The 57671-nt window shown below is 44.1% G+C and carries 58 protein-coding genes and 1 pseudogene (1 of these 59 running past the window's edge); 21 read left to right on the top strand and 38 right to left on the bottom strand.

What is annotated here, in order from left to right; genetic code table 11:
- The 5 genes from H7844_05165 to H7844_05145 form a co-directional block, all read right to left on the bottom strand.
- Positions 1-109, bottom strand: the start of a protein-coding gene (locus H7844_05165; protein ID MEO5356672.1) for a bifunctional oligoribonuclease/PAP phosphatase NrnA. 887 nt of this gene lie to the left of the window's left edge; 109 of the gene's 996 nt are visible here — the first part of the coding sequence; its start codon is at positions 107-109; its stop codon lies beyond the left edge, outside the window.
- Positions 84-455, bottom strand: coding sequence for a 30S ribosome-binding factor RbfA (gene rbfA / locus H7844_05160; protein MEO5356671.1), 372 nt, complete (start codon positions 453-455; stop codon positions 84-86). The genes H7844_05165 and rbfA overlap by 26 nt, the downstream gene beginning before the upstream one ends.
- Position 456: 1 nt before the next feature.
- On the bottom strand, positions 457-735 hold the full coding sequence (locus H7844_05155) for a DUF503 domain-containing protein (protein ID MEO5356670.1): 279 nt from the start codon (positions 733-735) through the stop codon (positions 457-459).
- Between the two features lie 62 nt (positions 736-797).
- Positions 798-3140 (bottom strand): translation initiation factor IF-2, encoded by a 2343-nt coding sequence (gene infB / locus H7844_05150; protein MEO5356669.1) that lies wholly within the window; start codon positions 3138-3140, stop codon positions 798-800.
- Positions 3140-3325: a YlxR family protein gene (locus H7844_05145; protein MEO5356668.1), complete on the bottom strand. Its 186-nt coding sequence runs from the start codon at positions 3323-3325 to the stop codon at positions 3140-3142. The genes infB and H7844_05145 overlap by 1 nt, the downstream gene beginning before the upstream one ends.
- A gap of 218 nt (positions 3326-3543) precedes the next feature.
- Between H7844_05145 and tpx the strand changes: the two genes are divergently transcribed.
- Positions 3544-4050 (top strand): thiol peroxidase, encoded by a 507-nt coding sequence (gene tpx, locus H7844_05140; protein ID MEO5356667.1) that lies wholly within the window; start codon positions 3544-3546, stop codon positions 4048-4050.
- A gap of 477 nt (positions 4051-4527) precedes the next feature.
- Here the strand turns inward: tpx and H7844_05135 are convergent, their stop codons facing one another.
- Positions 4528-5307: an alpha/beta hydrolase gene (locus H7844_05135; GenBank protein MEO5356666.1), complete on the bottom strand. Its 780-nt coding sequence runs from the start codon at positions 5305-5307 to the stop codon at positions 4528-4530.
- A 49-nt stretch (positions 5308-5356) separates the two neighbouring features.
- On the opposite strand from H7844_05135, the gene H7844_05130 reads away from it, so the two are divergent.
- A complete protein-coding gene (locus H7844_05130; protein ID MEO5356665.1) occupies positions 5357-6784 on the top strand; it encodes a DEAD/DEAH box helicase in 1428 nt (475 codons plus the stop codon).
- A 59-nt stretch (positions 6785-6843) separates the two neighbouring features.
- On the opposite strand, the gene H7844_05125 is transcribed toward H7844_05130, so the two are convergent.
- The 12 genes from H7844_05125 to H7844_05070 form a co-directional block, all read right to left on the bottom strand.
- Complete coding sequence (locus tag H7844_05125) at positions 6844-7425, bottom strand: NAD(P)H-dependent oxidoreductase (protein MEO5356664.1); 582 nt, start codon at positions 7423-7425, stop codon at positions 6844-6846.
- A 54-nt stretch (positions 7426-7479) separates the two neighbouring features.
- Positions 7480-8265, bottom strand: coding sequence for an HD domain-containing protein (locus tag H7844_05120; protein MEO5356663.1), 786 nt, complete (start codon positions 8263-8265; stop codon positions 7480-7482).
- A complete protein-coding gene (locus tag H7844_05115; protein MEO5356662.1) occupies positions 8265-8780 on the bottom strand; it encodes a cob(I)yrinic acid a,c-diamide adenosyltransferase in 516 nt (171 codons plus the stop codon). The genes H7844_05120 and H7844_05115 overlap by 1 nt, the downstream gene beginning before the upstream one ends.
- Before the next feature lie 18 nt (positions 8781-8798).
- Positions 8799-9182, bottom strand: coding sequence for a hypothetical protein (locus H7844_05110; GenBank protein ID MEO5356661.1), 384 nt, complete (start codon positions 9180-9182; stop codon positions 8799-8801).
- Between the two features lie 87 nt (positions 9183-9269).
- Complete coding sequence (locus H7844_05105; protein MEO5356660.1) at positions 9270-10580, bottom strand: tetratricopeptide repeat protein; 1311 nt, start codon at positions 10578-10580, stop codon at positions 9270-9272.
- Positions 10581-10643: 63 nt separating this feature from the next.
- Positions 10644-11186 (bottom strand): hypothetical protein, encoded by a 543-nt coding sequence (locus H7844_05100; GenBank protein MEO5356659.1) that lies wholly within the window; start codon positions 11184-11186, stop codon positions 10644-10646.
- A 13-nt stretch (positions 11187-11199) separates the two neighbouring features.
- The gene (locus H7844_05095; GenBank protein ID MEO5356658.1) at positions 11200-12414 is read right to left on the bottom strand and encodes a prepilin-type N-terminal cleavage/methylation domain-containing protein; all 1215 of its coding nucleotides are present in this window, start codon (positions 12412-12414) and stop codon (positions 11200-11202) included.
- Positions 12411-12572, bottom strand: coding sequence for a hypothetical protein (locus tag H7844_05090; GenBank protein MEO5356657.1), 162 nt, complete (start codon positions 12570-12572; stop codon positions 12411-12413). Before H7844_05090 ends, H7844_05095 begins: the two co-directional genes overlap by 4 nt.
- Positions 12573-12659: 87 nt before the next feature.
- A complete protein-coding gene (locus H7844_05085) occupies positions 12660-13094 on the bottom strand; it encodes a prepilin-type N-terminal cleavage/methylation domain-containing protein (protein MEO5356656.1) in 435 nt (144 codons plus the stop codon).
- Entirely contained in the window at positions 13069-13671 is a 603-nt protein-coding gene (locus H7844_05080; protein MEO5356655.1) for a prepilin-type N-terminal cleavage/methylation domain-containing protein, read from the bottom strand. The genes H7844_05085 and H7844_05080 overlap by 26 nt, the downstream gene beginning before the upstream one ends.
- Positions 13668-18041 (bottom strand): hypothetical protein, encoded by a 4374-nt coding sequence (locus H7844_05075; protein MEO5356654.1) that lies wholly within the window; start codon positions 18039-18041, stop codon positions 13668-13670. The genes H7844_05080 and H7844_05075 overlap by 4 nt, the downstream gene beginning before the upstream one ends.
- Positions 18042-18173: 132 nt before the next feature.
- Positions 18174-18437 carry a hypothetical protein gene (locus H7844_05070; GenBank protein MEO5356653.1) on the bottom strand — a complete coding sequence of 88 codons (264 nt, stop codon included), beginning with the start codon at positions 18435-18437 and terminating at the stop codon, positions 18174-18176.
- A gap of 198 nt (positions 18438-18635) precedes the next feature.
- On the opposite strand from H7844_05070, the gene H7844_05065 reads away from it, so the two are divergent.
- From H7844_05065 to H7844_05055, 3 genes are all read left to right on the top strand, one after another.
- The gene (locus tag H7844_05065) at positions 18636-19868 is read left to right on the top strand and encodes a DUF3391 domain-containing protein (GenBank protein MEO5356652.1); all 1233 of its coding nucleotides are present in this window, start codon (positions 18636-18638) and stop codon (positions 19866-19868) included.
- A 164-nt stretch (positions 19869-20032) separates the two neighbouring features.
- Positions 20033-21184: a glycosyltransferase family 4 protein gene (locus H7844_05060; GenBank protein MEO5356651.1), complete on the top strand. Its 1152-nt coding sequence runs from the start codon at positions 20033-20035 to the stop codon at positions 21182-21184.
- A gap of 4 nt (positions 21185-21188) precedes the next feature.
- On the top strand, positions 21189-22307 hold the full coding sequence (locus tag H7844_05055; GenBank protein MEO5356650.1) for a glycosyltransferase: 1119 nt from the start codon (positions 21189-21191) through the stop codon (positions 22305-22307).
- Between the two features lie 28 nt (positions 22308-22335).
- On the opposite strand, the gene H7844_05050 is transcribed toward H7844_05055, so the two are convergent.
- The 3 genes from H7844_05050 to H7844_05040 are packed head-to-tail and all read right to left on the bottom strand — an operon-like array spanning position 22336 to position 25422.
- Positions 22336-23565, bottom strand: a complete 1230-nt coding sequence (locus H7844_05050) for an ABC transporter permease (GenBank protein ID MEO5356649.1) — start codon at positions 23563-23565, stop codon at positions 22336-22338.
- Between the two features lie 6 nt (positions 23566-23571).
- Positions 23572-24258 (bottom strand): ABC transporter ATP-binding protein, encoded by a 687-nt coding sequence (locus H7844_05045; protein MEO5356648.1) that lies wholly within the window; start codon positions 24256-24258, stop codon positions 23572-23574.
- 3 nt (positions 24259-24261) lie between these two features.
- Positions 24262-25422: an efflux RND transporter periplasmic adaptor subunit gene (locus tag H7844_05040; protein MEO5356647.1), complete on the bottom strand. Its 1161-nt coding sequence runs from the start codon at positions 25420-25422 to the stop codon at positions 24262-24264.
- A 317-nt stretch (positions 25423-25739) separates the two neighbouring features.
- Here H7844_05040 and H7844_05035 point away from each other — a divergent pair, with 317 nt between their 5' ends.
- From H7844_05035 to H7844_04980, 12 genes are all read left to right on the top strand, one after another.
- Positions 25740-26405, top strand: coding sequence for a hypothetical protein (locus tag H7844_05035; protein MEO5356646.1), 666 nt, complete (start codon positions 25740-25742; stop codon positions 26403-26405).
- A 215-nt stretch (positions 26406-26620) separates the two neighbouring features.
- Positions 26621-26881 (top strand): co-chaperone GroES, encoded by a 261-nt coding sequence (locus tag H7844_05030; protein MEO5356645.1) that lies wholly within the window; start codon positions 26621-26623, stop codon positions 26879-26881.
- Between the two features lie 15 nt (positions 26882-26896).
- Positions 26897-28543 carry a chaperonin GroEL gene (gene groL / locus H7844_05025; protein ID MEO5356644.1) on the top strand — a complete coding sequence of 549 codons (1647 nt, stop codon included), beginning with the start codon at positions 26897-26899 and terminating at the stop codon, positions 28541-28543.
- A gap of 183 nt (positions 28544-28726) precedes the next feature.
- Positions 28727-29746, top strand: a complete 1020-nt coding sequence (gene hrcA / locus H7844_05020) for a heat-inducible transcriptional repressor HrcA (protein ID MEO5356643.1) — start codon at positions 28727-28729, stop codon at positions 29744-29746.
- Between the two features lie 10 nt (positions 29747-29756).
- Positions 29757-30407, top strand: coding sequence for a nucleotide exchange factor GrpE (gene grpE, locus H7844_05015; protein MEO5356642.1), 651 nt, complete (start codon positions 29757-29759; stop codon positions 30405-30407).
- Positions 30400-32346, top strand: a complete 1947-nt coding sequence (gene dnaK, locus H7844_05010; protein ID MEO5356641.1) for a molecular chaperone DnaK — start codon at positions 30400-30402, stop codon at positions 32344-32346. The genes grpE and dnaK overlap by 8 nt, the downstream gene beginning before the upstream one ends.
- Before the next feature lie 14 nt (positions 32347-32360).
- The gene (dnaJ, locus tag H7844_05005) at positions 32361-33470 is read left to right on the top strand and encodes a molecular chaperone DnaJ (GenBank protein ID MEO5356640.1); all 1110 of its coding nucleotides are present in this window, start codon (positions 32361-32363) and stop codon (positions 33468-33470) included.
- A gap of 19 nt (positions 33471-33489) precedes the next feature.
- Positions 33490-34215 carry a 16S rRNA (uracil(1498)-N(3))-methyltransferase gene (locus H7844_05000; GenBank protein MEO5356639.1) on the top strand — a complete coding sequence of 242 codons (726 nt, stop codon included), beginning with the start codon at positions 33490-33492 and terminating at the stop codon, positions 34213-34215.
- A 115-nt stretch (positions 34216-34330) separates the two neighbouring features.
- Complete coding sequence (locus H7844_04995; GenBank protein MEO5356638.1) at positions 34331-35230, top strand: MBL fold metallo-hydrolase; 900 nt, start codon at positions 34331-34333, stop codon at positions 35228-35230.
- A gap of 61 nt (positions 35231-35291) precedes the next feature.
- Complete coding sequence (locus H7844_04990; protein MEO5356637.1) at positions 35292-36149, top strand: OmpA family protein; 858 nt, start codon at positions 35292-35294, stop codon at positions 36147-36149.
- Positions 36150-36286: 137 nt separating this feature from the next.
- On the top strand, positions 36287-36976 hold the full coding sequence (locus H7844_04985; protein MEO5356636.1) for an OmpA family protein: 690 nt from the start codon (positions 36287-36289) through the stop codon (positions 36974-36976).
- Between the two features lie 198 nt (positions 36977-37174).
- Positions 37175-38461 (top strand): outer membrane protein transport protein, encoded by a 1287-nt coding sequence (locus H7844_04980; protein MEO5356635.1) that lies wholly within the window; start codon positions 37175-37177, stop codon positions 38459-38461.
- Between the two features lie 153 nt (positions 38462-38614).
- Here the strand turns inward: H7844_04980 and H7844_04975 are convergent, their stop codons facing one another.
- Complete coding sequence (locus H7844_04975) at positions 38615-41038, bottom strand: hypothetical protein (GenBank protein ID MEO5356634.1); 2424 nt, start codon at positions 41036-41038, stop codon at positions 38615-38617.
- A gap of 343 nt (positions 41039-41381) precedes the next feature.
- Between H7844_04975 and H7844_04970 the strand changes: the two genes are divergently transcribed.
- From H7844_04970 to H7844_04960, 3 genes are read left to right on the top strand one after another with little or no spacing between them, the layout of a single operon-like run.
- The gene (locus H7844_04970) at positions 41382-41714 is read left to right on the top strand and encodes a hypothetical protein (GenBank protein MEO5356633.1); all 333 of its coding nucleotides are present in this window, start codon (positions 41382-41384) and stop codon (positions 41712-41714) included.
- 10 nt (positions 41715-41724) lie between these two features.
- Complete coding sequence (gene rlmB / locus H7844_04965; protein ID MEO5356632.1) at positions 41725-42450, top strand: 23S rRNA (guanosine(2251)-2'-O)-methyltransferase RlmB; 726 nt, start codon at positions 41725-41727, stop codon at positions 42448-42450.
- The gene (locus tag H7844_04960) at positions 42443-42652 is read left to right on the top strand and encodes a type II toxin-antitoxin system HicB family antitoxin (GenBank protein ID MEO5356631.1); all 210 of its coding nucleotides are present in this window, start codon (positions 42443-42445) and stop codon (positions 42650-42652) included. The genes rlmB and H7844_04960 overlap by 8 nt, the downstream gene beginning before the upstream one ends.
- Positions 42653-42676: 24 nt before the next feature.
- Here the strand turns inward: H7844_04960 and H7844_04955 are convergent, their stop codons facing one another.
- Positions 42677-43264: an L-threonylcarbamoyladenylate synthase gene (locus tag H7844_04955; GenBank protein ID MEO5356630.1), complete on the bottom strand. Its 588-nt coding sequence runs from the start codon at positions 43262-43264 to the stop codon at positions 42677-42679.
- Between the two features lie 269 nt (positions 43265-43533).
- On the opposite strand from H7844_04955, the gene H7844_04950 reads away from it, so the two are divergent.
- The gene (locus tag H7844_04950; protein MEO5356629.1) at positions 43534-45357 is read left to right on the top strand and encodes a M3 family oligoendopeptidase; all 1824 of its coding nucleotides are present in this window, start codon (positions 43534-43536) and stop codon (positions 45355-45357) included.
- Between the two features lie 184 nt (positions 45358-45541).
- Here H7844_04950 and H7844_04945 read toward each other — a convergent pair.
- The 15 genes and pseudogenes from H7844_04945 to H7844_04875 all read right to left on the bottom strand — a co-directional run bounded on the left by H7844_04945 (position 45542) and on the right by H7844_04875 (position 57389).
- Positions 45542-46669 (bottom strand): annotated as a pseudogene (locus tag H7844_04945) (flagellar hook protein FlgE).
- 31 nt (positions 46670-46700) lie between these two features.
- The gene (locus H7844_04940) at positions 46701-46895 is read right to left on the bottom strand and encodes a flagellar basal body protein (protein MEO5356628.1); all 195 of its coding nucleotides are present in this window, start codon (positions 46893-46895) and stop codon (positions 46701-46703) included.
- Between the two features lie 30 nt (positions 46896-46925).
- On the bottom strand, positions 46926-47384 hold the full coding sequence (locus H7844_04935) for a hypothetical protein (protein MEO5356627.1): 459 nt from the start codon (positions 47382-47384) through the stop codon (positions 46926-46928).
- Between the two features lie 19 nt (positions 47385-47403).
- Positions 47404-48618 (bottom strand): flagellar hook-length control protein FliK, encoded by a 1215-nt coding sequence (locus H7844_04930; GenBank protein MEO5356626.1) that lies wholly within the window; start codon positions 48616-48618, stop codon positions 47404-47406.
- Positions 48619-48724: 106 nt separating this feature from the next.
- Complete coding sequence (locus H7844_04925; protein ID MEO5356625.1) at positions 48725-49207, bottom strand: hypothetical protein; 483 nt, start codon at positions 49205-49207, stop codon at positions 48725-48727.
- Positions 49164-49604, bottom strand: coding sequence for a flagellar export protein FliJ (fliJ, locus tag H7844_04920; protein MEO5356624.1), 441 nt, complete (start codon positions 49602-49604; stop codon positions 49164-49166). Before fliJ ends, H7844_04925 begins: the two co-directional genes overlap by 44 nt.
- Positions 49605-49607: 3 nt before the next feature.
- On the bottom strand, positions 49608-50924 hold the full coding sequence (locus H7844_04915; GenBank protein MEO5356623.1) for a FliI/YscN family ATPase: 1317 nt from the start codon (positions 50922-50924) through the stop codon (positions 49608-49610).
- Positions 50911-51747: a hypothetical protein gene (locus tag H7844_04910; protein MEO5356622.1), complete on the bottom strand. Its 837-nt coding sequence runs from the start codon at positions 51745-51747 to the stop codon at positions 50911-50913. Before H7844_04910 ends, H7844_04915 begins: the two co-directional genes overlap by 14 nt.
- Complete coding sequence (gene fliG / locus H7844_04905) at positions 51740-52729, bottom strand: flagellar motor switch protein FliG (protein ID MEO5356621.1); 990 nt, start codon at positions 52727-52729, stop codon at positions 51740-51742. Before fliG ends, H7844_04910 begins: the two co-directional genes overlap by 8 nt.
- 3 nt (positions 52730-52732) lie before the next feature.
- Positions 52733-52999 carry a hypothetical protein gene (locus tag H7844_04900; GenBank protein ID MEO5356620.1) on the bottom strand — a complete coding sequence of 89 codons (267 nt, stop codon included), beginning with the start codon at positions 52997-52999 and terminating at the stop codon, positions 52733-52735.
- A 5-nt stretch (positions 53000-53004) separates the two neighbouring features.
- Positions 53005-54624, bottom strand: a complete 1620-nt coding sequence (fliF, locus tag H7844_04895; GenBank protein ID MEO5356619.1) for a flagellar M-ring protein FliF — start codon at positions 54622-54624, stop codon at positions 53005-53007.
- A 62-nt stretch (positions 54625-54686) separates the two neighbouring features.
- Positions 54687-54980, bottom strand: a complete 294-nt coding sequence (fliE, locus tag H7844_04890) for a flagellar hook-basal body complex protein FliE (GenBank protein ID MEO5356618.1) — start codon at positions 54978-54980, stop codon at positions 54687-54689.
- A gap of 3 nt (positions 54981-54983) precedes the next feature.
- The gene (gene flgC, locus H7844_04885; protein MEO5356617.1) at positions 54984-55397 is read right to left on the bottom strand and encodes a flagellar basal body rod protein FlgC; all 414 of its coding nucleotides are present in this window, start codon (positions 55395-55397) and stop codon (positions 54984-54986) included.
- Between the two features lies 1 nt (position 55398).
- Positions 55399-55773, bottom strand: a complete 375-nt coding sequence (gene flgB, locus H7844_04880; GenBank protein MEO5356616.1) for a flagellar basal body rod protein FlgB — start codon at positions 55771-55773, stop codon at positions 55399-55401.
- 320 nt (positions 55774-56093) lie between these two features.
- Entirely contained in the window at positions 56094-57389 is a 1296-nt protein-coding gene (locus H7844_04875) for a sigma-54 dependent transcriptional regulator (protein ID MEO5356615.1), read from the bottom strand.
- Positions 57390-57671: the final 282 nt, after the last annotated feature.

Genomic DNA, 57671 nt, shown 5'->3' with positions numbered 1-57671 from the left:
CAAGGGCAAGCGATGAGCCCACTGCATCCCCGTCGGGAAACACATGAGGCACTATATAGAACTGATTGTTTTCCCTGATTTCTCTAATCAGGTTCTCTGGTGGATTCATAAGCATCTCCATGTATTTTATCAAAGATTTCATCTATTTTGGATCCATAAGTTATGGACTTGTCCTCAGAAAAAGTCAAAACCGGTATAACTTTCATCTTAATGGTTTTTGATATTTCCCTTCTGACAAACCCTGCCGCAGAGTTTAGTATCTTAAGGGTTTGCTCAATATCCTCTTTCTTAAGAGTGCTGACAAAAACCCTTGCGCTCTTGAGGTCCTCTGAGACGGAAACATCCGTAATTGTTACAAAACCAAGCCGGGGGTCTTTTATTTTTGTCAGAACCACTTCAGCTATATCCTCTCTGAGTGAAACCGACACTCTCTGTGCCCGCTTGAATGGGTGCATATCAGGACATCTCCAGCCTGTAATCAAGTATCTCTACACGAGGTTCTTTTTCCGTCATATCTTTAACACTTTCCATGGTTTTATGTACCAGTTTAGCATCATTTGATATACAAACACAGTAGAGGGATACCCTCTGCCATAAATCATTGGCCTCCTCGGCCACCGATACATTAAATTTATTCTTAATCCTGTCCTTCAGAGATTTAACAACAAACCTCTTGGACTTTAAAGAACCGGACTCCGGCAAATACAAGTCCATTTCTAAAACACCAATAATCAATCCGTCAACTTAACCGGCATTGTAGCCGCTCAGGGCAGCGTGTAAAACCGGCTTCCCCCCGCTTAGAGCTTTCCGGCTACCTTTTCTATCTTATAATTTTCTAAAATATCTCCGGCCTTCAGATCATTGTAGTTTTCAACGACAATGCCGCACTCATAACCTTTCAAAGCCTCTTTTATATCATCTTTAAATCTTTTAAGTGTGTCTATTTTACCATCATAAATAACTATGTTGTCTCTGATAACCCTGATACCCTCAGATGATCTCTGTATTGAACCCTCAGTAACCAGACAGCCGGCCACTGTGCCTATCTTGGATATATAGAAAGTCTGCTTAACCTCGGCAGTGCCAAGAATCACCTCTTTAAGGGTAGGCTCAAGGAGACCCTCGAGAGCTTTCTTAACATCGTCTATGGCGTCATAGATAACATTATAGAATCGGATGTCAACGCCCTCACGCTCGGCAAGTTTTGATGATTTAGCATCCGCCCTGACATTAAAACCGATCATTATAGCATTTGAAGCTGAGGCAAGCATAACGTCCGAGTCGTTTATCCCGCCTGTTGAAGAGTGTATTACCTTTACTTTAACCTCCTGATGCTTAATGTTTTCAAGAGAGCTCTTCAGTGCCTCGGCAGAGCCCTGAACATCGGATTTTATAATTAAGTTGAGTTCCTTTATGGCCTGTTCTTTTATTTTGGCATAAAGCTCGTCAAGGTTTAACTTCTTAGGATGCACTGCATGGGTTGTCTGAGTTTTTTGTCTTCTGGCCATTATTATCTGCCGTGCCCTCTTTTCCTCATCAACAACCATAAAGGATTCCCCTGCATCTGGCACATCTGAAAACCCGACAACCTCCACTGGAGTTGAAGGTCCGGCCTCTACTATCTTTGCCCCCTCGTCATCAATGAGTGCCCGCACTTTACCAAAACTAAAACCTGTCACGAACACATCACTAACCATGAGTTTTCCGCTTTGAATCAGCACAGTAGCTACAGCACCGCGCCCTTTGTCAAGGCGTGATTCTATGACAACTCCCCGCGCAGGTTTGTTGGGATTTGCCCTGAGCTCCATCATCTCCGCCTGAAGCACTATCATTTCAAGAAGGTCCTCGATGCCGATGAGCTTCTTGGCCGATACTTGAACAAAGATATTTTTCCCGCCCCACTCCTCAGAAATTACATCGTGCTCTGAGAGTTCTTTTTTTATTCTCTCCACGTCGGCATTGCCCTTATCTATCTTATTAATAGCCACAACTATGGGGACATTGGCCGCCCTTGCATGGTCTATGGCCTCAATGGTCTGCGGCATAACGCCGTCGTCAGCGGCAACAACAAGGACTACAATGTCGGTGACCTTAGCCCCACGTGCCCTCATCGATGTAAATGCTTCATGGCCGGGTGTATCCAAAAACACAATTTCTTTACCCTTCAGACGCACCTTATATGCACCTATATGCTGAGTGATGCCGCCGGCTTCCGACTCCGTAACCTTTGTCTTTCTCAGAGCATCTAAAAGGGAGGTCTTGCCGTGGTCAACGTGCCCCATGATGGTGACAACAGGGGGACGCAGAATAAGGTTTTCATCCTCAGCCAACTCCTCATAGGCCTCATAGTTCTCTACCTCGGCTGCCTCTACCTTTATGCCGAATGCTTCCGCCACCATCAGAGCTGCATCCATATCCACTACCTGATTTATTGTCGGCATGGTGCCTAATTCCATGAATTTCTTGATAACCTCTGATGTTTTTTGTCCTATCAACCTGGCAAAATCATTAACCGTAGCGCCTTCCTGAATTTTAATTAATTTCTTGCGCGGGGCAGTCGGAAGCAACGGCTGCTTTAATCCGATGCTTTTTTGTACTTGCCTGCCCTTTAAGGATTTCTTGCCGGGCCTTGCATCAAAAATCTTTTTTTGCTCAACCTTCCTTATCGACTGGAAGGCTCTTTGCATACTTAACTTTGGTTTCACCCTCTCAACTTTTTCTATATCAACTTTCTTTTTAAATCTGTCGGGTATTACCACCTCTTCCTCTTCCTCAGCGGCGGGAGTAACCGGCAGCTGTACGGCTACAACTTTAGCAACTGGAGGTTGATGAGGCGGCTTATGAGATTGAACCCTTGGCTCAGGAGGCTGCTGCTTCTTATGTGGCTCAAATTTTGTAGCGACCGGGTGGGCGGATTGTTGATGGGGCTGTTTTTGTTTGTTTGATGGGGCTGTTTTTACGCCGGCTTCCTGTTTAGGTGTTTTGGCTGCCAACTGCGCTTTGACTTTTTCCACTAACTCAGGCTGTAAACCTGATGAATGGGTTTTGCCCTCAATGCCCATTTTTTCTATGGCGGCAAGAATCTCTTTATTACTCACAGAAAGGGTCTTTGCCAATTCGTTAACTCTAATCATAGCCACTAAGTAATCACCTCCGATATTAACAACTCTTTTAGTTGGTGCAGGCTTTCAACCTCAACCTTAAAAATCCTTTTGAGCCTTTTTCCTCTTATTAACACTTCTATGCACCGCACATCAGGACACACGTGATAACCTCTTCCGCCAAGCACCCTCTTTTGGTCATAAAGAAGTTTGCCGTCTTCCACAACAAGCCTCAAAAGCTCTGTTTTGCCCCTTTTGGCTCTGCAGGATATACAGGTCCTTTGAGGATATTTCGGCACCACTTATTCATGTTATCATAACGAAATCTTTTTATGCAATAAACATCTGTTATTTTTTGTTAAAAGACAGGGAAATCTTTACAAACTCCAGTAAATTATTATAAAATTGTTGAAAGGTTCCAAAAATAATTAAGGAGGTTTATATGGACAGAACAGGAGTTATAACATTTCAGGGAGGGGCGTTAACCCTCACGGGAAACGAGGTAAAGGTTGGCGGCAAGGCACCGGACTTCACCATGATGGACAACAATCTGGGGGCGGTTACCCTTAAAGATTTTGCCGGAAAAACAAAAGTAATCAGTGTAACCCCGTCTCTTGACACTCCGGTGTGTGACGCACAGTTGAGAAAGTTTAATGAAGAGGCGGCAAAGCTCGGCCCTGACACGGTTGTAATAAATGTCAGTATGGATTTACCGTTTGCCAATGCAAGGTTTTGTACAACTGCCGGCATAAGCGCCGCTACGAAAACCCTTTCCGACTACAAGGATGCATCATTTGGCTTAAATTACGGTGTTTTGATAAAAGAACTCAGGCTCCTTACACGCGCCGTTTTCGTTATTGATAAAAATGACATCATTCAATACATGGAAATAGTGCCGGAGATTACCAATCCACCGGATTACGGCAAGGCAATAGCCGCCGCTAAATAACAGACCGATACAATGGGAGCAGGCAACCGCCTGCTTCCGTGTTTTTTTAGAAAGAAACTGTTAATAAAAGTTTGGAGATGTCCCCCCGAAAACCGACATAGAGGTAAGCAAACCGAGTAAAGGAGTTGAAATAAAAGGAGATAATAAGAAGTAAGAAATTAGCGGAGAGGTTAAGCAAAAAAAGTCTCTTTAGCGGATCGAGTGGGTAGCAAAGTAAGAAGTAACCTCTGTCGCCTTAGACACAGTAGCCTACAGGTAAACGTGGAGGTCAAGTTTTGCTTTCGCAAAACTGCTCCACAGCGTTACGCCCCTGCGGGTGACATCCCCTACCTTGCGGCTATGTATAGTGTAGGCGACGGGGGCTTATTCTTTCTTTTACCCACTCAAAACGTGAAAGAACCATTTTTAAAAATTTTACTTGACATCACGGTTGCTTTAGGGGAGACGTCCCCGGAGCTTTCTACGAAGCCAACAAAGTTAATCGAATGAATGCAACCTGGTATCAAGCCATTGAAAGATGTATTCAGCCACGTTTTCCCATCCCTGCTCCTGTATAATCCAGTGGGCGTGTTCAGGGAACTCTTTATAAGTACAGTTTTTATATTTACTGGAAATGGCAAGTGCTAATTTAGGGCTGATAATCCTGTCCATACCACCGGCTATGACAAGCACAGGAGATGTTATCCTTTTTTCATCAACATAAGCGGCTTTTTTCCGGTCTAATACTGAAAACCCTATTTCAGAAAGCGCCCGCCCCGACTCATACACAAACCTGCTGTGCACCTCATGTTGTCTCTGAGGCGGCAAATTGTGTAACGACGTCACCACAGCTTGTGCAAATGAGGGTCGTACCGGCACTTTCCAGAAAAGGCCATACCGTAAAAGCGCAAAAATCCCCTGAATCACAGCCGCCTTTTTAGGATATAACCCGGCAGGCGGCGCCGGCTCTATCAACACAAGCGCCCGCACAGGCACACTTTGCGCTGCTAACTGCGCAAGCAGCCCCCCCATCGAATGCCCTATAAGCACCGCCTTATCATCAAGCGCTGATAGCTCATTACATATATCTGAAACGTAATCACGCAGACTAAGGGCTGCTATCCCTTGTGCAGGCTTATCGTGAGGATTTACGCCGTGTAGGCGTAAGTCCGGCGTCAGAGAGTTAAACCCCCTGATTTTAAAGAATTCACTGAAGCCCTCCCACACCCATGATCCACAATTTGCACCGTGTATAAAATATAAATTATTTTTTTTCATTTACCCCTCGCTTTTTTCTAATTACTTAGTATATAATAATAGTTGGAAGATGGAAGAAACAGCAATAGACAATTTCGAGCACTTCGGCTTAAGGCCTGAGATTCTTAAAGGTGTGTATGAGGCAGGTTTCAAAGTACCCAGCCCAATTCAACAGCAGGCAATCCCCTTTGTATTAGCGGGTAAGGATATTATTGCGAGGGCACAGACCGGAACAGGTAAAACCGCCGCCTTTGGACTTCCCGCTATGCACAATGTTAAACATACGGGATCGGTTGAAGTTCTAATTATGCTTCCCACCAGAGAGCTGGCCTCACAGGTAAGTGACGAGTTGTACCGGTTAGGCCGCTATTTTGATATCCGCACTGCCGCTGTTTATGGTGGACAGTCTATCGGCAGACAGGTTGACCTTATAAACAAAGGAGTCCAGGTTGTGGCGGCTACCCCCGGCAGGCTTCTTGACCACCTCAGGTCCAAACGGCTTAAAAAATTTGCACCCTCCATCGTAGTCCTGGATGAGGCCGATGAGATGCTTGACATGGGCTTTATCGAAGATATTGAGTCCATCTTTGAATTCTTACCCAAAAAGCGGCAGACAATGCTTTTTTCCGCCACAATGCCCAGAGAAATACAGGCTCTTGCAAGAAACATTCTGACAGAGCCGGTCACGGTTGACGTTACACCCAAAAATCTGGCTACCGCCGCAGAAGTTATTCATAGATACTATGTAATAGGTGAAAAGGAACGTGAGGAGGCACTTGTCAGACTAATTGAGACAGAGGCCCCACCTAAAAGCCTTATTTTTTGCCGTACTAAAAAGGAAACAGAAATGCTTTCAAATACCCTTATCTCAAGAGGCTATCCTACCAGAGCACTTCACGGCGATATGGAACAGAACCAGAGAAACGAGGTGTTGGCGTCTTTTAGAAGAGGACAGACGTATATTCTGATTGCCACCGATGTGGCGGCAAGAGGTTTGGATATAACCGATGTTTCCCACGTGTTTAACTATCATATTCCATTTGAGCCGGGCAGTTACGTGCACAGGATTGGACGCACCGGACGTGCCGGCAAAAAAGGTATTGCCATTACTTTAGTTACACCGCTTGAATTTAAAGAATTAAAACGGATAATGGATTTCTCAGGCGCCCCTATTCTGTGTGAGGAAATACCCACAATTTCTCAGGCTAAGAAAAAACATTACGCCGAGTTTGCGCGCAAACTTATTCATGAGGAAATTCATGAGGATGCCGTGGAGGTATATCAATCCCTCACTGAGGATATGGATGCCACTCAGATAGCATGTAGAGCCATTTCGATGCTTTTAGAGAGAAAACAGGTGGCAGGCCCCAACAGAATCGGTCTGTCAACCAGAGAGGTGGCGGATTTACTACAAAGATACAGAAAAAATAAAGCCGCTTACTCACAAAAGACATATAAGAAATCCCCGCCGAAGCGAAGCAGACGGGACGGCCTTTAGAAAGTCTCACATTCAGGCCGCCGCTTAGCTTTCATGCTCTCTTATTATACCAGTCTGTATTACCTTAGCTGCCGTGCTATAGCCGCAGCCTGCTCAAGCATTTTACTTCTGTCGTCAGAGGAAACATACGGTACGGAAGTAAAAAACTTATGCTCAATTACATCAAATCCACAAAAAGCAAAGATTCCGTCATCTACCGTTTGTGTAATGCTTTTAAACATACCGGTGGCTGCATATGTTTTGTCATCGGCACCGGTTGTGGATAAAATCAGAGCTTTTTTCCCCTTTAGAAGCCCCCGCACTCCTTTTTCATCTATCATGTAGGCAAAACCATAGTTAAACACCCTGTCAATGTATCCCTTTAATATAGCAGGAAGGGAAGCCCACCACACCGGATGAATAAAAATAACCACATCAGACCATACAATGAAATCCTGTTCAAGCTTGACGTCATCAGCCACTTTACCCTGCGCCGCCAATAAGAAATCAGTTGACCTGAGCACAGGGTCAAAACCTATTGAATATAAATCCCTTGTTTTAACGTCATGCCCTGAAGCACTCAGCTCAGAGCTCAGCGTTTCCTTTATAGCATGGTTGAAACTACCCGGATTTGGATGGCTATATACCAATAATATTTTCATTATTCTTCCCCCTCTACAGCTATTTTAGAACATATCATTAATAAACTAAAAGCACTAACTCCGTGCATTGCAATAATCTCTAAGAATCCGCCTTAAACTGTTTATTTCCACGGTGTCAGGTAAAGTGTCCACCAATGCATCTATGTACTGTCTTTCCAGTAAGAGAGAATAAGAGCTGTGAAAATTCAAATCAAATATCCACGTAAGCATTAGAAGTTTATAGTCATTTTCACATTCAACATCCTTAAGTTTAGCCAGGTTACCTGTACTGACTGCTTTGAAAATTTTCTCTGAATACCCATCCTTTACAGGTAATCCCAGCAGAACAGCAGAAGCTCTCTCCACTTTGTTGAGGTTAAATATTTCTATAAAAACCCGCCATATGCCAAGTTTATCGGCATCTCTTATCATCTTAAGATACATTTCCGTTTCAGGACTCAGTCCGTTTGGAATACTATAGGCATTATGATACTTAACGGATTGAAGGACAATTTCTACAGTTTCCGGTGAAAGCCCATGCAAAACTCCCTCAGACGCTAACACCTCAGCCCCAAGTGCCCCGTGGTTAACCGATATGGTATCTTTAAAGGTTTTATACCGAGCATACTGCGGAAACCTCCCGACATCATGAAAAAGCCCTATAACTGAGGCAAGAACTATCTTATCTTCAGCATCAAAATGCCTCATGGCTATATCCGTTATAATGTTGCAAACATCGCCGGAGTGCATCTCCTTTAAGTCAATGTTTTTCTGATCGTCAGTGTTTGTAAAATAAAAAGATTTTACATAGCTTGAAAACCAGAGCTTATATCTTTGTAATGTTTCAGCGTTTAAAGCCATCAATACTCGATTCCTTCTCGTGCGGTTACGGCACTATTGTAGTAGTGTTTGATTTCCCTGCACTCGGTAACCAAATCGGCGCAAGCTATCACATCTTCCCCTGCTCCCCTGCCGGTGAGTATCAGCTCCACGCTCTCAGGCTTACTGTGTATTAATGAGATAACGGCGTCAGGTTCGATGAGTCCAGCCGATACAGCGGTATTTATTTCATCCAGTACCACTACCTGATAGTGTCCACTTAGCAGCACCGATTTTATCTCATTAAAACCTTCCCGTGCAGCCTCTATATCCTCTTGAGTAGGGTTTCCAAAAACAAACCCCCTGCCGTAGTGCTTAAACCGGATTAAATCACCAAATGCCCTGAAGGCGATTAACTCTCCGGAGTCCTTTGATTTTATAAATTGTGCAAAAAAAACCCTGAGACCTCTTCCCATGGCTCTTACCACTTGGCCGACGGCAGCAGTTGTTTTCCCCTTACCACTACCTGTATATACTGCAACGTATCCTTTAAACATCAATACCTTTATTACACTTTAACGGGTTAGTAAAGAAAGCAACGTAAAAACTATAAATGAGGCATAAAGAACTCCGACAGCCACATTTGCCTTAAGTTTTCCATTTTTTAGCTTTGAGATAAACGGCACCATAATAAGAGTGACAGCAAAAGTAACAGGAAGCATCACAGCGCCAAAAAACGCACTCCTGCCTGGAAAGTACTTCAGAAGCTCAAAGAGCCAGTGAAAATACCACTCAGCGGTGGGTTTAAAAGGAGCGGTAAAATTTATCTGCCTGCCCAGCTCTTTAGGAAATGCAAGAGCTGCAACCACAGTACATAACACTGTGATAAGAAACACAGCTAACACCTCAGTCAGGTAATCCGGGTAAAAACTCTTTTCTCTGTCTTGCGGCTCTTCCATATTATGTACAGGTTTATTATACCCCAAAAGCGTTTATAAATGAAATCAGGAACTCAAAAATTAGTTTCAGACACTAATTTCGGCGTTTTACCACTGTATGCCTTTAGAGAGTAAAAAGTTTTGCGCATCGGTGCTACCAAGCCGTGCAGCCGTTATGTAGTCGGCAACAGCACTGTCGTAGTCTCCGCTGTCGTTATGGGAAATTCCACGGTTATAAAATATATCGGCATCATGTGGGGTTATCTTAACAGCCTTTGTGTAGTCGGCTATAGCCTGGTTGTAGTCTCCCTTTCTGTGACAGGCTAACCCGCGATAATTGTAGGCGTTGGCATCCTCAGGATTTATCTGTGCAGCCTTTGTGTAATCGGCTATAGCCTGCGTATAGTCTTCTTTGCCGAAATAAAAAGCCGTCCCGCGGTAAAAGTATGCCAATGCATATCGGGGATCTATATCAATAGCTTTTGTAAAGTCCGCTATAGCCTGATCATAGGCTCTCCTATCACCATAGATTTTCCCGCGATTACAGTACACATCGGCATTGCCCGGATTTATCTCGATAGCCTTTGTATAATCAGCTATGGCCTGGTCATAGTCTCCCTTTTTATGGTGGGAAAAACCACGGTTAATGTATGCCACTGCAAATTGTGGATTTATCTCAATAGCCTTTGTGTAATCAGTTACAGCCCTGTTGTAGTCTCCCTTTTTATACCAAGCCAACCCTCGGTTATAATACACATCGGCACTGTTACGGTTTATCTCAATTGTCTTTGTAAAATCAGTTACAGCCTGGTCATAGTCACATTTTTTATACCATGCCAACCCGCGGTTGTAATATGCCTCAGCATACCTTGGATTTAACTCAACTGCTTTAGTGAAATCAACAATAACCATGTCATAGTCACCGTTTTTAGCATATGAAGTTCCGCGATTATAATAAAGCTCCGCAACTTTTGGGTTTATCTCAACAGCCTTTGTGAAATCCGCTATAGCTTTGTCATATTCCCTTATTTCATAATAGCAATTGCCGCGGTTATAGTACGCTTTAATATTGCCTGGAGCTATTTCAACAGCCTTTGTGTAATCGGTGATAGCACCGGTATAGTCTCCTTTTGCATACATTGAAGTCCCACGGCCAATGTAAGCCGCCACAGTCCCCGGATTTAACTCAACCGCCGCCGTGAAGTCAGCGATAGCCTGGTTGTAGTCTCCTTTCTTATGAAAGGCTAACCCGCGATAAAAGTACGCCTCGGCATACCCCGGATTTAGCTCAAGCGCCGCTGTGAAGTCGGCAATAGCCTGATTATATATTCCACTGTCACTGTTGATTTTCCCGCATTTAAAACGCTCCTCAGCATTGTGGCGGTTTATCTCTGCAGCCTTTTTTTCTTCTCCTTTCATATCTTTTTCCATTTTTGCTCTTTATAAATTCCCTCAACATCACCGCCTGTAGCCTTCTTTACCCTACTGCTGAACTCTGTAAAGAAAACTGATCTGTGAGTTCTCGGATGGGTTAGCTGTTTTCTCCGTCCATACCTCTACAGTGTAGTACATATATTTTGTGCCTGTACCATCGTCTGTATTTTGAACATCGATAATTTTGGTGTAACTTGTGTAATCCCCCAGAGTTGCAACAATATCAGTACTTGTTTTTGCATCAGAACTTGTCACCACGCTTTGAGTTCCTGAGCAATTTGACCACTGATATGCGCCCGTGGAAGTATTCAGCGTTGATTTGGAAAGTTTATCTGTGAGGCATGCCGCACTTTGAACAGTACCATAGTCGGGAGCGGTTTTAGGCGGCGTTCCCTCTGTATATTGAACAACCAGATTCATCGCAATGTCGGCAGCCCCCTTGCCGGCATCAAGTGCTGTTGCATATCTTTGAGATAACCCGGTAACCTTGGTCCCCTGTATAGTCATAAACATCAAAGCCCCTGTAAAGGCCAAAGCCATAACTGCAAACAACATTGTCAAAACTAATGCAAAACCTTTTTCGCTTTTCATTTAAAAAACTCCCTTAGAGCAAGTTAACGGTTTTTACGTCAATTAACAGCACCTTCCACTTATAGTTCTGATAATTAGTCAGATTAGTCAAACCGTATGTCTTCATAGAAAAGGTGGAATCTCCAAGGTTGATAGTGGTATTAGCATATGAAAAATCTTTGTCATACTGTCCTTCATGTGTTAAAACGGCCACTTTCACTTGCTTTACCTTGGAGCGTACGTTAGAGGCAGTGGTCAAATCAGTTACGGACCCTACTGCACCGGAGGTGGTTACCCACCCTGTGTCAAGATTTAAACCCACTTGAAAATCCACTACACAGTCCATGATCGGCTGTTCGGTTCTTTTGCCGCCGGAAGCGGTAGAGTCATTTGCTATCACTCCCCTGTATAGAGTGTATGACTGAGGGTGGCACTTGCCTGGAAATCCGGTATTTGCCCGCTGCAGGTAATAATCCACACGGTTAAACGGCATGCGCGGAGTTGTTGCCGTCTCAAGGCCATAAATCAGGAAAATATCGGTTAAGGTGCCTGAGTTCGGCAGGGTTGTAGTTACAGGCCAACTATCAATGTTTGCATAAAACGTAGCACCTATTTGTTGCATAGCTCTGTCACTGCTGGTTACATCAGTGCCCGACGATAATACTATCACCTTGTCGTTTGCCACAAAATCTCTTGTTGTTGAGCTCCACGCTCTGTTCTTCCATGAGCTGGTGGCAACATCATAATACCTTATCGAGTACTTCCTGGTAACATCACTTAGTGAAACAACCAGTGACTTTATGACAAGCACATCGGAATCATCAAACGTTCCAGCTGTGGCATCACCACCGGTGTTTCCATTATTGCTTAAAACAACGGCACGCGGCTCACAACTATTGGTTGAATCGTTGAACGATGTGGGGTCAGGTGTGTACTTATTTGGGGTGTAACTTGAACTGTCTGTATAGCTTGCACTGCTTAGAGCCTCAGAGTATGCCACAGGAAGTGAACCTGTAGAACATGTAGATACTCCCAGAGTGCTGTGAGGAAGTCCGTAACCTGCCATTTCAATATCATATCTGAGTATCTCAAGACCAAGAACACTTTCTATCTGCGTTTCACTGGTCTTTGTTTCCGCCTTAAAACTTCTGGAAAGTGTTATAAACGTAGCAAAAGTTGCAGCAAGTATCGCCGACAAAATAAAAAGCGTCACTACAAGCTCAACCAAAGTAAATGCATTTTTTTTCATTGACATATCCTTATTATCACAATCATATTGTTTTTGTCGCTAACTCCGCTGAAAAAAAAACCGGTTTCCTGCTTTCGCAGGAATGACAAAACCCCTATGTAGATTTCCATAAAACTCCACTCTTTTGTCATTGCCGCCTGCGGGCGGGAATTCGGCATGTTTTTCCTGCAATGGATTTCTGCTTTCACAGTATCCCATAAAATCCTCAGTGGGAGTTAACTTCATAAGCATTTTAATCATTATCATTACGGGCTTATCAGAGTCTGAGGGTTATATGTAAAGGTTTCTCCCTTATATGTCCAACTCACAGTCATATTGACCAGTCTGCTGTCAACCTGAGTAGTAACCGTTCTGTTTATAGTGTAAGTAAAAGTATAGTTTTTGATTGTTCTCTGTACCGTGTAGTTTGAGTTTGTAACAACGGCGGAGACGCCTGAACTCTTTGCAAGTGTCCTCTGTGTTTCAAGCTCTTCTTTTGCAACATTGACAGCGGTGTCCCTGAGGGAGTTTTTCATAGTTGCGTCCGCTGCAAAAATCATAGCCTGCAAAAGCCCGAGTAGTATGACTGTCAGAATAAGCATAGCCATCATCGCCTCTACAAGAGTAAAGCCGTTTACCGGAGTTGCCGGCCTCTGTAAATGATTGCCGCCACCCTTATTTAATTGTACATTCGCCATCATTAAACACTCCGTTAGAATTTGCATCACACCACTTACCTATTTTTATTCTCGTGCTGGAGACGGTCAAACAGGAATACTCAGGATAATTTATGTTGTCACAATTAGCAGAGCGGTCAGCCGCATAGCCGCTGCTGTCACAGTCGGTGCAACTGCTGGAGAGCTGAAAAGTTGAACTGGTAAAAGCTGTGGTAACGGCAAGGCCCTTGTCGTTAAAAGTAAGACTGGTTATTGCCGTATCAAGAGGCGCAACAGGACGGGTATCCCCAAGGGTTGTGGTTCTGACTGTTGTATAGCCGCCGCTGTCAATTATACTGCTGTCGGAGTTTGAATCAGAGCGCATTTCATAACTCTGGAAGTCATTATTGGCTGACAGAGTCCAGGCTATTCCATATACTTTATTTTCAGCCATTGCCTTGAGTCTCATTTCTGTTATGTCGGCATAGAGGAGTTTTATGTTGCTCTCCACCGAAACTTTAGACCTCGCTCCGGCAAACTGGTTTACAAACAGGGTAATAAGTATCCCCATTATAGCAACCACAACAATGACCTCTATAACCGAAAAACCCTGCTTTTTCATCGTTCTATCCAGTGTATTAATCCTGTTTTAGATGACGCCGGTGAAACAAACGGCGGTGCCGATTCAGGAGTTATACCTGAAAACCAGCCGGAGTAGCCTGAAGGGTTAAAGCTTGTTGTACCAAGTGTCAACTGTTTAATCTGAGCTGTGGAAAGCTGAAGGAAAAGGGTACCTTTAGCATTGGGAATTGTGTATCCGGAACAGGTTGAATCCGTGGTAGCCTGCCCTGTTGCACAGTTAAGCGACCATGCGCGAGATTTACCACCAACGGCGCAAAGGTCGGCTGAGGGCCGGGTCGAGGTAAACATCACTATGTTCTGCGGCGTATCCAATGTGGGGTCAGAGATATCTCTTTCAAAAAGATAACTTGTGCCGTAATCGGAGTCGGATACAGTTGGTGTACAGTTCATGGATGAATCATCACCGGCTACTGTTGCCGTAGGGTTTGAGCTGTCAGAGGACATACATAGTTGCTTTTTCCAGCCGGACTTTGCTCCCGGTGTTCCGGGACATGTTTGATTATCGAAACTTGCCAGACTGTTAAAAGTACCGGTGCAACAGCCGTAGTTGTCACAGTTATCGAACTTAGAGGCAGATATGTAGTCAGTTTTGGCGGTACTTGCTCCGTAAGTTTCTGTTGCCGTCATGTACCTGCCTGTTCCAAAATACATATAGTAAGAGCCAAAGCACTTACCCAGTACAACTTTTGACGTTACCGGCCTGTTTACAAAAGTGACGGCATTTTCATAAAGCACCCATTGAGTGGAGGTGGAGGAACATGTACCGGATGAACCCCATGTGGTTGGATTGTCTGCAATCTTGATTCCCATAACCCCGCCTTTTAAGTTATTCTTTGGACCACTGGCATCGGCTGTGGTTATACCTGTGTTTTGAACATATCCAAACGGAAGGAAGTCCGTATATCCATCGCCGCCGAAATCCACTCCGGTAGTAAACAGTCTGCCGCCATAGCTGTTTGCAAAAGCACTGCCGACATCTTTGATGTAATACCCGGTGCTACTGTTAAAGGTAGAATCTATTGTCATGTTTGAGTTTAATTTTAATACAAATATCTGAAGATTTTGATCGGAATAACCGGTATAATCTCCATGGTTAATCTGAGGTCCGTTTAGGAACACCACAAATGTTCCTGTAGAGCGTTTAACAATGGCCGGACCGGAGAGTGAAAAGCCCAATTGTGGATGTGAAAACTCCCACAAGAATTTTGGAGACGCCGGATATGTTATATCCAGCGCAAAGTACGATGAAAAACCGATACAGGAGCCGTTGGTGGCGGCAGGGTTTGAGCAGGTATCGATTGGCGGCTGCGTTATAACTTTCGTCGTATCTGTGCAGTTGGTGCCGGTGGGGCAACCGCAGGCCCCTCCAAGTCTCATGCCGCCTATCAGTATTTTTTGGGCTGCAGTCGGTTTGTAGATATACGGTTGTAAATCTGCATAGTAGAGGTGGCAGTAATTAGGGTCCGCCAAATAGCGTAAATAGGGCAGCGAATGTCTGGGAATAAATGCCCATAGCTCAGAGCCGAGATTGGTTCCCTCCAGTGCGCCGACATCATAGGAGCCAAGGTTGTTTTTTGTCTGTTTACCCAGTTTAAAAGCATGAAGCATACCGTCATTGGCCCCGGCAAATATGACTGTGTAGTCCGTTGAGGCATTGTCATAGGATTCAAGTGCAGGGGTTGAATAGATTATATCTCCAAGCTTCCATGTGTTTACTGTGCTGTCTATTGTAGTCGTACGGTTTCTCAGGCCGGTTTTGTCCGTTCCTCTGATATACTTGATAACATCGTTGAAATTCGAGGTGCCGTTTAACGAGGTGGATGACCCCATATAGCTTTGAAACAAAGATTTATTGGTAGTTGTAAATTCAGTCAGGGCGCTTGTAGCGCCGGTAACGGTTGAGTTGTCATATACGTAAATCATGCGCTTGTCTGCTGCTGTTTCACTATCTGTGCGGCTAAAGAGCAGTTTACCGGCCTCCCATATGGATTTTAAACTATCCATGGTTGTCGTACTGTCGGGGGTTGACGAGTCTGCAGCACCGTTGCCGTCACTATCGCTGTATCTCTCTATAGTAAGCTCGTCATTTGTATAATTAAAAACAACTATTTTATCTGTTTGCAAGTTAAGTTTATAGACCCCTGATGATATCCCATCTGTTTCCTCTCTTATATTTTGGTAGCTGGATGAGTTATATAGCCAGAGGTTATGCAGATACCCTATCCATGTTAAATCAACATTAGCAATAGGTTTTTGAGGGTAAAAAGCAGCCTGAAGAATGTTTGCTCCCTGTTTGCTCTTATTAGCCAAAACAGAGGCGGATGTACCGGAGGCGGCAGTTGACAGTATGACGTTGAAAGCGCTTTCAATGCCTGATTCAATGGCGTCACCCTCACTGGCATCAAAATAATAATCCGGTACTCCGTCACTGTCGCTGTCCCATTCGCTCTGCAAATCCGGCCTGTTATTATTGTTTAAATCTTTGAATGAACCGTTGATGGTTGCATATTTAAGAAATGTTGAACCGTTGCCGAAAGCAAAAACGGTAAACAAGGAAAGGGTTTGGTTGTCTGTATCACCTGTGCCGGCGGCATTGCTCCATGCTGTTTTCCTTAAATCATTTGTGTGCATGTAAAGCGCTACATCCTCAAGTCCGGCTGTACGGCCTGACATGCCCGCCAAATCCGGTGTTAAAGTTGATGCAGGAAATGTTGTTGAACCCACTGTTACTGAAGGGCAGGTACCGGGGGAAATAGAATTGACGCAGTTAAATGAAGACTTGCCGCCGGCATAATCGTTAGTTCCAAGCGTAGTGGGGAGGCTTCCGTCATTGGTTGGTTCTCCGTCTGTAAGCAGTATCACAAAGCTCTTGGCACAGGGTGCATAAACTGTGCTGCCCAGTGCATTTGTGTAGTTATAATACGGATCGGAGGTGCCTCCAGGTGATGCTGTATAATCCCCTGTATTATACAACGGGCCTCTTGTTGAGGTTGCACCCGCACTTGCAGTCGCTAAAGTATCTGAAAGGGTTTGCACCTGCGCAAAATAACCAACAACAGACCAGAGGGACTCTGCAAGGGGAGTAGATGTGGTAGGGGTCATGTTGTCAATATTACCTGCTACAGAAGTATAACTTGATGTTGAAACGTTGTTGTAAACTTTAGCTCCATTATTTGTAGAGGAGTATTGAGCATAACCCAGCCGCACCTTGCTGCCGAATTTCTGGACAAGTCCATCCTGGGCATCTGGAACACGCACTCTTATATTATAAGTAGCCGGACTTGATTTTTTTAAATTAGCAGAAGTACAACCGGTGCCATATGAACCACAATCGCCGTTTGTCTGATACACGCGGAAACAGCCCGCCTCTCCTGTGCTGCCACTGGTATTCCATGGACAGGCACTACCACCCGGGGCTTGATTCTCTGCGTAGAACTCACCGCTGTAAGGAGCATATGCTGAAGCGCTTTGTATGTATTTGGATGAAGCATAGGTGTAGGTATCTTTCAAACCGATAAGTCGCTTATAGCCGCCTGATACTGTTGCAGTATCATATCTGCCGCCTGTGAGAGCCTTTTTCAATACATCAGCACGACGCATGGTTAACCAGTTAAGAAAACTACCGTCCCACTCATTCGCTGCCTTTGTTGTCGCTCCAACTATTCCACTGCCTGTCTTAGGGTTTGTAGGATAAAAATAGCCGTTGTTGGTGGAATTATCATATTGGTACCAGAAGTCCGGGTCAAAATATCCATAGTATTTATATGTAGGATACGTTCCCATATCTGTAAATCTGTAGCACGGTGCTGAGGAACTGGTGCATAGGTTTGAAGTTGTGTTGTCCACATAGGCGTCATACCCCATGCTTATAGAACTATCCAGCAGAATCATGACATTGGGTGTTACAGAGCCCGAGATGAAAGGCGGAGTTGAGCAGAAGTTATTCATCTGAGTTGTTACCGCTGTTGTGGTAGTTGTGCCGGCTGTTGTTGTGGTCGAAGCAGTTGTAGTGGCCGCTGTTGTTGTTGTAGTGGCCGCTGTTGTTGTAGTTGTGCTGGGTGTTGGCACACCGGAGCACCAGTTATATCCTCCGGTATTTCTGCAACAATAACTCAGTTCGGGATAACTACAACACCAATGGTCAGGTTGTGAGGAACAGGTAGCGGCAGATGAGGACCTCACATCATATGCAAGTAATACAACCATAAAAGATAGCAATATTGCCGTTATAAAAAAAGCTCTTTTCATGTCTCCCCCATGCCGGAAAGAAAAACTTCCGGCTATAATTGTCTTTTCCATCTCTTCAGTGTTTTTCTTCCTGAAACTCTTATTTGCAACAGTTATCACCAACAGTTATCTCCTTTTTTACAACTGATAGTATTAAACCATATCAACGTGAAAAAATCATGAAAAGAAAAAGAGGGGCTTTCATTTTGAGAGCCCCTCTTTGATAACTTACTTTATGATGATGCTAAGTCTTCACTACTTCCAGCCTGCTTTCTTTTCACACTCCTTCATTTCCTTAGGATGTGATTTTTCCCACTGGGTAATGGATTGTGTTTCATTGGAGTCCATCTTACTGTTCATACACTCACAGTACTTATAGACAACCTCTTCTTTTGCACCTTCACCCTTATTGTCCTTAATACACTGGGCAATCCATTTAGTATCATCCGCATCACCAAACGCAAGGCCACTTGCCATAACAAATGCAGTAAGAAACAGAATAACCGTTATTTTTTTCACTGCTTACCCCCTGTTGTTGATAATAAATGTTCTCACATATGGAGAAATTATGTGCAATTACATGCTGAGTATAGTAATGCAGCTTGATGTTGTATGTCAATAGTACAAATTTGCCGGCATGATTCTTATAAGGGTAACAGAGAGCTAAATAAACTTCATCCTGTTTTTATGTTATAATATTGTCAGGAGGTGGGGGCAATGAAACAGAAAATCCCCATTGATGAGCTGTCCGTTGGAATGTATATTGACGGAGTACAAGAGGACTGGATTAAGACACCTTTTTTGTTTCACCACTTTAGTGTCAGAAACCTAAAACAAATAAGTCAATTAAAAGAGCTCGGCCTTAAATACGTTTATATAGATACGGAAAAATTCGGTGATTTCCGTGAAATTGCCGACATTCCACCTGAATTTGAAGCTAAACCCGAAGACGCCTGCACTCAACCTTCACTTTACACTAAAGAAGAGTTGACAAAATATTACCACAATATTAACCTTTTTACTCAGATAGACAGAAATACTTTGATTAAGGGGTCTTTTGTTGATTTCTCACTTTATTTAAAAAAAAATCTCGGTGTGGTTCTTTTACAGAAATATGAGAATACAGATATAGAAATAACAGATTCTATTGTCTCGGCGGAGGGTGACATAGTAATAGAGAAGGCATCTAACCGCAAGTACAAAAACTATCTGAATGATTTGTTCAGAGTTAAGTCATTGCAGGAACCGGAAAGATTTAAACACTTAAAACAGATTATCGTGCGTGAGAACTCAAAGATATTAGTGCAGGAACTTTTGGATGAGCCCAGAAGCGGGGAAAAATTAAAAGAGTGCAGGGGGGCGGTTGAAGAGATTGTAGATATAATAGAGAAAAACGGCTTGGTTATAAGTGATTTGCTGACAATAAATAAGTATGACTACTACACATACACTCATTCGGTAAACGTATGCGTACTCACTGTGGGGTTGGCTCTGTCTTTAAAGATGTTTCCGGAAAACGAAATACCCTCTATAGGCATAGGTGCGCTTCTGCACGATATAGGGAAAAGTTTGATCCCCGTAGAGATTTTAAATAAACCATCAATGCTGACTGAGAGTGAATTTACAGTTATGAAACAACACGTGCTGATGGCACAAAAGATACTATCCGGTCAGAAGATACTTCTTAGGGAAATCTACCATCCTGTTATGGAACACCATGAAAAGTTAAGCGGGAAAGGTTATCCGAGAGGACTTGCAGATGGTCAGATTCACCCTGTGGGCAGATTGGTCTCTTTAATTGACACTTATGATGCCCTGACTACCGCCCGACCGTATAAAAAAGCGTTTTCCCCATTTGAGGCTCTCTCCATTATAAGAAAACAACTTGATGATTTTGACAACCTATATTATATCAATTTGGTTAAAATTCTCGGCTCTATAGCCGATTGATTTCATTTTCCATGAAGTTTCTTAATACAGGCACTTTTTATTTTAATATGGTTTTGGTATAATATATTTCATGGGCAAAATTTCGGATTTATATTGCATTTTTATTTGTAAACTCGTTTCAGAGGGCTGTAAGGAGCGCAGGCCACTGATGGTCTTTTATTATTATGGCTTATAATATTGCCATAGACGTCCGGTTAATCGGTTCATCGGGAATTGGAAGGTATGTCCGCTGCCTTTTAAAAACGATTTCCGACTGTAATGATATAAAATTTACCTTCATCGGCGACAGAGAGAAAATTGCCCATATTTTGCTAAACACTGACGGACACCGGATAATTCACTACACGGATGCAGTGTTTAGTATGAGTGAGCAGCTTAATATTCTTAATCTGCTGCCGCCTAAGTGTAACCTGTTTTTTCTGCCTCATTTTAATATGCCTATTTATCCTTTCAGAACGGTTAAACGTGTTGTCACCATCCATGATATGTTTCTGCTTGCATATTTTCACACGCTTAATGTAAAACAGAAGCTATATTCCAAGGTAATGTTAAACACGGCGGCTTCTCTTTCAGACAGGATTATCACAGTGTCGGAGTTTTCAAAATCCGAAATAATTAAATACACAAAACAACCACCATCCAAGATAGTCACCATCCATAACGGCGTTGACCATGAGATGTTTAAACCGTGCAAAGACAAGACTGCTCTTAGAAAGATCAGTGAGAGGTTAAACCTGCCGGAGAATTTTATTCTCTATGTCGGCAATGTAAAACCGCATAAAAACCTGGTGAGGCTTCTTCAGGCTTTTGAGATGCTCCTGTGCGAACCTTCCTTCAAAGACTTCAGCCTTGTTATAGTCGGCCAAATTGAGGGTTTGAGAACCGGCGATGATGAGTTTTTAAAGGCTGTTAATAAAAATGTAAGGCTAAGCAGCCGCGTTTTGCTCAAAGGCGTTGTAAGTGATGATGAGCTGCCGTATTATTATAATCTTGCCTCAGTTACAGTGCATCCGTCCCTTTATGAAGGGTTTGGATTTCCGCTTGTAGAGGCGATGTCATCCGGCTCTCCGCTGGTCTGTTCAAATGTTGCAAGTATGCCCGAGATATGCAAAGACAGCGCCAGGTTTGTTGACCCTCTTAGCACAGAGAGCATTGCAGAGGGTTTAAGAGAAATACTGTCTGATGAAAAATTAAGAGAGCGCATGGTTAAAAAGGGACTCAAGAGGTCTGAATCCTTTAGCTGGGAGCGGGTATCGGAGCAGCATGTAAAGGTTTTCAAGGAATTAGCCGGTTCAAAAGAAGCTAAAGAGTATTGATGGTGTGAAAGTATTACAATTTGGAAAATACTATCCACCGTCGCCCCCCGGCGGGATAGAGGTTGTTATGTATAACCTTGCAGAGGGGATAAACAAAGAAGGCCCCAGGTGTGATGTCCTGTGTTCTAATGACAATCCCGTTTATTCAGAGGAAAACTACAACGGCTATACTGTAACACGGACAAAATCCTACGGTAAAATCCTCTCAACATCTATCTCCCCGCAGTTGATTACAAAATTTATGGATATAAACAAAAACTATGACATTATTCATGTGCATTTCCCTGACCCGCTGGCAAACATAGCAGTGCTGCTTGCAAGGCCAAAAAGTAAAATAGTTCTTCACTGGCACAGTGACATTGTAAGACAGCGGCTGCTTCTTAAACTCTATGCACCCCTTATGCACCGGCTTATGAGAAGGGCTGACGCCATTGTCACCACAACACCTACTTATATCACCTGCTCCAGGCACCTTACCCCATATGAACATAAAGCCGTGACTATCCCGATAGGGGTCTCAACAGGACATCTGGCTGCAGATAGTGAAAAAGTTGCCGCCCTGAAGAAACTCTATAATGGCAGGAAAATAATTTTCAGCCTTGGCAGGTTGATTTATTACAAAGGATATGAACACCTGATTCGTGCCGCTATGGAGCTGGATGACAGTTACGCTGTGATAATAGGCGGTGAGGGGCCTCTTAAAGACCGACTAAATAGTATGATAAAATCACTTGGACTGGACGGCAGGGTGTTCTTACCCGGACGCATTTCAGATGAGCAACTGGGCAGCTACTATGAGGCGTGCGATTTGTTTTGCCTGCCGTCGGTTGAACGCTCCGAGGCATTTGGAATAGTAATTGTTGAGGCCATGTCGTTTGGGAAACCGGTGGTTGCTACAAAGCTGGCGGGCGTTGGATGGGTTAACCAGCACGGAGTGACTGGAATCAACGTAGAGCCCGGGAAAGCAGCCGAACTTGCTAACGCTATTAAATTAATTTTAACCGGCATGGAAATGTATAACAGGTTTTCCATCAATTGCAGAGAGCGGTTTATTAACTTCTTTACAAGAGAAAAGATGGCTCAGGCTGCAATAAAGCTCTATGAGAAATTACTTGGCATATAGTATCGGCTATTATAATTACCACCTTGTATCATTCATATCTTAAAGCATCAATAGGGTTTAACTGAGACGCCTTATAGGCTGGATAGAAGCCGAAAAATACCCCTATAAAGCCTGAAAATCCAAGTGATATAAACAGCGAGTACAAAGTTATGATTGTTTTCCAGCCGGCAAAAGAAGAAAGGATGTGAGCTCCTGCTATACCTGTTACAATCCCTGTAATCCCGCCAACTAAAGAAAGTACTATCGCCTCTGTTATAAACTGCAAACGAATATCCCACACTTGCGCCCCCACAGCCATACGTATCCCTATTTCACGGGTTCGTTCCGTTACCGAAACAAGCATTATATTCATAATTCCTATACCTCCGACCATCAGAGATACCGAGGCTATTGAACCAAGCAGGACAGACATCATCTTAGAGGATTCCTCGGCGGCCTGCATTATCTGAGTAATGTTTCTTACCGTAAAATCATCATCCTGCTTTCCTCTCAGATGATGCCTTTGCCTCAGAAGTTCACGAATTTGCCCCTCGGCAACCGGGATTTCTTGCAGGCCGGCAGCTTTAACGGTAATCATTCTGACCATACCGGGAAGGGATGTGCCGAATAGTTTTTTCTGTGCCGTTGTAACAGGCACAAATACAGCATCGTCCTGGTCCTGCCCAACCGGAGACAGCCCCTTCCTCTGAAGTACTCCAACTACTCTGAAGGGAAGGTTCTTTATTCTGATAGTTTGCCCCACAGGATCAATACCGCCAAAGAGGTTCTCAACCACGGTCTGTCCCACAAGGCATACCTTTGTTGCAGCATTTACATCCTGGGCTGTAAAATATTTTCCTGAGATAATACTCCATTCTCTTATTTCAAACATCTCAGGGGTCGTACCGGTTATAGCGGTTGACCAGTTGAGGTTATTAAAAATCACCTGGGCCACACCTCCGTACACAGGTGCTACGTTTTGCACGGCAGAGCAGTCTTTTCTTATGGCCCAGGCATCGCTAAGGGTGAGAGTGTTTAATGTGGAGCCACCCATTCTTGCCCCGCCTGATGTGCTTGAGCCGGGCAGTATTAAAAGCTGGTTGCTCCCCATTGCCCTGTTTTGCTCCTCAAGTTGAACCCTGGCTCCCGTGCCCACAGCTATCATCACAACAACGGCACACACTCCGATTACAATCCCCAGCATTGTAAGCCCCGAGCGCATCTTGTTGACCCTGAGCGCTCTCAGTGCAATCCTTACTGTTGAAGACAGATTCATCATAGTGTTTTAGCCCCTGAGTTCATCACTTAAAATCTTACCGTCCAGAAACCTTATAATACGCTTCCCGTAGGCGGCAATGTCAGGTTCATGGGTTACTATGATAATGGTTATACCGGAGTCCTCATTAAGTGCCTTAAACAGCTCCAACACCTCTACACTGGTCTTAGTGTCCAGATTTCCTGTGGGTTCATCGGCAAGTATCAGCGGAGCGTTGTTTACAAGAGCTCTGGCTATGGCAACCCGCTGCTGCTGCCCGCCCGAGAGCTGGTTAGGATGATGATGCTCTCTGCCGGTGAGTCCCACACGGTTAAGGGCAGCCATTGCCCGCTCTCTTCTTTCCATTTGCGGCAGCCCCATGTAAAGCATAGGTAATTCCACGTTTTCAAGGGCTGAGGTCCTGGGTAATAAGTTAAACCCCTGAAACACAAAACCGATTTTTTCATTTCTTAACTTTGAAAGGCTGTCTTTGTTAAGGTTTTCAACGTCTGCGCCGTCTAAGAAATACTTGCCGGAGGTGGGCTTATCAAGACAGCCAAGGAGGTTCATAGCAGTGGTTTTCCCCGACCCTGAGGGCCCCATAAGAAAGGTGAATTCCCCCCTGTTAATTGTTAAAGAGACCCCGTCAAGGGCACAAACATCAACATCCCCCATCCTGTAAATTTTTGTAACATCTATAGTTTCAATAAAAGACATGCGTCAAAAGAGCCTGCTGCCGTGGGGTTGGGGTTTGCCCCCCGCCGGTTTTGAAGTTTTGGGGATTTTAGACTCCGTGATTACTTCCATGCCGGGCTGTAGTGCATCAGAAATCACCTCTGTGTAATTACCGTCGCTGTCTCCTTTTTTAATGGCTGCACGATGTGGTTTGCCTTCCTTTAAAATCCAAACTGCCGGTTCATTCTTTCCGGGCGGCCCGTATGGCTGAAATCTCAGTGCGCTGTTTGGCACTTTAAGAACATCCGTTTTTTTATTAACTATGATTGTTACATTTGCCGTCATACCCGGTTTTAACTTAAACTCAGGATTATCCACCTTTACAACCACATCATAGGTAACTACATTTGATACCGTAATGGGTGAGTTTCTAACCTGAGTAACAACTCCCTTAAATGTGGTCTCAGGGTAGGCATCCACTGTGAATTCAACCTGCTGCCCCTCTGTGGTCTTGCCGATGTCGGCTTCAACCACGTTTGTATCAATCTGCATTTTTGTTAAATCCCTGGATATGCTAAAGAGCGTGGGAGTCTGAAAACTTGCTGCTACAGTCTGCCCGACATCCACAGATTTTGCCACAACAATTCCGTCAACCGGGGAGTATATATCGGTATATTTCAGGTTGGCTTCAGACAGTGCCAGGGCAGCCTCCGCCTGCTCCACCTGGGCGGCGGAAGCATCCACCTGTGCTGCTGAGGTCAGGTAATTTGTCTCAGATGTGTCCATTTCACTTTGGGATATGAATTTTCTGTTGTAGAGTTCCCTGCTTCTGTCTCTGCCTGTTTTTGCATCTGTTAAGGAGGCTTTTGATTTTTGAAGATTTGCTTTAGCTAACTTTAAGTTGGCCTGTGCCTGTTTGACTTGTGCTATAAAAGTAGCAGGGTCTATACGGGCAATCAACTGTCCTTTTGTAACAGTTGAGTTAAAATCAACAAGTATCTCTTTCACAGTGCCTGATACCTGAGTACCCACCAAAACAGTCGTCACGGGATTAACTACTCCGGTTGCAGTAACGACGGACACTATCTCGCCTCTTGCTATTTCCTCTGTACGGTATTTGGGTATATCATTTTTCCTGCTAAGAAAGAGATAGCCCGCAACAATCAATATCACCGAAATTATGGCGGCAATCAGAAGTTTTTTCACAAAATTATATTTTTAATTTGCTTATTCATTTTTGTCTATACCTGCTTACCTACATCAATCTTATCATATTTATTACAAAAGCAGATATAGCACAGTTGACATCTAATGCGGATTACCGGTACACTTAAACTATCAGAGGCGGCTTTTCATTTACACAGGCTAAAATATTTTTAGAAATGTCATCCTGATGACAAAAATTAATTAAATTGAAGTGTAATATAGATTTAATGGTTTTAAAAAATAAGTTTATAACAATACAAAGAGGGGGTATAAAAAAAATGGTAACAGACAAAAACAATCAACCAGGAGGAAGAGCAATGAAAAGAGCAATAGTTTCTTTTGCAGTGATATTATCAGTACTGTCACTAATTGTTGTAACAGACACAGGTAACGTATCGGCTGCAGGCGGAAATGTATATTACAGTCTGCCTTATTTACACACTCATGCAAGCAATGTAACTTACTGTGTAGTGTCAAACCTCTCAACAGACAACGTGACCTCGGCAAGCTTTACGGTGAAGGCCTCATCCGGCTCAACACCTACAAGAAAAGCCATAGCATTTCCATCGTCAGTATCTTTTGGCGGAAGCTCCTCTAACTTAATCTCATTCACAGGCAAATATGTCTATGTAGGAACCACTAAGGCGGCTGATCTATCCACAGACCTTGGATTATCTTCTACCACAACTAATGACAACACCACAAGCTCAAGTGACAATACTACAGGCAGTGGTAAAGGCGGCAACGACAAGGGAGAAAACGACAAGGGAGAAAAGGATAACAGCAGCAACAGCGGTAAAAGTGAAAAAATCTATTACGGCGGCACACTTACATTTACCTCAGACAGCAGCATAGACTGTCAGAAAATTGCAATGTCATGTTTCCAGGGTACGACCAATCCCAAACGTCCTATCGGTGGTTATACCTGCACGGATGACAGCTCAACCGGCCCCTCAGGCGGTAAAAACGTCTTAAGCTACTAAGTAAACCAACGTATAAGTATATTTAACAAACGGGACAGGGGTGAAAAACCCCTGTCCCGTTTGTTTTATCCCTGCAGTTATTTCCAATAAAAATAAAAAAATATCTTGACAAAACTTATAAGTTGTGTTAAAGTACATTAAAACTATTAGCACTCATCTATGGTGAGTGCTAACAAAAACAAAAAAATAAACTTATTATGAAAGGAGTGTGCTGTATGAAGTTCAAACCCCTTAAAGAGCGTGTATTTGTCAGCTACAAGGACGAACTGGAAAAGACGGCCGGTGGTCTATACGTGCCCGACACTGCCAGGGAAAAGCCTCAGCGCGGTAAGGTAGAGGCCGTAGGGTCAGAGGCAAAAGAAGTGAAGGTAGGAGATGAGGTGCTTTTTGATAAGTATTCCGGCTCAAAGGTTCAGATTGACGGCAAGGATTACCTGATTATCAAAGAAGAAGATATTTTAGGAATAATTGAATAAGGAGGATAAGCAACAATGGGAGCAAAGCAATTAGCCTTTGATGAGACGGCAAGAAGGGAGATGCTTGAGGGCATAACCATATTGACTAATGCCGTTAAAGCAACATTAGGACCAAAGGGCAGAAATGTCATATTGGATAAGAAATTCGGTTCCCCCATCATAACCAAAGACGGCGTAACCGTAGCAAAAGAAATAGAGTTGAAAGAACCATACCAAAACATGGGAGCCCAGCTTCTTAAAGAGGTAGCCTCAAAAACCTCCGACACAGCCGGAGACGGCACCACAACAGCCACCGTGCTTGCCCACGCCGTCTATAAAGAGGGTATGAAAAATGTGGTAGCCGGCGCCAACTCAATGGATTTAAAAAGAGGTATCGAAAAAGCGGTAATTGAAGTTGTGGCAAAGCTTAAGAGCATGAGCAAGGCGGTTTCAGACAAAAAGGAAATCGCTCAGGTAGGAACGATATCGGCCAACAACGACTCAACAATAGGCGATCTGATAGCAAGCGCCATGGACAAGGTAGGCAAAGACGGTGTAATCACCGTTGAAGAGGCAAAGAGCATGAACACCTCCCTTGACTTTGTAGAGGGAATGCAGTTTGACAGAGGGTACATTTCACCCTATTTTATAACGGACTCAGAGAGAATGGAGTGTATATTAGAGGACTGCTTCATGTTGCTGCACGACAAAAAAATATCGAGCATGAAAGACCTGATTCCTCTTCTTGAGCAGATAGCAAAGATGGGTAAACCGCTGCTTATCATATCTGAGGACATAGAGGGAGAGGCGCTTGCCACTCTTGTTGTCAATAAACTTCGCGGCACCCTGCATGTATCCGGCGTAAAGGCCCCGGGCTTTGGCGAGCGCAGAAAGGCCATGCTTGAGGACATCGCAATTCTTACAGGCGGCACGGTTATCTCAGATGACCTTGGGATGAAACTCGAAAATGTAAAAATAACCGACCTGGGTAAGGCCCGCAAGATAACCATTGACAAAGACAATACAACCATTGTTGAGGGTGCCGGAGATGCCAAGAAAATCCAGGGCAGAGTGAAGCAGATAAAGGCACAAATAGAGGATACCACATCGGACTATGACAAGGAGAAACTCCAGGAGCGCCTTGCCAAGTTAGTGGGCGGTGTTGCCGTAATTAATGTCGGGGCGGCTACCGAGACTGAGATGAAGGAAAAGAAAGCACGCGTTGAGGACGCTCTTCATGCAACCAGAGCGGCTGTGGAAGAGGGAATAGTACCGGGCGGCGGCGTTGCCCTTATTAGATGCATCAAGAGCGTTGAGGATCTCACACTTACAGGAGATGAGAGAATCGGAGCCAACATTATTAAGAAATGCCTTGAGGAACCTCTGCGGCAGATAATCTTCAACACAGGCCTTGAGAGCGCAACAATAATAGAGAAAGTAAAGGAAAACAGCGACGTCAACTATGGATTTGACGCACAGGCCGAGAAGTACTGTGATATGATGAAAGAGGGCATCATAGACCCTACCAAGGTGACAAGATGTGCTCTTCAGAATGCAGCATCTGTGGCGTCACTTATGCTTACCACTGCCGTTATGATAACCGATTTGCCCGAAAAGGAAGATAAGATGCCAATGGGCGGCGGCGGACACCCCGGCATGGGCGGCATGGGAGATATGTACTAAGCTAGTTAATACTTTAAAAAATACAGGGCTGTTTTGGTTAAGCGGGGAACAAAAAGTTCCCCGCTGGCAGCTTAAGGTGGCTTTTTTTAAGATTGAAAGTGTATGCTTAGAATTGTTACAGTTTTAAAAAAGTGTCCTTTTTTATTTTTGCGGGTTACAGGCGGCATGTGAGGAGTACGGGCTTTGGAAGATAGACTAAAGAAAATACTGTTTGCAGTAATTGAGAGCTACGTTGACAGCGCCTCCCCGGTGGGGTCACGCTACATTAGCAAGCGTTTTGGCCTGGGAATATCCTCGGCCACTATACGCAACGCTATGTGTGATCTTGAGGAGTTGGGGTATCTGTCCCAGCCGCACACCTCAGCAGGCAGAATGCCTACAGGAAAGGGCTACAGACTGCTTGTTGAGGAACTTATGGGCTTTGGAGTGTCTTCCAACGCTGAGCTGCTGAAACTGCTTTGTGATGGGGTTATGGGGGTAAGGGGACATTTATCTGATTTTCTCGGTTTGGTGTCCAAAATTCTCTCCAGCTATTCTCACTACATGGTGGTTGCCATGGAAACAACTATGGAAAACAGTATTCTTGGGTGGATAGAGCTTTTAAACTACAGAAACGACATGGTTGCCGTTGTGCTTATGACTGATGAGGGTACTATAAAGCACAAAGTATCGGCGCTTGAAATACCTCTCTCTCAGAGGGATCTAAAAAATATAGCAGCACTTTTGAACTCTGAGTTTAAAGGCTATACTCTTGGAGAAATTAAGGCAATCATGAGGAAAGAGGTTTGTGACAACAGAGTGCAGCGTGATACTCTGATTTCAAAAGCCTTCGGTTTTTTCAACAAATATCTGAGTTCGTTTGACCGTGATGTTTTTATCTCCGGCCTTGGTGAACTCTTTAATTTGCCGGATTTTGACGATATAGGGAAAATTAAGGAACTTTCCAATGCAATTAGTGACAAGGAGAGAATCATAGAGATTCTGGATAAAATAACGGAAAGCGGCGGTGTGCAAGTATTTATCGGGTCTGAACCTTTTCTGGATAAAAAAGACCTGAGCCTTGTGGCCTCACCTGTGTGTGACAGGGGAAGGCCTTTAGGAGTGCTCGGATTGATAGGCCCGCAGAGGATGGACTACGCCGGCGCTATTTCAATAATAGAGACCTCAGCGCGGTTCCTTTCAAGCCGGCTGGAGGACAGATAGGAGGTTGTCTTTGGAACACGGTACTGTTGATATAACGGTTGGGGAAGACGGGATAAAAACCGGTAACTCCAAACCTAAACAGCAATTGCAGGGACAGGAGCCTGAAATTGAACTTGTGACAGGCACTAAGGCGGAGCAGGAAGAAATGGAAAAACTCCGTCTTGACAATGCTGAGCTGAAGGATAAGTATATCAGGCTTCATGCTGAGTTTGATAATTATAGAAAAAGAGTTCAGAAGGAAAAAGATGAGTTATATAAGTACGGAGCAGAGCCTATGGTTTCCGATCTGCTTAACGTAATTGACAATCTCGAGGCTGCCCTCTCACATGTAAGTGATATGTCAAACCCGCTGGTTCAGGGTGTTGATCTGACATTAAAGGAGTTAAAAAAAATTCTGGGCAAGTACGGCCTTGTAGAGATACACTCCGCCGGAAAGGCTTTTGATCCGGCATACCATCATGCTATGACTGAAGTACCCCGGGACGACCTTGATGATAAAACCGTTGTAGATGTATTCAGAAAAGGCTATACTTACAGAGACAGAGTGCTAAGGGCTTCAATGGTGTCGGTATCGAAAAAAAACAATAGGCAAAGCAGCACCCCTGAAATTGCAAATGAAACCACAGAATTTAATGAGATAAAGGAGGGAAACAATGGCTAAGGCAATTGGAATTGACCTTGGTACAACAAATTCATGCGTTGCAGTTGTACAGGGAGGGGAGTCGGTCGTGATACCCAATCAGGAGGGGGGCAGGACAACTCCGTCAGTAGTGGCAATAACAGATAAGGGAGAGCGGCTTGTCGGACAAATTGCAAAGCGACAGGCGATCACTAACCCTGAAAATACAATATATTCGGTTAAAAGACTCATGGGCAGGCGTTTTCAAACGAGGCAGGTCACGGAGGCAATAAAAAGACTGCCCTACAAAATAGTGGATGCTCCTAACGGGGACGCCCATGTTGAGATACGGGGAAAGAGGTATTCACCGCCTGAGATATCGGCGATGATTCTGCAAAAGCTTAAACAGGCGGCGGAGGACTACCTTGGTGAGAAGGTTACAGATGCGGTAATAACAGTGCCTGCGTATTTTGACGACAGTCAGCGGCAGGCTACCAAGGATGCCGGGAAAATCGCCGGCTTGAATGTTCTCAGAATTATAAATGAGCCGACGGCAGCCTCTCTTGCATATGGAATAGATAAGAAAAAAGAGGAAAAAGTAGCCGTTTATGATCTGGGCGGCGGTACTTTCGACATATCAATACTTGAAATCGGAGAGGGAGTTATAGAGGTTAAGTCCACAAACGGGGATACATTCCTGGGTGGGGATGATTTTGATCTGAAGGTCATGGACTGGCTGGTGGAAGAGTTTAAGCGTGACCAGGGTATTGATTTAAAAAACGACAAAATGGCTCTTCAGAGACTGAGAGAGGCCTCGGAAAAGGCTAAAATAGAGCTTTCAAGCGCAACCGAAACGGAAATCAACCTGCCCTTTATAACGGCGGATGCAACAGGCCCTAAGCATATGCTGATAAAACTCTCCAGGGCTAAATTTGAGCAGTTGGCGGATGAACTGATAATAAACTCAGTAGGGCCCTGTAAGCACGCCCTTAAAGATGCTCAGATGTCCACCTCAGACGTCAATGAGGTAATTTTAGTTGGCGGCTCAACAAGAATACCAAAGGTGATATCCACTGTGCAGTCGTTTTTTGGCAAGGAACCTAACAGGACGGTTAACCCCGATGAGGTGGTGGCGGTTGGAGCGGCAATTCAGGCGGCGGTGCTTAAGGGTGAGGTTAAAGAGGTTTTACTTTTGGATGTTACTCCTCTTTCACTGGGAATTGAAACTCTGGGTGGTATATTTACAAAGTTGATAGAAAGAAATACGACTATACCGTCAAAAAAGAGTCAGGTGTTTTCAACTGCATCGGACAACCAGCCGGCTGTTACTATTAAGGTATTTCAGGGCGAGCGTGAGATGGCCGCAGATAATAAACTTTTGGGGAATTTTGAACTTGTAGGCATACCACCTGCCCCCAGAGGGATTCCTCAGATAGAGGTCACTTTTGACATAGACGCAAACGGCATACTCCACGTCTCAGCCAAAGACCTGGGTACAGGCAAGGAGCAGTCTATTAAGATAACAGCCTCAAGCGGACTTTCCGAGGACGACATAAAGAAGATGGTCCGTGATGCCGACGCCCACTCGGCTGAAGACAAGAGGAAAAGGGAATTGGCGGAGACAAAAAATGAAGCCGACTCGCTGTCATACTCTGTTGAGAAATCGTTAAAAGAACACGGGGATAAGCTTGCAGAGAATGAGAAGACGGATATAGAAAACGCACTGAAGCGGGTTAATGATTTAAAGGACACCTCTGATGATCCTAAGGAGTTAAAGGCTGCGGTGGAGGCACTGCAAACAGCATCACACAAGTTAGCCGAGCATTTGTATAAAAATGCGGGGGCACAGGGCGGTGAACAACATGATGGCCAACACCAGCATGGCGGCCAACAGCAACACGGAGGGGCAAAGCCTGAAGAGGACTTTGTAGAGGCTGAGTTTGAGGATGTGGATAAAAAAGACAAAGATAAAACTAAATAAAGAATGGATAAACAATGAAAGACTACTATGAAACTCTTGGGGTAAGCAGGTCGGCAACTCCTGATGAGTTGAAAAAAGCATACAGACAGCTTGCCCTGAAATTTCATCCTGACAGAAATGCGGGGGATAAGGAGTCTGAGGAACGGTTTAAGGAAATAAACGAGGCGTACTCGTGTCTGAGCGATCCGGCAAAGCGCTCAACTTATGACAGATTTGGCACGGTGGATGGTATGGGAGGGGGGCCGGGGTTTGGTTCGTTTTCGGGCGGGTTTTCCGATATTTTTGGAGACATATTTGAGGATATTTTGGGTGGCTTTGGGGTTGGAGGCGGCTCTCAGAAGGCAAACAGACCAAGAAGAGGTGCCGATTTACGCTATGACATGGAGCTGAATCTGATGGAAGCCGCCTTTGGCATAGATAAAGACATAAATATTCCGCGGTGGGAATCATGTGATAAGTGCTCAGGCTCAGGCTCTGCGGGGGGCAAAACACCGGAGCGCTGTTTGGCCTGTAAGGGCTCGGGGCAGACGATGTTCCAGCAGGGGTTTTTCTCGGTTAGTAAGACATGTGGAAGGTGTGGGGGCTCAGGGGTTGTTATAACAGATCCGTGTAATGAGTGCAGTGGCAGCGGCAAGGTACGCAGAACTCGCTCACTTAATGTGAAGATTCCTCCGGGTGTTGATACCGGAATGAAGCTTAAACTCAGTGGCGAGGGTGAGGCCGGCACAAAGGGAGGCCCGCAGGGGGACCTTTACGTGTATCTGTCAGTTCATGAGCATCCGTTTTTTAAACGCCACGAGAGGGACATATACTGTGAAGTGCCGATAGCTTTTTATGTAGCGGTTTTTGGCGGTGAGATAGAAGTTCCAAAGCTTAAGGGAAGCGGAAAGATTAAGATTCCTTCCGGCACGCAGTCCGGTGAAATTTTCCGGTTAAGAGGCGAGGGTGTTCAGCGGGTGGGCGGGGGACAGAAGGGTGACCTGATAGTTAAGGTTTACATCGATGTACCTAAAAAAGTGACTCAGCGGCAGCGTGAACTGCTGGAGGAATTTGCCAAAGAGAGCGGTGATGAAGTGCAAAGGAGTTTTTCAGAGAAGATAAAGGGTTTTTTTACCGGTGAATAGGCTTGCTCTGTGATAATTGATGCCCCGTGTATATATTGAAAAAATAACAGTAAAAGACGGGGTTTTACGCCTGACAGGAGAAGACGCCCACTATCTGACAAACGTTTTGAGGCAAAGAAAAGGCGACTCTGTTGAGGTGTTTGATTCACTGGGAAGGTTTTTTGACGGAAGAGTTATAGATGCCGCAACAAGAGAGGTACTACTTAATATTACCCCCCGGGACAGACAAAAAGAAGAACATTCAACTGCAATAGTGCTATGTCAGGGGCTTCTGAAGGGAGCAAAAATGGACATGGTGATACAAAAGACCACAGAGCTTGGCGTAAGTGAAATCATCACGTTTTATAGCTCCCGTTGTCAGTACAAGGAAACCGGAAAACTTTCGAGGTGGAATAAGATAGCTGTAGAGGCCTCAAGGCAGTCGGGGCGGGTGGCAGTGCCGGTAGTTAGTGCACCGATAAGTTATTCCGACTTATTGTTAACGATAAAATGCAGTAAACAGAGCCGTGCTTTTATTTTTTATGAAAAAACAGGTGTAAGTTTAAAATCGGTAGCCTTGTGTGTTGATGTAAAGACTATATATGCTGTGACAGGGCCTGAGGGCGGTTTCAGTTCGGATGAAATTGATGAGGCTGAAGCAGCAGATATCACACCGGTGTTTTTAGGCAACAGAATTCTGCGTGCCGAGACAGCCGCTGTTGCCTCAGTGCTCCTTCTTCAATTCCTTTTTGGCGATATTGAGTAAGGTTATTTTTAATTATTGAGATAAAAAAAAATTACTGATTTCTTTTTCATAACAGCTAATGCTAAAATTCACTATATTAAGACAAGCTGGGAAGCCGGAGCGAAAGGGGTAACAATTGAAGATAAGGTTTTGTGGAGTCAGAGGGTCAATTCCCACGCCTGGGAAGGAAACGGTCAGATACGGCGGTAACACTTCCTGTATTGAGTTGACAGGCAGAGAGGGTACTCATTTGATTTTTGACGCTGGTACAGGCATCAGAACAATTGGTGAGAGGTTTGCCCCTAAGTCTCCTATGACTATTCATTTGCTTCTATCCCATACCCATTGGGACCATATTCACGGTTTTCCTTTTTTCATTCCTGCATACATTCCAAAAAATGTAATAAACATCTACGGCCCTCCGCATTTTGATAAAAGTTTGCGCGAAATTATGGCTCAACAAATGGTTTATTCATACTTTCCTGTAAACTCCGATGAACTCTCTGCAACAATTAACTACAGAGATTTGAAGGAGGAAACATTCCAGGTTGGTGAGTTTAACGTAAAATCAAAACTCATGAACCACCCTGTTACGTGTTTCGGTTATCGTGTTACTGAGGGCGATGTAAACATTGTTTATACGGGCGACAACGAGCCGTATTATAATTTTATGGCAAATTCCGTAGTTGATGAAAACGAACGTGAGGAAATCGAGCAGATTGTAAGAGAGCAAAATGCAAGAACCGTAGAGTTTGCAAGGGGTGTGGATGTATTGATCTGTGATGCACAGTACTCGGATACTGAATATCCCTTAAAGGTGGGATGGGGACATAGCTCGACTATGCATGCCATTGACCTTGCCGTTAAGGCTGATGTGAAGCATTTAGTGATATTTCATCATGAGCCGTCCCGCTCTGATGATAAAATGGATGAGCTCCTGCAATATACCATTAACAAATACAATGAAATGCCTCACAAAGGGTTAAAGATAACTGCGGCTATAGAGGGCGACGAAATAGACATATATGCAGGGTAATGGGCTCAATTTGAAGCTCCATATTCATACAGCGTAAAACTAAAATGAGGAGGTTGTAAGGATGAGAGAAAGCAGAATATTAAAAGTGTTGTTTTTGTTGGTATTGGTGGCTTTTGTATCAGCAGGTTGTGCCAACATGGAGTATGCTCCAAAGCGCTCCGTTTGGTACTATCACAAGGAACTGCCTGAAGCTGACAGGGCAATAGCAAAAGCTCAGGGGGCGGGAAAGGACAAGGATTGCCCTGATGAGTTTAATAAGGCTGCAAAGATGAGAGACGACGCCTATGATACATACCTTTCATGCCGCACTGCAGAGGGTATTGAAATGGCTAAAAAGGCAACTCAGATGGCTAATGCTCTTTGCCCACCCAAACCGGCTCCACCGGTGGTAATAGAAAAGACAAAGAAGTGGAAAGAAGTTGCAAAGGTTACACTGGTTAATTTTGCAACAGACAAGAGTAATATCGAGACCAAATACAGTGTTGAACTCCAGCAGGCTATAGAATTTGCTAAGAAGTACCCGGATTCTAAGATTGACGTTGATGGACACACAGACAACAGGGCTTCAAAGCAGTACAATGATGCACTCTCAATGAGACGCGCAAGCTCTGTGGCAAAGTATCTGCAGGAACATGGTGTAAGCCAGAGCCGTATTAAGGCCAATGGTTTCGGTTTTTCACAGCCGGTAGATACTAATGCTACTGCCGCCGGAAGGGCTAAAAACAGGCGTGTGGAAATTCGCATCTCTGCTCAGGTAGAGGTTGACGCAGGTGATTCCGCCCCTGTGATGAAACATGAAATGAAGCACGATATGAAGCATGATATGAAAGACGATACGAAAAAAGCTAAAAAAGTTAAAAAGGCTAAAAAAGCTAAAAAGGCTGAAAAAGCTAAAGATACAGAAACTAAGCCAAATTAACTTTAAGCATAGTTGTTGATTTTAAAACACGGGAAGCAAAATAGTTTTGCTTCCCGTGTTTTTTATGTTGACAACTGCCATGAAGGTTTTATATCGTATTTTGTATGCTATTGAATTATAACCTTGGAGGTATCGGCATGATTTTCAGGATTATTTTTTATTTGTCATTGCCATCTGTTGCGATGTTTATGTTAGCCGGATGTGCCGGTTTTGAATTTACGCCTAAAGGCAAAGTGTTATACACTCATAAAGAGCTGACAGAGGCTGACAGAGCAATAGAACGAGCCCAAAAAGCCGGTAAAGACAAGGAATGTCCTGATGAGTTTGGTGCTGTAGTTAAACTAAGAGATGAGGCATATGAAGTTTACTGGAACTGCCACACTCAGGAAGCAATAGATTTAGCTAAAAAGGTGCCGCAGATGGCAAACAATCTTTGCAGGGGTGGCAGGTACAGCTCAAACCCTGTCCATGTATCCCGCAAAGAAGCAGCTGTTGTTACCGTGGTTAATTTTGATGTTAACACGTCAAAAATCAGAAAAGACAATGAAAAACAATTAAACACAGCGGTTGAGACTATAAAGCAATACCAACAGCCGAGCGTGAGAGTAGAGGGGCATACCGATACAGTCGGTGGATACGACTATAATATGAGGCTTTCTAAGAGAAGGGCCGAGGTAGCCAAAGACTACATTGTAAGGCACGGTGCAATAAGTGCCGATAAGGTGGAAACGGTAGGTTACGGTTACACACAACCGGTTGACACCAATGAAACCGCCGCTGGAAGAGCCCGTAACAGAAGGGCTGATATAAGGATCTTCTCGCGATAGTTCCAATGAGTTGCCAATTGCCGAGACTTAATATCTCTTTAGCGGGATTTTGATAAAAGCCCTGAATGTTACCTCTCTACAAGGAAGGGCTGTAAGGAAAGCCATAACATCAGAATTTGGGTGAGAGGAGATTATTTTTGAAAACAAGTATCTGGTTAGAGTTTCCAGGGAGGAAGGGTAAAAAAAAAGGAGGTATTTATGAGTAAAGTGAGATTTAGGTGTTCAGGCATCATATTTTTATCGGTATTGATGATTTTTAGTTTTTCATCAGTGTCAATTGCCACAAACGGAGACAACCTGATAGGAGTAGGCAGTGCTTCACGACAGATGGGGGGAACTGGTATTGCTGCACCTCAGGATGCTGTCGGCGCAATATACAGCAATCCTGCTGCAGTGGGAGATTGTGGAAAAATCACCCTTGATTTCATGGGGACTCTGTTTATTCCAACTGTGACCAACAGGGTTACGGTTACAAACTTATCTTACAGTGCAGACAGTGCAAGCAAGGTATATACAATCCCGTCTGTGGCTGTTACAATTCCAATATCTAAGCAGTTGAAGGTTGGGCTTGCAGCATATGGCACAAGCGGCCTTGGCGTTGACTACAGGGGTACCAATGTGGACAACTCAAGATATTATGATTTCTCTTCCTTTTATGGCCGCCCGGCCGGAAGTATCGTCTATCCTCTTCAATCCGGTACCTATACCAACTATAACTCCATGCAGTTTGCACCTTTCTTAAGGTACAAGTTTGACGATCAGTTCTCCATAGGTCTTGCAGCCCGTGTTAATTATTCGATGTTGGACTTAGGCAGCGGCACCAGCCAGAACTATGGTTTGGGTGGAAAGATAGGCATACTCTATAAGCCGGTGGAAAAGGTATCTCTGGGCTTAGCTTATGCTTCCCCGATTGAGATTAATTTTAAGAATGTGACGGACTTCGACGGCGATGGTGTAAAGGATAACCTTAAACTGGAGCAGCCCCAGGAGGTAGGCTTTGGTATAGCGGTTGAGCCGATTAAGGATAAGTTACTCTTAGAGGCTGACGTCAAATGGGTAAACTGGGCGGATGCCTCCGGTTATAAGGATTTTGACTGGGATAATCAGGTGGTGGTGGGTGCCGGCATACAGTTTAAACCCGTAAAGGAACTGGCTTTGAGGGCAGGGTACAACTATGGTAAAAACCCTGTTAAAAACCACAGTAATTTTGTTGGTTCCAACATGGTAAGCATTCAGGGGCACTCCATGCCGGTTTACTATTATGAGTCATTCAGAATTACCGGCTTTCCCGCCTTAGTTGAGCATCATCTGACCCTTGGCCTTCAATACACATTTAACGATAAGGTTAGTTTAAACGCCGGTTACATGCACGCATTTGAAAAAACCATGAAAGAGACCGGTACCAATATGGCAGGTTACGCCTCATCTTTTGAGACCGCCATGTCAGAGGACTCGATAGAATTGGGTATTACGGTTAAATTTTAGATTTTTCCAGTTAGTATTTAAATATGCCCTGTGGTTTAACCACAGGGCATTGATCTTAAACTATAAAACTGATACCAGGTTGCATTCAATCGTCTGTTTTTTTACCTATATAAACGCTACACGATATGACAGGTTCAAAACAGTCACTTTCCTTTATTTTAAAACCGGTGTTTTTGCTTTAAAGACTCGTGCCGTCGGCCATGCGTTATAGACCTGGGTGTAGAGGTCCTTGTTGTAATTGCCCAATAGGTACATCTGGTTAAAGTTAGAATTAAACACCTCATCGTTAAACAGAAACACGGCAAATATGTTTTTGTCTTTTGCAAGGGCCTCAAAAGAAAGACCTTTCCTGCTGTTGCCGTATTCCCTGCTGTCTAATACCTGCCCGTTTTCAACCATTACTGATCTGACAAGGGCACTCCGGCCATTTATAGTCCCGGTATTGAGGTCTATCTTGTTGCCCTCACATGTTATTACTCTGTCTTTAAAGGTTTGGCAGCTTAACGGTACAAAGTAGGGTTGGCTGCCGCCCTCCCCCCTTATAGCGTCAAGCCCCCTTAATGTAAAAATCGCAGGTAATTTCATTATCATATCCATTGTAAAGAGAATATGCGACTTGTCGTATTTCACGTCATCTATAACTTTCTCCACTGCCTGATCCTTTACTATTTGCTCCTCTGTGACTGTTGAACCTCCTTTGGTAAGCATACTGAGGATATTATAGAGTTCAACCTGACTGTTTGAGGTCAGCGCATGAGCTATGTAGAGGGTTTTTATTGTCTCTTGAGAGCCACCGTCATGATATGTCGCAAAACCGGTTATATCTTCAAGTGCATAGCCAAAATCCCACCACGTAAAGATAACTGATCTCTCCGGCAGCGTCTTGCCTATCGTCTGAAATGACCAATACAGGTTAGTTGGAATTGATGGCGAGGGCACCAGAAAAAAAGCCGTCTGCTTTATTATAATCAAAAAAAATATAAAAGCCGATGCGTAGAGAATTATGCTTTTAAGAAGTTCTTTTTTTATTTTAAACATCTGAAACATGGAATCCACAAACAATGTGACAAAATAACCATACCCTACCCCTACAAATGGAGCCAGATACATAACAAAACGGTTGGAACCTGAAAAAGCTACCATTCCCAACAGCAAAACCGGAGATATAGGTATTAATTTTTTGAAATTAACTACTGCAAAGACGGTGAAAAAAACAAGCCCGACAATGGTTAAAACCGGATTTTGTAAGACCATCGCCATTGTCTCCATAAAAGGATACTTGTAAAGCTCTGAGACCTGAGTAAGAGCCGAAGTGCGGCTTCCAAACTCTATTCCCATAAACGAATGTCTTCCGAAAAATACATAATTTGAAAGAACTGGAAACACATATGCAGACAGATATGGAACAGCGTAAGTGGTAAATACGTAAGCAGCAAGAGTTTTAACATCAGTCCATCTCTCAAAAGAAAAGGCTGCAATTGTTGTTAACAATATAACAGTATGATGCAGAAATTTAATTTTTATTTTAGAATAGAAACCTGCCGCCATAATGACAATAACCGTCACTGCCAGAGACAAGGTGAATTTAATAAATACCACAGGAATTAATGCCAAAAATAATGATGCTGTCAATAAGATAGAGTTGCCGGTAAATCTCTCTTTATATGGAATTACAAAAGGAGATGAATACAAAATAAAGTAACTTGTTAAGTGATGTGCAAACGTGGAAAGATAGAATATCAGAAGCGATACGGTAGTGCCTGAAGTTAATGAAAACTTTGCAGGGAACTCTAAAAAAATGTGTGCAAAGTTAGCCGGAGATGAGGAAAACAAAAAAACTGCAAGAGCTTTCAGTATAGTCAATTTATCCGCTTTGTTAACAAAAAGGTATATAGCAAAAACAACAAAATACATTTCGATAAACTGCACGGTAGGGTACCATAAGTTAAAGATGTACAGAGTGACTCCGGCTAAAAGCGCATATAGATATAAAAATTTTGATTTTCCGGCAAATAATATAAACATGGAAGCCATAAACGGGAAAAACAGGTTTAACGAGTCTGTATCTACACGTCCTAAGCATGACCTAACGTGGTAGCTGTGGCAAAAGGTGGCAATCAGGGCCCCTGTAATTCCAAGGGCGGGGTAGCCCATCCTGTAAAAGTATATAATAAAAGGAATTACAAACAAACCGGCAAGAAACGGTATAAGATATATCCCTGCCACATATAAGTCACCCCCTGTAAGTTTTGAGACTACTCTGAGAAAGAAACATAAGAGGGGTTCAGTGTCCGGGTATTTGTAATCCGGTGTAGGGAAGAATCTCAGAGGGTCTGTCTGCCCGCCCTTATACCGGCCATTTTCATAGTCTCTGGCCATACGGATCCAGTAGAAAGCATCAACTGTGGTCATCATCGGGGTTGAGCCTGCAAAATATGTGGAGGGACTCTGCTTCCATACCCGATACTGATTAAATCTAACGGCGGTAGAAAAAACAAAAGTAAGCGCTGCTACTATTAAAATGGAAACAACACCGGCTTTAATTTTTGGTTTCAGGAATTTTAACTTACCGGCCACTATGAAAATTATATGATTTAAATGAAAAAAGTCAATAAATTTGTCTAAAAATAATTAATTTTGCAGGGTAACTTGACTTATTTATGTATCAAAGTAATAAACTATTACAAGGGAGCTTTTGATATTGGAATTCTAATACCAAGTAGCAGTCAAAAGAGTAACGAGGCGGCAAGGAGAAAGCGACACCTCCCCTTACAGGGGATTCCCCTTTAGGGGAGGCGTCAAGGAGCTTTCGACGAAGCCAACAAAGTTAATCGAATGAATGCAACTTAGTATTAGAGTTAGTAGTTATCATAGCAGGTGGCTGCTGTTGAGATTATAAAAACAATTAGGAGGTAAATGAATGGAACTTGACGTAACGATTGGTGCTGAGTCACTTGCTCTGGAAATCGAAAATCCATATAAGTTTGATGTAAAAGGGGCAATGGCAACAATACTTCAATTCGGTCTTGATAACGCAGAGGACCTTTCACAGCTCCAGATAGATTCTTTAATACTCAAAATGATTAAGGGCGTGGCAGGGTGTGAGCACGGCTGCCCGTCAGACGCCAAGGGGCTTGTAAACAGAGGGTTTGGCAAATTTAAACTGCACTACATAGATGGTGGAATCATCTCTGCCATATATGCTTTAAATAGCGGCAAATCTCTGAAATTAAAGCTCTTCCCCGGGTTTTAACCCCCAGAACATGACAGGACGGTGGATTTACGGGATAAATCCTGTTTTTGAGGCGCTCACTGCAAAGCGGCAGGTTAGAGTTGTTTATGTAACACAGGGCTGGAAACGCGACCGCCGCACTTTGCTGTCTCTTACCAGAGGCGCAGGGGTTGCCGTGGAAGAGGTTGGAAAGGAGTTTTTTGATAAATTTCATGGGCTGACTCATCAGGGCATATGTGCTTTGTTAAACGAGACACAGCAGTTGCTCTCCGTGGAGCAGATATATAAGAGTGTTGTCAATCCGCTGTTTGTAGTTCTTGATGGTATAGAAGACCCAAGGAATTTTGGCGCTATACTAAGAACAGCAGAGGTTGCAGGAGTTAGCGGAGTAATTTTCCAAAGCCACAGAAGTGCCGGACTCTCCCCTGTTGTGGATAAGACCTCAAGCGGGGCATCCTTTTACCTGCCCATGGCGATGGTTTCAAACATAAAACACTCGATAAGATATCTTAAGGATAACAATGTTACCGTTTATGGAGCAGACGCAGCCTCTGAGCACACCCTCTGGAGCGTTGACCTAAGAGGCCCGGTTGCCTTTGTGTTTGGCTCTGAGGGCTCAGGGCTTAGAAGAACCGTTTCTGAACACTGTGATATGCTTATTAAAATTCCGGTCTTTGGCTCGATTGACTCCCTTAACGTTTCAGTTTCCGCTGGGGTTTTTCTTTTTGAATGTAAAAGACAGAGGGAATATGAATAAGTATTTAATTGTAATAGAAAAAACCGAAAATAATTTTTCTGCGTACTCACCCGATTTGATGGGATGTGTAGCAACAGGTAAAACTCAAAAGGATGTAATTAGAAACAAGCACAGAGCTATCGAGATGCACCTTGAGGGATTAAAAGAAGATGGGATACCAATTCCGGAGCCTCATGCTTGTGTAGATTACGTTGAAATTTGAAAGAAAAACTTCAACAATTTCAAATCATGGTATTACCTGTATCGCCCCTGCCCGTAAAATCTTAATTCTACCATCTGCCGTCACCTCTAATATTGTTGAGGGAAGCCCGCCCGGAGTACAACCGCCATCAATAACAATATCTATTGCCTCTGTACCAAAGTATTTAACCACAGTTGCAGCGTCTGCGGCAGGCACAAGCCCTGAGGGATTAGCACTCGTTGAGGTTATGGGATAATTCAGGCGTCTTGCCAGTGCAAGCGCAAATGACTCTCCCGGAATACGTACCGCCACTTTACCCGCCTCATTTAAAATAAATTCGGAGCAATGTCCGTCCTTAGCCTTAAGAAGAATCGTTAACGCCCCCGGCCAATGAGTACGTCCAAGTGCGAGCGCCGGTTTATCCACAACCGCAACTTTACGTTCTATTGTCTCAACAGAGCCTGCAATCAGTGGAAAAGGCTTGTTTTCCGGTCTTCCCTTAAGCTCAAAAAGCCTCCTCAGTGCCTCCTTGTTATCACAGGCAACACCTAGCGCATAAAACGTCTCTGTCGGATACGCTATGAGCCGTCCCTCTGAGAGCGCCTGAGCGGCCTCATCTAAAACCTCCGGCACCCTCGTACCGTCTATTGTTATATATTTAATATTGCCCCCTGTAGCACTAAACTTAATTATAAAAAAAGCCTGTCAACTTTTCATATTACAAGGTAAAAAAAAGGCCCTAACTCCTTAGGGCCCGAGAGGAAGGTTTAGATGGAATGTACAATAAGAGTATATTATATTTTTCTTAGCCGTGCAGTAACTTACATCACCTCGTATTAAAACGATAAAAAGGTATATAATACAAATAGTTATCACACATACAAAATTAAGCGTCAGGAGGTATGATTGTTGTGGCACATAGCGGTGTAAGATATCAGAAGAGCCGGTGGGATTTAAGTGAACTGTTATCGTCCGGCAACGACAGTGTTATAAAGGCGGCCTTTAAAGAAATAGAGGATTGTGTGGAGGAAATTGAATCAAAACGGAGCATTATTAATCCCGGCATGGATGGCGGCGCATTTGTCAATATCCTTACGCTGATGGAAACTCTCGCAGCCCTTGCCGGAAAAATAACCGCCTATACCGCTCTCAGATTCTCTGAGGATACGCAGGATACAAAGGCTCTTGCAATTATGGGAAATGTCGAAAATTTTTTAGCGGATATGCAAAACCGGACTCTTTTTTTCAGCCTCTGGTGGAAATCTCTAACTGATGAAGAGGCTAAGCGGCTGTTGGTTTATGCCGGTAATCTTACATATTATCTTGACAGACAAAGGCAGTTTAAAGAGCACATTCTTAGTGAGCTCGAGGAAAAGATAATTAACATAAAGGACACTAACGGCTCAGGTGCACTACTGACCCTCTACGATATGCTGACAAGTAAGTACGACTTTGTTATGGATGTGGATGGCAAGACGACTCACAACACCCGTGACAGCCTTATGACTTTCGTCAGAGATATGCGTCCTGAGGTGCGTAAGGCCGCCTATAAGGAGCTGTTTGCCGTATTTGGTAAAGATGAGTCCGTCCTTTCTCAACTCTATGTCTATAGGGTACGGGACTGGGCAAAGGAGCAAATCGGATTACGGAAATTTAAAAGCCCGATTAACGTCCGCAACATGTCAAATGACATACCCGATGACGTTGTGGAAACTCTCCTGTCAGTTTGCAAAGATAACTCACACGTGTTTCACGATTATTTTAAGTTAAAAGCACAGTGGCTGGAGCTGCCTAAACTGCGCCGCTTCGACCTCTATGCTCCCATTAAAGCACAAACAAAGAAAAAAATCGAGTACTCCGATGCTGTTTCTATGGTACTTGAAAGTTTCGATAACTTTAGCCCTCAATTCTATAGACTTGCGAAAAGTGTTTTTGACAAGAAACACATTGACTCAGAGGACCGTACCAATAAGCGCGGAGGGGCATTTTGCTACGGGGTGCTTCCAAAACTCACTCCATGGGTATTGACTAATTATACCGGTGAGCCCCGTCAGGTAGCCACATTAGCCCACGAACTGGGACACGCCGTTCATTCCCTGCTGGCACAAGACCACTCGGTGCTTACATTTCATGCTCCTCTGCCCCTTGCCGAAACCGCCTCCGTATTTGCCGAAATGCTGCTTACCGAACGCCTCCTTGAAGAGGAAAATGATGCCACCGCACGCCGTCTGATTCTGAGTTCCGCCATTGACGATATGTACGCAACAGTCCTCAGGCAGGCTTTTTTTGTTATCTTTGAAAAGACCGCCCACTCACTCATAGAAAACGGCACTCCGGTTAACGATTTAAATAGTATCTACCTTAATCTTCTAAAAGAACAGTTCGGAGACTCCGTCGAGGTCTCAGATGACTTTCAAATCGAATGGATAACCATCCCACACATCTACCACACGCCGTTTTACTGCTATGCCTACAGCTTTGGCGAATTGCTCTCCCTCTCACTGTACAAAAGGTTCAAAGAAGAAGGCAGGGAATTTATCCCTAAAATCATTAAAATACTCTCCTACGGTGGCTCCACCTCCCCCGGCCTAATACTAAAAGAAGCCGGCATCGACATGCTCAGCCCCGAATTCTGGCACGGTGGCTTTGCTTTTATTAAAGAGATGATTGATAAAGGTTTAAAAAATGAGGCGATAAGAAAGAATGAAAGAATGAAAGGAGAGTAGGAGAGTAAGGAGAGTAAGGAGAGTAAGGGGAAGGACTCCGTCCTTCCCCTTAAACCCCTACCTGCAAGGGAGCGATGCCCCCTTGACCCCTTTTTGTCAGGGTCATTAAATAAACAATGGGTAAGACTTAAGTCTTACCCATTGTTGTATCTTTGCCTCAACTTTGAAGGCTCTGTATGGAACACTATCTCTTCAGTGATAATATTTCCTGTAAAAGCTCATCTGTTGTTGTGACGCTTTTAGAGTTAGCTTGAAAGGCCCTCTGATTTGTAATCATAGTGACAAACTCAGTTCCAAGGTCAACGTTACTTGTTTCAAGCGAACCTGAAACAATGCCCCCCAGGCCGCTTGTCCGTGCCGTATTAACTATAGCCTCACCGGATTCACCGGACTGTGAAAACAGATTCTGCCCCTCTTTTGTCAGTCTGTTGGCGGCATTAAAGCGGGCTAAGGCAATTTGTCCGAGAGTCCTTGTTTGACCGTTTGTAAACACAGCGGTTATCTTACCTAAATCGTCAATGTTTAAACTCTTAAGTGACCCTGGAGCGTGTCCGTCCTGACTTATATCCAGCACCTGAGAAGTATCCGCTAATTGCTGGGATGCATTTAATCCCGTGCCGCTTTGATTCAGAGACTTACCATAGTTGAAAGTAATATTCTGTGGATTAGTCACGCCACCTAGGAAGTTAAACGCAATAGAGGGCTCAGTGCTTGCCGAAACATCCGTACCTGTCCCATCGCTTACAAGATAGCCGTTAGTGTTAAACGACAGTGTCTGGGTAGCAGTTGATGTGGCGAGAGTTAATACGCTGCTTGTGGTTGACTGTTGATAAGCATAATGGACCTCCCACGAGTTGTTTGCAGTTTTAGTATAATAAGCGGTTACCTCATGTGAGCCGCCCTGGGAGTCATATACGGTTGAGGTGGATGAGTAATTGTAATTGCCTGGGTCGTCACTTATACCATCGCCGTCACTGTCAAGCGAAAATGCAGCAGTTATAACGCTTGCCTGGGAATTCAGGTTGAGTGTCCAGTCCACATTGCTTGTTACTGCTGCGGAACTGAAGCTCGTATCTACTTTGATATCGCTGAGATTGCCGCTTGTCACCGATACAGCATTTACGTCTGTAGCCATGTATCCCTGCACTCTGAAACCTGTAGAGGTTACCATATAGCCGTCTTTATCCAAACTAAAGTTGCCTGCACGGGTATAGTAAGTCATACCTGAGGATGAGCTTGTTGCGTTGTCTCTAACTAGAAAAAATCCGTTGCCGTCTATAGCTAAATCCATGCCGTTATTGGTTGCAACAAAAGAGCCCTGAGTAAAAAGTGGGCTTACACTGTCAACAAGAGAGCCCCTCCCAACCTGCCCCCCCCCCCGCTACACCTACCAGGCTTTGACTCAGTACGTCACCAAATGACGCCCTGCTTGCTTTAAAACCGGTTGTATTCATGTTTGCTATATTGTCACCCACAACACCTAATGACGTACTGTTTGTGCTCATACCGCTAACTGCCGTCCAAAGAGATGTTATCATATCAATATCCTCCTGTCTTGTCTCATATCTCTAAGACGATGTTGTGGCTGATGATGATGTTGTCGTTGTTCCTATTTGCTTGACGTTACCCATTAAAACGTTACTGCCGTTGTCAAGCGTCAGGGAAGAGACCCCGTCATTAAAACTGATTCCGGTTATTTTACCGGTCGTTCCATCATCCATAATAACATCCTTACCTATCAGATTTGCCGCCATCATATTATTTAAAGAGTTTGAGTACGAGTTCAAATCTGTAATCCCGCTCTGTATGCTGTTTAGTGCCTCAAGTGAGCTAAATTGTGCTAACTGTGTGGTAAAGTTAGACGAATCCATAGGGTCCAATGGATTCTGGTACTGAAGCTGTTTTGTAAAGAGCTTAAGAAAATCCATCTTATCCACGGTATCTTTTGATGAGGCCGTTGAGCTTGTACTTGATGTGGTGCCCGATGACGTCGTGTTTGACGTTGCTGTGTTTATTGTTGTACTCATATCTATACCTCCTATTTGCTTATGCAAATATGTTTATCAAACCATCATCTGATGTGCTATATCTGTTTACGGATGTAATTTCCGCTTCTTGAGAGTCACCGTCAAGACCTTTCTTGCCATCGTTACCCTGTTGTTTACCATTGCCGTCCTGGCTTCCTTTGTCCTTTAGTGAAACTGAAAAATCCCCTACCGTTAACCCCTCCTGAGTCAAAGCTTTTACTATATCATTCAGATTCTTTTCAATTATAACCTTCGCCGCCTCATCAGAGGCTCTTATATCGGCATGAAGAGTGCCCTTTTCTATATTTAACTGTATCTTGACAGAGCCCAGACCATCCGGCTCCAAACGCACCTCTATTGAAGTATCACTTAGCTTGTTTACACTGAAGACATGCTCATTTAGTTGAATAGCTTTGGGAACATTTCCCTCAGTGCTTACCGCATGAGGCGCCGTGCCGGTAGTTTGTTGATGTGTCTTTGCCGTCAAGTCCTGATTAAACATCTGCTCTATGCCTGGGTTGCCCTCAGTCTTATTGTTTTGTAGTTTTTCATACCGGCTGTTGCCGGCATCGTTTTGTACTGCCTCCTCCGCCATAATTTCAAATTCATTGGTATTTAGTTTTGCTGCATTCAGAGTGTCCGGCAGCTCAGGAGTCTCATTATCATCTGTGCTGTTTATCAATAACTCCTTTATAGATGCCCCTTTGCCGGCCTCATTTTTCGCCTCTGATACAGTTGGAAAATCAGCAACGTTAGCTTCAGCCTCTCCCTGTTTAAGCATATCCGCCGGATTTTCAGTATTTGCAGCCTTTTGTGGATTCGCTGCTTCAGGCATGATTCCGGAAAGTCTCCCGTTCAAAGCTGAATTCACACCGGTGTCCTCCACCACAGCGGTGGAAAAATCTGTTACGACTCCGACTCCAAAGAGGTTCATTGCCATCATAGACGCCGACATGGAACCTGCCTGAGCCGTGTTTTCATTATCATCGGAAACTTTTTTGTCTGAGGAAATGCTTTTCCTGTCCTCAGAAGTATTCTTATCTGGGGAAATGCTTTTCCTGTCCTCAGAAGTATTCTTGTCTGAGGCGGTACGTTGTCTGTCATTAAGTGCTCTTTTAAAAACAGTATCAAACTTATTTGGAGTGTCGTCATCAGATATGTGTTTAACTCCGTTTTGGCGCCCCTGCACCTGTTCCCCTGCTCCCTGTAAGTTTATCGCATTAGTATCATTCATAGCAATGTTAAATGCAAATCCCGTACCAAATAAGCAACATGCTTGTTTAATAATGAATAACAATATCTTATGCAGTGGGAAAATTAAAAAAGGATGGAAAAACTTTTCATTTAACAGGAAAACTTTTCTTTATATTAACCATTTTTTCTGTAAGTGACGCTACTTTCTTAGGTTCTATCTGAGCCATTGCAGCCCCTGCTTTTCTTGGACTCATTTTCAATAAGATATTAGCGGCTGTATCCTCATCCAGAGCGCTGATACGTGCTCCCGCCTCCTCTGACGGCATAGCTTCAAAGTCCTTTACAACCCTTTTAAAACGCTCATCACCGGGCTGTTGCAGTTTTTTCAAAGCTTCTTCTATTTGCTTAAGAATGTTCTGATACTTTTCCACTTTAGCATCTATTTCCGCCTTAAGCGCATCAACCCTGGCCGCCTCTTTCTTTACACTTTCCTCCTTAAGTGCCAGGTCCTTTTGCCTCTGCAGGCACTCATCCTCGGCGTACGTATAGGCGGGTTGGAAATATAAGGTTAAGCAACAAACAAGGCTAATAGCGAGGGAGCCTTGATAAATATATAAAATCCATTTCACGCTGGGCTTGCCTTTCCGACTTTTTCTGTTCATCTTTTACTACCCTGTCCTTTAATATCTCAACTGTTTTCATCTCTTTATACGCCTCTGTCAATTCAGCCTGCCTTTTTTCTACCTCAGCCGTTTTATCTATTATAACTTTATTTTGTTTATCAATTTTCTTGTAGAGGCTCTCTATGTAATCATAATAAAGGGTAAGCTCATAAACATTAATGTTTCTGGAAGTCTTCTTTTTGTCTAAAACAGCGGTATTGTCGGCAAGGAGTCTCTCCAGCATCGCAAGTGTATCCTGTTCGGTACGCAGCACCTTCCATGCTCTTTGGAGCTCAATTTCGGCCTCAGATTTCTGATATTCCTTTACCTGAAGAATCCGCTTAAGCGTATCAACTCTGGCCATAATTTATTTTACCTGAAAAAGCTCAAAAAGTTTGGTTATAGTGATTTTAAAATCTCTCTGTTCCGTCATTCCCTGTCTTAAAAAAGCATTTAGTTTATCTATCATGGAAAGGGCAAAGTCAACCTTTGGATTTGACCCTTCCTTGTAAGCGCCCAGATTAATCATATCCTCAAATCTTTTATAAACAGCCATGGTCTCCATGAATTTACCGGCCACTGTTTTATGTCTATCATTTATTATATCAGGCATTACCCTGCTTATAGAGCGCAGAATATTTATGGCGGGATAGTGGTTTTCCATGGCAAGCTCTCTTGAAAGCACAATGTGGCCGTCTAAGATGGAAGTTGCCGTGTCAGCTACCGGGTCAGTGAGATCATCCCCCTCCACAAGCACCGTGTAAAGCCCTGTAATGCTCCCCTTGCCCTTTATGGTGCCGGCACGTTCAAGGAGTCTGGGCAGCAGGGCAAACACAGACGGCGTATAGCCCTTAGAGGCTGGTGGCTCACCCGTGGCAAGACCTATCTCCCTCTGAGCCATGGCAACCCGTGTAAGAGAGTCCATAAACAGAAGGACATCCTTGCCCTGTGCTCTGAAGTAGTCTGCAATTGCCGTTGCTACAAAGGCATTTCTTACTTTAGCTACCGGCGACTGCTCGGATGTGGTAACCACCACAATAGAGCGTTTCATGCCCTCCGGGCCCAGGTCGCGCTCTATGAACTCCCTCACTTCACGGTTTCTTTCACCTATAAGTGAAATTACGTTTAAATCCGCATGAGTATATTTTGCCATCATGCCCAGAAGTACGCTTTTTCCCACACCGGCGCCGGACATTATTCCTACCCTCTGGCCCTTACCGATTGTCAGAAGTCCGTTTATCGCTGAAATACCAAGGTCTATAGGCTCTGAAATCCGCTCCCTTTGCAGAGGATTAATCAATGATGGATTCAGCGGATAGTGCTCCGCCCGTATCGGACCCATGCCGTCAAGTGGCTCTCCCGCCTCGTTAACCACACGTCCTATAAGTTGTTGCCCTACCCTTACAGATACCTTACGCCCCATTGCCCTGATTCTGCTGCCCGGGCGTATCAAAGAAATATCCCCTGTTGCCATGAGGAGCATCTTGCCGTCCTTAAATCCTACCACCTCAGCATCTACAGCAGTGCCGTTGCCGGAGTATATCAAACAGGTCTCACCTACGGTTGCCTTAACTCCTGTGCATTTTATCAGTATTCCGGTTATCTCTACAATCCGCCCATATACCCTGAGAGGGTCGATTTTCTGTACTATATCGATATACGGATTGAGGTCAACCGCCTGCATCGTGCTCTCTCATCTGCTCAAGGATATTATCCAGCAGCTCCAGGGGATTAACAGAAACCTCCTCAAGTGGGCCTATGACCTCTGCAGCCTCAGCAGGCATTGCAGGGTCCGTCTCAAACACTATCTCCTGGTGCAGTTGCGTTAGTTCCGCTCTCTCGGATAGAAACAAATCGTAGAGGGCTGGATTTAGCTTTATTGTAATAGTACCTGTTTTTTTAAGCCTGTTTATTCCCTCTTTAGCAAGTCGCGGTAAAATATCATGGTTGAGTCTGAGCTCGGCTAAAAGAGCCGCCCTTGCCATACCTTCAGCCAATTGCACAACAGATGGTTCAACATTGCTTAGAATCTCTTCTTTAACAGTGCAAAGCTCACCAATGATTTTACTCATGGCATCGAGCAAGGGCAGTTTTTTTTGATTAAACTCTGTCAGTGCCTGATTGTATCCAGTTTCCTGAGCCGCCTTATAGCCTTCTTCATAGCCCCTCCGCCCTGCCTCCTGCTCTATCTGCCGGGCTTTTTCCTCCGCGGCGGCGATTATCTCCTCAGGAGACGGTACCTGCTCCTGTTCAACCGTCACCTCAGGCAGGCTGCTTATCAGACTCTCCTCAGAAGCACCACCTTCCTCTGTAGCCGGAACCAAAAACTCATCAACCGGTGTATCAACAACCGGCTCACTCTCTAAAGCCAACTCATCAGACTCTGCAACATCCACGGAGTCCTCAGGCTGCTGCTCCTCCTCTGTAACATTATTAACCCGCTGGTCTAAGGAGGGCATTAAAAATCGTTCCGCTTGCCTACCCTTTATTACCCCCGATCTATACAAGCTGTTCTTCCTCAGAGCTTCCAGGCAGAATTATCTTACCCTCTTCACTGAGTTTTCTGGCTATCTTGATTATATTTTGCTGAGATTTTTCAACCTCGGAGACCCTCACCGGCCCCTTAGATTCCATCTCATCTTTTAGAATCTCGGCGGCTCTCTTGGACATATTCTTAAAGACCTTCTCCTTAAGTCCTTCTGATGCAGTTTTAAGGGCCAGGGAAAGATCCTCGGTGCTAACCTCTTTAAGTACCATCTGAATGCCTCTGTCATCAAGCCTTGTGAGGTCCTCAAAGACAAACATGAACTGCCTGATAGCATCTGCAAGTTCATAGTCATGGCTTTCTATGTTTTCAAGAATCAACTCCTCGGTTGCCTTATCTATGGAGTTCAGTATCTGTGCGACCTTCTTAACACCGCCGACCTTTATACCCTCGCCGCGCTCAAGGTCAAGCTCACTCTTTAACACATCCTCAATCTCTTCAATGGCATCCATCGGGATACCCTCCGTAGTAGCCATTCGCATTGCCACATCCACCTTTAATGACTTCGGCATTGTCTGCAGCACAATGGCAGCCTGTCCGGGGTCAAGCAAACTCAGAATCAGAGCTATCGTCTGTGGATGCTCTGTAAGAAGGAAGTTGGTCAGTTTTTTAGCATCCACCTTCTTGAGGTTTTCAAGAGTGGCCTCGATAGCTGCCTTTTCCATTATCTTTTTGGCGGTTTTCTCGTCCAGTCCTTTAATCAGCATGTTCTTTACATAATCGTTGCCGCCTATATATACCTCGCCCTTTTCTATCTTTTTAGAGGCTTCTTTAAAAACAGCCTTCACCTCATCTTCCTTCAGTGACTTGATTTTTGTCATAACGCTGGCGATTTTGCCTATCTCTTTCATATCGAGATTTTTCATAATCTCGGCGGCGGCATCCTCACCTATAGCGGTTAAAAATATTGCAGCTTTCTCAAAGCCGGTCAATTGCACTGCCATACTCTATGTCTCCTCATGTTCCAGCCACTCCCTTATAATCTTTGAAGCCTTCTTCGGATTATCTTTAATCCACTTAGACCAGTCACCCAACTCCTGTGTCATATGAGACATTGCCTTTGCAGGGGGTTTAACCGGGGCATCGCCGCCGCCCGTTAGCTTAATATCAGCTACCTTTGCAGGGGATTTAGCTACACTTTTCCTCTCGTCCGTTAATTTAATATCCGTTAACTTAGTAGTCTCCGGAAGTACCTTATGTTTCTCATTAGCCATAGTCTTTAAGCCTCCTCGTGCTCCATCCATTCTCTTACTATCTGTGAAGCCTGATTAGGGTTATCCTGTACCCATCTGGCCCAGTCGTTGAGATCCTCCAGTACCCCTATCTCATCCTCAGGAGGCATTGACACCTCACGCTCCCTTTCCGGCTCCGGCGGTGGTCCGGGCGCTCTCGGTTGTTTTTCAATAAGCTCCGGCATCGGTTTTAATCTTGGTAAATCAGGAGCCGGAGGCGGTGCCGTCAAAGACTTTATAACCGGACGCACTACAAAAATTATAAAAAGCAACGCAAGCAGCACAGGCGCCAGATACTTTGCAAGCAACACACTGTCTTTGACATAATCACGCTTTGGCGGCTCCTCTTTGGGAATCCCGTCAAATGGCATATTTATTACAGTCACCTCATCGCCGCGTTTATCAATATAGCCTATTGCCTTTTTAACCAAATCCCCGTACTGCTTTAACTCCTCTTCAGTCCTTGGCACATATTCCATCACAGGCTCTGTTTTTTTCTTTTTATCTTTTGCCGGTTCCTTCTTTTCTTTAAACACACCGTCAACCAACACCGCCGCTGAAATTCTCTTTACACTCCCATAGGGGCCCACAACATGGCTTGTAACCTTAGATATTTCGTAATTAGTCGTATCACTTTGTTTTTGCATTGAGGTCTGCATTCCACCCCCCTGATATGGAACTTTTCCAGGAAGATTGGACTGCACACCTGGAATTCCCCCTGGACTGGTAGTGACAGATTTTTCTTTCATAGACTGCTCACTTCTTACTACACTTCCCTCAGGGTCGTATTTCTCCTCGGTTTTTTCTGTTTTTGCAAAATCAAGCTCCACAGTGACACGGGCCTTAACCTTTTCCCTTCCAACCACAGGCCCCAGTATCTCACCTATCCGGTCCTGCATTTCCTTTTCATACTTACGCTGGTACTCCAGCTGCGTGGCTGTAAGGCCTATCATTTCATCGGTTGGACGTGTCAGAAGCTCCCCTTTGTCGTTAAGTACGGTAATGTTATTTAATATAAGCCCCTCAACGCTGCTGGAAACAAGATGCACTATGCCCTGTATCTGCTCCTGCGTAAGTGCCTTGTTCGGTTTCAGGGTTACAACGACAGAGGCGGTAGGTAGTTCCTTGTCTTTAACAAAAAGAGATTTCTCCGGTACGGCAAGATGGACTTTTGCCTTTTGTATCTCACCAAGGGAGGCGATAGTTCTTGCCAGCTCGCCCTCAAGCGCTCTCCTGTAGTTTAACTTCTGGACAAAATCAGTAGCCTGAAAATCGGTTTTATCAAAAATCTCAAACCCTACGCCACTGCCCTGTGGAAGCCCCTGTGTGGCAAGCTGAATTCTGAGCTCATGGACTTTTTCCTGAGGAACCATTATGCTGTTTTGAGTAACATTGTAGGGAATTTTAAGTTCTTTCAGCTTGGCTACGATTTTCCCGGCATCCGGCTCGGCTAAATTTGAAAACAACACCTGGTAGGGCACTTTTTGAGACCATGCAAACAACAATATTATAGTGGCCAGGCCCATAACAACACCGCCTGCCATCAGGGCCTTCTTCTTGTTCGGCCACTTCTTTAGTTTGTCAATAATACCTGCAACATCAACCATTTAATTTAGGTTCCAAATCACAGGCCGCCATATTAAAAAGCTCAACCGGTGAGAACCACCCCCTATACTTGCATCCTCATAACCTCTTCGTAGGCGTTAAGAAGCTTATTCCTCACCTCTTGCATTATCTGAAAGGACAGATCGGCTTTTTCCATAGCAAGTACAGCATTATTAATATCACCTCCGGAGGCAAGGTCATCAATAGCCTTATCCGCTTCCTTTTGGATATTGTTTACCTTTGTCAGGGCATCTTTTAAAACAATATCAAATCCTCCGCCGCCGCCCTGGTCAACCGGTGTTTGCTTCTTAAGTTCTTGTGCAAAATTTACTCCGGAAACCTTATTAAGATCAGCCATGGTTTACCTCCCGATTTCCAAAGTTTTCAAAAACATACTTTTAGAGACATTAAATGCAGAGACATTAGCCTCGTAGGCTCTGGTGGTCATCATCATGTTGACCATCTCCTCCACCACATTAATGTTTGGCATAGCCACGTAACCCCGTTCATCGGCATCGGGGTGTGACGGGTCATAGACCATCATAGGTGGATGAGGGTCCTCATATATTTCCGCCACTCTGACTCCGTTTGAATGGCTCCGCACGTCCTGTTCCATTAAAGTAGTTTGAAACACAACGTCCCGTCTCTTGTAGGGACCGCCCTCTTGTGTTTGTGTCGTGTGAATGTTAGCCAGGTTGGAGGCTATCACGTTCATACGCTCACGCTGCGCTGCAAGGGCTGATGCGCTTACTTTAAAAACTCCGAACACTTCCATTCTATTGCGTCCTCTTCGCTGCCGATTTATACATTTTGTACTTTGTAGAAATCAACTTAGTTGCTCCTTGGTATAATAAACCATTTTCAGTCATTTTTGCCACTTCCATATCAAGTTCCACATTATTTTTATCACCCCAGAAGAGGGTGTTTTCATCTATCACCGCCCCATCGCGCCCAGGATACAAGCCATCTTCATAATGCGCCGCTTTTGTTGCAACCAGTTTTAACTTTGCCTTATTGAAAAAAGCACTGAAGTCCAGCTCCTTTGCCCTGTAACCGGGTGTATCGGAATTGGCTATATTAGACGACAAAACCTTCTGTCTCATTGTCGTGTAATCCATTAAAGTATTTAGTGTAACTACACCTTCATCCATAGCCTGCCCCTTATGGGTTCACTCCATCTTCAAAAGGGCTTACCGCTTGCCAGCCCTCGGCCACTATGTCTATTTCCGCTTTAAACATCTCTCTCCTTCTCTTATCGGCATTATCGTGCCTGAACATTCAACTGCCTGTAATATTAAGTATCAATAATCATGCCAAATTAATGAAACTACCAAAATCATTAAGCTTAATTCCAACATCAACCGCTAAAGACATTGTTTATAAAGCAAAATTCATTTTCATACCAACCCTCCGCAAAACCTTCTCAGGAGGTAAAAGTTGGCAAAAAGCCGTCAAATAAGCGCCAAAAAACCTACACACCGGGAAAATCTTTCCCATATTCGTTTAATTTATTTCTTATGGTTCTCACACTTACACCCAGAATTTTGGCGGCCTTGGTTTTATTCCCGTCAACTTCCTTTAGCGTTTTAAAGATGAGGTCCTTTTCCATTGCCCTTATGCCCTTTGCATCAGTACCGGTGGCGGCGCCGGCGGGGTCGTCAAACATGAAATCATCGGCGTCTATATACTCAGTGCGTGAAAGCAGCACCGCTCTGTGAATCACGTTTTCAAGTTCCCTTATGTTTCCTCTCCATGGGTTTTTTTCAATAACAGAGAGGGCCTCTTTTTTAATACCCTTAACGCCTTTGTTTAAGAGAGAGGCGTATTTTTTAACAAAGTACTCCGACAGGGCTACAATATCCTCCGGACGTTCTCTCAAAGGGGGAATGTGAAGCGGAAAGACGCTAAGCCTGTAGTAGAGGTCTTCTCTGAATTTCCCCTCAGTGCTTTCCTTGTAGAGGTCTCTGTTTGTGGTGGCAATCACTCTGGTATCTATGGGGATAGTCTGTTTTCCTCCGACCCTGTCTATTTCCTTTTCCTGAAGCACTCTTAGGAGTTTTGCCTGAAGGGCGAGAGGCATCTCCCCGATTTCATCCAAAAGGATAGTACCACCGCTTGCAAGCTCAAATTTGCCTAGTTTCTTATCGGCAGCACCGGTAAAAGCACCTTTTTCGTGCCCGAACAGCTCTGATTCCAGGAGATTTTCCGGAATGGCGGCACAGTTTACACCAATAAATTGTTTTTGCTTTCTCTGGCTACACTGGTGGATAAACCTTGCTACCAGCTCTTTACCGGTACCGCTCTCACCGTAAATCAGCACGGTAGTGTCCCCTGAGGAAACCTCGTTAGCAAGGAGCAGGATTTTTTTCATTTTATTATTTTCCGTGATAATCTCCTTTGCCGAGGCCATAGCCTCCATGATGGAGTTAATCTTACGGGTAAGAGTGTCAAAAGAAAAGGGTTTCATCAGGTAATCCGAGGCGCCTTCTTTCATGGCCTCAACTGCGTTTTCAACCGTTCCAAACCCTGTTATAACAAGCACGGGGAGATTTCCCACGCGCTTTTTAACTTCTTTCAAAAAAGTCAAGCCGTCCATTTTAGGCATTTTCATATCCGTTACGACAAGGGCAATAGGGGTGCCTGCAAGTTTACTCAGGGCGTCCTGCCCGTTTTCAGCCACTATTGCCTCAAATCCCAGCCTTTTTATTGCTTCCCTCAGGGCGTCCCTCATCTGGGGATCATCGTCAACCACAAGTATGGGTTTCATCCAATCTACTCCTTAATATTCTGTTATGTTAAAAAAATAAAGACCATACCCATCTTTATATTATACTATTTTTCTATATTTTTTTTCTATCTATCCAGGGCAAACGCATTAGATGAAAATATTATTTTGCCTTTATAGTTAACTGCTATGTTGAAATGTCAAGCCTTCTTTTTTTTCTTTTCTAAATTTTCTCCAAAAATTTAGTAGTAGAGCCTGTGGGAATGTTAATAACTCGCAGAGTTATTAAAGTGCTTGTTAGTAGTGTTGATAACTCAAAGAGTT

The organism is Nitrospirae bacterium YQR-1 (assembly GCA_039908095.1).
Taxonomy (GTDB): Bacteria; Nitrospirota; Thermodesulfovibrionia; order Thermodesulfovibrionales; family Magnetobacteriaceae; genus Magnetomonas.
The sequence above is the reverse complement of the archived record's forward strand: the minus strand, read 5'-3'. Positions and strand labels throughout refer to the sequence as shown.

Coding starts and splice junctions, on each gene's coding strand:
- H7844_05035 (MEO5356646.1), top strand. CDS start 25,740: ATGAAAAGAGCAATAGTTTCTTTTGCAGTGATATTATCAGTACTGTCA.
- H7844_05090 (MEO5356657.1), bottom strand. CDS start 12,572: ATGCCGAATTCCCGCCCGCAGGCGGCAATGACAAAAGAGTGGAGTTTT.
- H7844_05050 (MEO5356649.1), bottom strand. CDS start 23,565: ATGATGAATCTGTCTTCAACAGTAAGGATTGCACTGAGAGCGCTCAGG.
- tpx (MEO5356667.1), top strand. CDS start 3,544: ATGGACAGAACAGGAGTTATAACATTTCAGGGAGGGGCGTTAACCCTC.
- H7844_05085 (MEO5356656.1), bottom strand. CDS start 13,094: ATGATGGCGAATGTACAATTAAATAAGGGTGGCGGCAATCATTTACAG.
- H7844_05125 (MEO5356664.1), bottom strand. CDS start 7,425: ATGAAAATATTATTGGTATATAGCCATCCAAATCCGGGTAGTTTCAAC.
- H7844_05115 (MEO5356662.1), bottom strand. CDS start 8,780: ATGTTTAAAGGATACGTTGCAGTATATACAGGTAGTGGTAAGGGGAAA.
- H7844_04935 (MEO5356627.1), bottom strand. CDS start 47,384: ATGAGTACAACAATAAACACAGCAACGTCAAACACGACGTCATCGGGC.
- H7844_04950 (MEO5356629.1), top strand. CDS start 43,534: ATGATTGTTGTGGCACATAGCGGTGTAAGATATCAGAAGAGCCGGTGG.
- flgC (MEO5356617.1), bottom strand. CDS start 55,397: ATGGAAGTGTTCGGAGTTTTTAAAGTAAGCGCATCAGCCCTTGCAGCG.
- H7844_05095 (MEO5356658.1), bottom strand. CDS start 12,414: ATGAAAAAAAATGCATTTACTTTGGTTGAGCTTGTAGTGACGCTTTTT.
- rlmB (MEO5356632.1), top strand. CDS start 41,725: ATGACAGGACGGTGGATTTACGGGATAAATCCTGTTTTTGAGGCGCTC.
- fliF (MEO5356619.1), bottom strand. CDS start 54,624: ATGGTTGATGTTGCAGGTATTATTGACAAACTAAAGAAGTGGCCGAAC.
- H7844_05080 (MEO5356655.1), bottom strand. CDS start 13,671: ATGAAAAAGCAGGGTTTTTCGGTTATAGAGGTCATTGTTGTGGTTGCT.
- H7844_04980 (MEO5356635.1), top strand. CDS start 37,175: ATGAGTAAAGTGAGATTTAGGTGTTCAGGCATCATATTTTTATCGGTA.
- dnaK (MEO5356641.1), top strand. CDS start 30,400: ATGGCTAAGGCAATTGGAATTGACCTTGGTACAACAAATTCATGCGTT.
- H7844_04970 (MEO5356633.1), top strand. CDS start 41,382: ATGGAACTTGACGTAACGATTGGTGCTGAGTCACTTGCTCTGGAAATC.
- H7844_05060 (MEO5356651.1), top strand. CDS start 20,033: ATGGCTTATAATATTGCCATAGACGTCCGGTTAATCGGTTCATCGGGA.
- H7844_04960 (MEO5356631.1), top strand. CDS start 42,443: ATGAATAAGTATTTAATTGTAATAGAAAAAACCGAAAATAATTTTTCT.
- H7844_04900 (MEO5356620.1), bottom strand. CDS start 52,999: ATGGCTAATGAGAAACATAAGGTACTTCCGGAGACTACTAAGTTAACG.
- H7844_04990 (MEO5356637.1), top strand. CDS start 35,292: ATGAGAGAAAGCAGAATATTAAAAGTGTTGTTTTTGTTGGTATTGGTG.
- H7844_05100 (MEO5356659.1), bottom strand. CDS start 11,186: ATGAAAAGCGAAAAAGGTTTTGCATTAGTTTTGACAATGTTGTTTGCA.
- groL (MEO5356644.1), top strand. CDS start 26,897: ATGGGAGCAAAGCAATTAGCCTTTGATGAGACGGCAAGAAGGGAGATG.
- H7844_04875 (MEO5356615.1), bottom strand. CDS start 57,389: ATGAAACCCATACTTGTGGTTGACGATGATCCCCAGATGAGGGACGCC.
- H7844_05135 (MEO5356666.1), bottom strand. CDS start 5,307: ATGAAAAAAAATAATTTATATTTTATACACGGTGCAAATTGTGGATCA.
- fliE (MEO5356618.1), bottom strand. CDS start 54,980: ATGGCTGATCTTAATAAGGTTTCCGGAGTAAATTTTGCACAAGAACTT.
- H7844_04985 (MEO5356636.1), top strand. CDS start 36,287: ATGATTTTCAGGATTATTTTTTATTTGTCATTGCCATCTGTTGCGATG.
- H7844_04940 (MEO5356628.1), bottom strand. CDS start 46,895: ATGATAACATCTCTTTGGACGGCAGTTAGCGGTATGAGCACAAACAGT.
- H7844_05045 (MEO5356648.1), bottom strand. CDS start 24,258: ATGTCTTTTATTGAAACTATAGATGTTACAAAAATTTACAGGATGGGG.
- H7844_05065 (MEO5356652.1), top strand. CDS start 18,636: ATGAAACAGAAAATCCCCATTGATGAGCTGTCCGTTGGAATGTATATT.
- dnaJ (MEO5356640.1), top strand. CDS start 32,361: ATGAAAGACTACTATGAAACTCTTGGGGTAAGCAGGTCGGCAACTCCT.
- H7844_04915 (MEO5356623.1), bottom strand. CDS start 50,924: ATGCAGGCGGTTGACCTCAATCCGTATATCGATATAGTACAGAAAATC.
- H7844_04930 (MEO5356626.1), bottom strand. CDS start 48,618: ATGAATGATACTAATGCGATAAACTTACAGGGAGCAGGGGAACAGGTG.
- H7844_05105 (MEO5356660.1), bottom strand. CDS start 10,580: ATGAAAGGAGAAGAAAAAAAGGCTGCAGAGATAAACCGCCACAATGCT.
- H7844_05120 (MEO5356663.1), bottom strand. CDS start 8,265: ATGGCTTTAAACGCTGAAACATTACAAAGATATAAGCTCTGGTTTTCA.
- H7844_05130 (MEO5356665.1), top strand. CDS start 5,357: ATGGAAGAAACAGCAATAGACAATTTCGAGCACTTCGGCTTAAGGCCT.
- fliG (MEO5356621.1), bottom strand. CDS start 52,729: ATGGCAGTGCAATTGACCGGCTTTGAGAAAGCTGCAATATTTTTAACC.
- flgB (MEO5356616.1), bottom strand. CDS start 55,773: ATGGATGAAGGTGTAGTTACACTAAATACTTTAATGGATTACACGACA.
- fliJ (MEO5356624.1), bottom strand. CDS start 49,604: ATGGCCAGAGTTGATACGCTTAAGCGGATTCTTCAGGTAAAGGAATAT.
- H7844_05110 (MEO5356661.1), bottom strand. CDS start 9,182: ATGGAAGAGCCGCAAGACAGAGAAAAGAGTTTTTACCCGGATTACCTG.
- H7844_05000 (MEO5356639.1), top strand. CDS start 33,490: ATGCCCCGTGTATATATTGAAAAAATAACAGTAAAAGACGGGGTTTTA.
- rbfA (MEO5356671.1), bottom strand. CDS start 455: ATGCACCCATTCAAGCGGGCACAGAGAGTGTCGGTTTCACTCAGAGAG.
- H7844_05030 (MEO5356645.1), top strand. CDS start 26,621: ATGAAGTTCAAACCCCTTAAAGAGCGTGTATTTGTCAGCTACAAGGAC.